The sequence below is a fragment of the Amycolatopsis mongoliensis genome (genome assembly GCF_030285665.1).
Lineage (GTDB): Bacteria > Actinomycetota > Actinomycetes > Mycobacteriales > Pseudonocardiaceae > Amycolatopsis > Amycolatopsis mongoliensis.
The window spans coordinates 4,885,149-4,939,872 of record NZ_CP127295.1; the positions used below are offsets into that span (position 1 = coordinate 4,885,149).

Consider the following 54,724-nt stretch of genomic DNA (forward strand, 5'->3'; position numbering starts at 1 on the left):
CGAACACCGTCGCGGGAGTCATGGCCGCACCAGCGGCACCCAGGCGCGCAGGGTGCAGCCGTCGTCCTCGTCGCGGACCAGGCTGACCCGGCCGCCGAGCCGCGCGGCGCGCCCGGACAGCGTGCGCAGGCCCATGCCCGTGCCGGGGGCGGCCTCCGCTCCGGTGCCGTCGTCCGCGACGACCACCTGGACCCCGTCCTCGCTGGGCAGCAGGCTGACGATCACCGAGGACGCCCGGGCGTGCTTCTCGACGTTGAGCAGCCCCTCGCGGACCGCGGCCACCAGCAACGCGGTCCGTTCGGCGTCCAGCGGCGGCACCGCCGCGAGCTGCACGAACCGGGCCGGGACGCCGCAGCGCGCCTGGAACGAGCGGCAGTGCTCGGCCAGCTCGACCGGCAGCGCCCGCTCCGGGCTGGACTCCGACAGCGCCAGCAGCGACTCCCGCAAGGCACCGGCCGCCGCCGAGACGTCCCCCTCCAGCCGCCGCAGCCGCGCCTCCAGGCCGGGGTGCTCACGGACGTCCTCGTGCAGGTCGCGCACCTGGACGCCGATGGAGAACAACAGGGCGCCGACCGAGTCGTGCAGGGCGCTCTGCATCCGCAGGCGTTCACCGGCCACCGCGGCCGTCCGGTCGGTCTCGGCGACCTTCGCCAGCTGCAGCGCCGTCCCGGCCTGGCAGGCGACCTCTTCCATCCGCCGGACGGCGTCGTCGCCGAAGTCGGCGGGCTCGCGCATGGCCGCGTAGGCGATGGCGACGGTCTCGCCGCGCGCGACGATCGGGACGGCCAGCATCGCGGCCAGGCCCTCCCCGCGCACCTGGGCGTCGAACTGGTGGGTGATCGTGGGCGAGCTGACGTAGTCGGTGACCCGCACCGGACGGCCCAGGGCCAGCACCCGCCCGCCGATGCCCTGGCCGACGGGCACTTCGAGGTCCTGCAGCGAGTCCGTCCGGGTGCCGGACATCCAGCGGATCACGGCGAGCCCGGGCTGGTCGAGCTCCGCGACGAACCCGGCCTTCGCGCCGATCGTCTCCCGGACCAGGCGCGCGGTCCCGTGCAGCGCGGCGACGCGATCGAGCGTGCCGAGCAGCTTTTCGCGCTCGTGCAGCAGCTCGCCCAGCACCGCGCTGTACTCGGCGACGTGCTCCTTTGCCGTCACGCGCCCACGATGGCACACGGACTGTGGTTTCGGACATACCCGGCTGGAGAGGTACGGACGCCGTCCGTCGACTTGAATGGGGGCGTGGAGATCCTCACCGACGCCGCCACGCTCGCGCTGTACACGACCGACGCGTCCAACTACCGCCACGTGCCGCGAGGCGTGGTGCTGCCGGAGACCGTCGACGACGTCATCGCCGCGGTGGCCGAGGCCCGCGCCCGCGACCTGCCGGTGATCGCCCGCGGCGGTGGCACGAGCGTCGCCGGGAACGCGTGCGGGCCGGGCCTGGTGATCGACACCTCGCGCCACGTCGGCGGGGTGCTCTCGCTGGATCCGGGCACCCGGCTCGCGCGGGTGCTGCCCGGGACGGTGCTCGACGACCTGCAGGCGGCCGCCGCGCCGCACGGGCTGCGGTTCGGCCCGGACCCGTCGACGCACAGCCGCTGCACGCTCGGCGGGATGATCGGCAACAACGCGTGCGGCTCGCACTCGGTGGCGTGGGGGCGCACGGTCGACGTCGTCCGCTCGCTCGACGTCCTGCTCTACGACGGCACGCGGCTGCGGGTCGGGCGCGACGAGCCGACGGAAGGCCGGATCTTCGACGAGCTGCGCGCGCTGGTGCGCGACAACCTGGCGTTGCTGCGCAAAGAACTTTCGACGTGGCCGCGGCGCGTCTCCGGCTACGGGCTCGAACACCTGTTGCCGGAGAACGGGTTCGACGTCGCGAAGGCGCTCGTCGGCTCGGAGGGCACCTGCGTCACGATCCTCGAAGCGACGGTCGAGCTGGCCGAGCTGCCGGCTCGTCGCGTGCTGGCGGTGCTGGGCTTCCCGTCCGACATCGCCGCGGCCGACGCCGTGCCGTCGATCCTGCCGTGGTCGCCGCTCACCGTCGAGGGCGTCGACGCCGAACTCGTCGCGATGCTGCCCGGCCGCGCGGGCGACCTGCCGCCGGGCGGGGCCTGGCTGTTCGTCGAGCTGGCCGGCGACGACCCGGCCGAGCGGGCCCGCGCGCTGGCGGCGTCGCTGGAGCTCACCGGGTTCGCGATCGTGGACGACCCGGCCGCGCAACGCGGGCTGTGGCGCATCCGCGAGGAGGGCGCGGGGCTCGCGACCCGGCTCGCGGACGGGTCGGAAGCCTGGCCGGGCTGGGAGGACGCGGCCGTCCCGCCCGAGCGGCTCGGCGCGTACCTGCGCGAGTTCAAGGAGCTGATGCGGGCGCACGGCCGGCGCAGCGTGGTCTACGGCCACTACGGCGAAGGCTGCCTCCACCTGCGGCTGGACTTCGACCTGCTGTCCGCTTCCGGCGTGGCGGACTTCCGGCGGTTCCTGGAGGAGGCCGCGGACCTCGTCGCGGCGCACGGCGGTTCGCTGTCCGGCGAACACGGTGACGGCCAGGCGCGGTCCGAGCTGCTGTCCCGGATGTACAGCCCGGAGATGATGGACCTCTTCCGGCGGTTCAAGGCGATCTTCGACCCGGCGGGGCGGATGAACCCCGGCATCCTGGTGGCGCCGCGGGCCGTCGACGCCGACTTGCGCGTACGGGCCACTTCGCCCTCGTTCGAGGACAGTGTCTTCCTCGGGTACCCGGAAGACCGCGGGAGTTTCGGGCAGGCGATGCGGCGCTGCGTCGGCGTGGGGAAGTGCCGCAACACCGGTGGCGGCGGCGTGATGTGCCCGAGCTACCGCGCCACCCGCGAGGAGCAGCACTCGACGCGCGGGCGGGCGCACCTGCTCGCCGAGATGATCAACGGCGAAGTGATCACGGACGGCTGGCGCTCTGCCGAAGTCCACGACGCCTTGGATCTGTGCTTGTCCTGCAAGGGATGCCTGTCCGACTGCCCGGTGGACGTCGACATGGCGACGTACAAGGCGGAGTTCCTGCACCAGCACTACCGGCGGCGGCTGCGCCCGGCGTCGCACTACTCGATGGGCTGGCTGCCGCTGTGGCTGCGGGTCAGCGCCCGCGCGCCTCGGCTCGCCAACGCCGTGGGGCGTTCTCGGTTGGCGGGCCTGGTGAAACGGCTGGGCGGGATCGCGCCGGAACGCTCGCTGCCTTCGTTCGCGCCTTCGCCGTTCACGTCTTCACGGGCGGATCTGCGGCGCCGGGCTTCGGGGGAGCGTCGCGTCGTCCTGTGGCCGGACTCGTTCAACAACTACCTGACGCCCTCGGTGCTCGACGCGGCCCACGAAGTCCTGACCGCGGCGGGCTACGACGTCGTGCTGCCGGACCGCGGAGTCTGTTGTGGACTGACATGGGTGTCGACGGGCCAGCTCGGCGTCGCGCGCCGCGTCCTGAACCGGACTTTGAACGTGCTCGCGCCCTATCTCGAAGAGGGCTACGAGGTGGCCGGGCTGGAACCGAGCTGCACGGCCCTGTTCCGCGGCGACCTGCCCGCGCTGCTGCCGGGCGACGAGCGTGCGGCGTTGCTGGCGTCCCGGACGTTCACGTTCGCGGAACTGCTGGAGCGAGCCCCGATCCCGTTCGCGGCCCTGGACGTCGACGCGATCACGCAGGTGCACTGCCACCAGCACGCGGTCCTCGGCTTCGGCGCGGACGAGTCGGCGCTCGCCGCGGCCGGGGTGCGCAACACGACGCTGGATTCGGGGTGCTGCGGCCTGGCGGGCAACTTCGGCTTCGAGCGCGGCCACTACGAGGTGTCGAAGGCGGTCGCGGAGGACCGGATGCTCCCGGCGATCCGCGCGACGCCGGACGACACGGTGGTGGTGTCGGACGGTTTCAGCTGCCGGACGCAGATCGCCCAGGAGTCCGGCCGGACACCGGTGCACCTGGCGGAGCTACTCCGGTGCGCCTTGCCCTGAGCCCCACCAGGCCGTCGCCAGGGCGTCCAGGGTGGGCTCGGGAGGCGCCGGCATGACGTCGAAGTACCAGGTGAAGTCGCTGTAGACGTGCAGCAGCGCGTACGCGAGGCAACGGCGGGGGTCGATCGGCTGGCCGTAACCGTCGAGAAGCCGGCGCAGCAGGCCGCCGTCGCCGCTCGAGACGAACAACCCCGCCGCCACGAAGTCGTACTCAGCCGCGCCGCGCATCGCCGGCTCGAAGTCGAACACCCCGGTGACGCGGCCGTCCGGGCCGACCATGACGTGGTCGCGCATGAACTCCGTGTGCAGCGGCACGACCGGCGGTGCGTCCAGGCCGACCGTGTCGAGGAATGCGGGGATCTGCGCCACCCACGCTTCGGCCAGGCCGGTCCGCCGGTGGTGGTCGACGACCTTCGCCCGCTGACCCGCGACGAACTCCGTCCAGTCCTTCGGCGCCAGGACCTCGAGGCGGGCGTCGTCGACCGCGTGCAGCGTGGCCAGCAGCCCGCCCAGCCGGGGCATCAGCCGCTGCTTGTCCTCAGTGGACAGTGAAGGCCAGGCCTCCTCGAGCGTCCGCCCGGGCAGGCGCGTCATCAGGAGGTGACCCCAGCCGTCGCGCTCGCCGGACCGCACCGGTTCCGGCACCGGCAGAACTCCGTGCAGCACCTCGAGCATCGTGCGCTCGGTGGTGAGCTCGTCGCGGTACACCGGCGGGTACAGCTTGAGCACCAGGTCGTCGCCGACGGCGTACACCGGCAGCGAACCCTCGGTGAACGGGACGACGTCGTCGCGGCCCAGCAGCGTCGTCACCGCGGGCAGCAGGCTTTCACGGGTGAGCGCGCCGGCCTCGGCTTCGGTCGCCGCGGTCGGGAAGGTCGCCATGGTCCCGACCGTAGGCCCGCTGTCGACCGGTTATTCGGTGCGCTCCAGCAGTGTCCGGACGGCGGTGATCACGAGCCGGCCGACGTGCTCGGGGTCGGCGCTCGCCAGGGGTTCCGTGCCGGTGATCTCGCGGACCAGGCCGATGCCCAGCAGCCAGGCCAGGGCGAGGTCGGCACGCAGCTCGGCGTCCGGCGCGTCGGTGAGCGTGGCGAGCGCCCGCGCGTACTCCTCGCCCACCTCACGCCGGATCGCGGCGGCCGCGCTGTCGCTGCCGGTCGAGCGCAGGTACGTCTCGAGCGCCGGGTTGCGCCGTCCCGAATCCGCGGGTTCGAGCATGCTCCGCAGCGAAGCGCCGAAGAGCCGTTCCGGGGTGGTGGCCGCCAGGTGCTCCCGCCCGCCGTGGGCCATCACCGCCTCGAAGAGCGCCTCCTTGCTGCCGAAGTAGCGGAAGAGCAGCGACTGGTTGACCCCGGCCAGCTTGGCGATGTCCCGCACGGTCGTCCGGTCGAAGCCGCGTTCGGCGAACAGCTTCGCGGCGGCGTCCAGCAACGCCCGCCGCGTCGCGGCCGCGTCCCGCCGCCGGCCGGCCTGTTCCGTCATCCGAGCAGGCTAACCGGCAAACCGGACGCGAGCGCGCCTACGCGCCGGAAAGGCGGATCGCGGCGGCCGGGCAGGTCAGCTCCGCCTGCCGGACCGCGTCCTCCTCGCCGTCCGCCGGCTCGTCGGCGAGCAGCACGACGGTGCCGGCGTCCTCGTCCTGGTCGAACGTCCCGGGCGCGAGCAGCACGCACTGTCCGGACGCGACACAGCTCCCGGTGTCCGCGGTGATCTTCATCGGCTCCCCCTCACCACGTCACGGGGACGGCGTCGACCCCGCCGGCGACGCGGTTGACGCGGACCGGGATCTCGTCGATCCCGGCCGCCAGCCGCAGGCCGGGGAACCGGCCGAACAGCTTGGGGAACACCGTCCGCAGCTCGGTGCGGGCGAGGTTGGCGCCGATGCAGACGTGCGCGCCGGTGCCGAAGGCGAGGTGGACGTTCGGCGTGCGGGCCGGGTCGAACTCGTCGGGGTCGGTGAACACCGTCGCGTCGCGGTTGGCCGCGTCGCTGGAGATCAGCACGGCGTCGCCGCGCATGATCCGCGTCCCGGCGACCTCGACGTCCTCGTGGGCGTAGCGCAGCAGGCCGGTGCCGCTGGTCGCCGTCAGCCGCAGGATCTCCTCGACCGTCCGGTTCACCTCGCCGTGGGGGTCGGCCGCGAAGCGGTCGCGGCGGGCGGTGTCGCTGAGCAGGAACAGCGTGCCCATCGCGATCCGGGTGGACGTCGTCTCGTGGCCGGCGAACAGCAGGCCGGCGCCCATCCGGGCGAGGTCGTCGTCGGTGAACGTGGGGTCGTCGGCCTGGACCGCGACCATGTCGGAGATGACGTCCGGCTGCGGATCCGCGCGTTTCTCGTCGGCCAGCTCCGTCATGTAGGCCTTGAACTCGGTCATGGCCGCCTGCGCGTCCTCGCCGCCGTCCATCCTCGCGATCCGCTCGGACAGGCCGCGGAACTTCTCGCGGTCGGCGTAGGGCACGCCGAGCAGCTCGCAGATCACCAGCACCGGCAGGGGAAAGGCGAGGAAGTCGGTCAGGTCGACCGGCTCGCCCGGGTGGGCGTCGTGCGCGGCCTGCAGGTCGTCGAGGCAGCGGTCGGTCAGCTCGGCGATCCGGTCGCCGAGGGCCCGCATGCGCGGCGCGGAGAACGCGGGCGCGAGCATCCGGCGCATCCGCTTGTGTTCCTGCTCTTCGGTGTCGAAGTCGCCGCTCGGGCCGTCCTGCACGGCAGCGTGCGAGATGCGCGACGCCTGCTCCGGCGCCGGGTGCGAGCGGCCGAAGCGCTTGTCGCGGAAGATCTCCTTGGCCTCTTCGTACGACGTCACCAGCCACGCCGGGTCGCCGGCCGGGCTGAGCACCCGGCTGATCGGGGCCTGCCGGCGGAGTGCTTCGTAGTCGGGCGCGATCGCGAGCGCGTTCGCCCGGGCGAAGGGGAGGCGAGGCGTCTCTTCGGTGGTGGTCATACGTCTCTCCTCAGTTCGGTTTCGAGGTCGGCGAGCCAGCGGAGTTCGGCGTCGAACTTCCCGAGCACGTGGTGCAGCGCCGCGCGGCTCCACGGGTCGGCCTGCCCGGCGGCGAGGCCGGTGACCCGCGCCTGCTCGGCGAGCAGCGCCCGTTTGCGGACGTCGAGCACGCGGGCGCGTTCGTCGTGGCCCAGCCGGCCGAAGTTCCCGACCCGCGCCAGGAACTCCGGTTCGTTGAGCGCCAGCTCGCCGGGGAAGTCCGCGAGCATGTCGTGCAGCAGTTCCCGCCCGACCTCGGTGATCGTGTAGACGTGCCGCGGCGGTTTGGCCTCCTGCTCCTCCGCGCTGCGGCTCACCGCGGCCGCGTCGACGAAGCGCCGCAGCGTCGGGTACAGCGAGTTGTTCGACAGGGTGTGGCCCGTCGACGCCTCCACGGCCTTGCGCAGTTCGTAGCCGTGCATCGGCTCGCGGGCCAGCTTCGACAGCAAGAGGATCTCGATCCACACCTAGGTCACCGTAACCTAGTGGTTCGTTACTGGGCAATGGCGGACCGTGACAGGTGGAGAGAAACTGTGTAGCTTTGTAAGCAGCTGCTTACAACCGAGCACGGGGGTTTTCCGAATGACCGTCACCCACACCGAGCCGCTCTCGTACCCCTTCAACGAGGAGGCGGGGCTCGACCTCAACGAGGCCTACGCGGCGGCTCGCGAAGCCGAGGGCATGGTCCGGGTCAAGATGACGTACGGGGAGCCGGCGTGGCTGGCGACCCGCTACGCCGACGCCCGGCTGGTGCTCGGCGACCGCCGGTTCTCGCGGGCGATGGAGAAGGAGAAGGACGCGCCGCGCCGCTCGCCCGTCCAGCGCGAGGGCGGCATCCTGCAGATGGACCCGCCGGACCACACCCGGCTGCGGACACTGGTGGCGAAGGCGTTCACCATGCGGCGCGTCGAGCTGCTGCGCCCGCGTGTCGCTTCGCTCGCCGCCGGGCTGATCGCGGAGATGAAGGCGGCCGGCCCGCCCGCCGACCTCGTCGACCGCTACGCGCTGCCGATCCCGGTCGCGGTGATCTGCGAGCTGCTCGGCGTCCCGGTCGCCGACCGGCCGAAGTTCCGCGTCTGGAGCGACGCCGCGCTGTCCACCAGCGGCCTGACGCCCGAGGAGTTCGAGCGCAACCGCGAGGAGCTGCGCGACTACATGCGCGGGCTGATCGCGGAGCACCGGTCGCAGCCCCAGGACGACCTGATGACGGCGCTGATCGAGGCGCGCGACACCCGCGACCGGCTGACCGAGCTGGAGCTGGTCGACCTGTGTGTGGGCATCCTCGTCGCCGGGCACGAAACCACCGCGAGCCAGATCCCCAATTTCGTCTACGCGCTGCTCGACCAGCCCGGGCAGTGGGAGCGGCTGGTGGCCGACCCGGACCTGATCCCGGCCGCCGTCGAGGAGCTGCTGCGGTTCGTGCCGCTGGGCGCCGGGGCCGGCTTCGCGCGCTACGCCACCGAAGACGTCGAGGTCGGCGGGGTGCTCGTGCGGGCGGGGGAGCCGGTGCTGGTGGCGGTCGGCGCGGCCAACCGCGACCGGCTGCAGTTCGACGACGCCGACCAGCTGCGGTTCGACCGCGGCGACCAGCACCACCTCGGCTTCGGCCACGGCGTCCACCACTGCCTGGGTGCGCCGCTGGCCCGGCTCGAGCTGCAGGAGGCGCTGCGCGCGTTGGTCACCGAGCTGCCGGGGCTGCACCTGGCCGGCGATATCGTGTGGAAGACGCAGATGCTCGTCCGCGGACCGCGGTCGATGCCGATCGGATGGTGACTCGGAAGGTGGCCATGAGCTGGCACGTGGAAGTCGACGAACACACCTGCATCGGCTCGGGGATGTGCGCCGCGCTGATGCCCGAGGTGTTCGTCCTCGACGGTGCGGTCGCGCAGACGGTCGTCTCGGAGGTGGACGGGGACGAGACGGTGCTGGACGCGGCGGACTCGTGCCCGGCGATGGCGATCACGGTGACCGACGGCGCCCGCGAGATCGGCCCGCGCCCCTAGCGTGGTCCGGCGACATGAATGACCCATTCATGTCGCCGGACGAGGTGAATGGGTCATTCACTGCAGTCGCGGCCGGGGCCTGCCCGGGCCGGGTTCCCCTCGCGCAGGTTCCCTAGGGCCGGAAGCGGCCGTGCTCGGTGACCACGGCCGTGACGAGCTCGTGGGGCGTCACGTCGAACGCGGGGTTGAAGACCTGCGCGTCCGCCGGGGTGATCGGCACCCCGGCGTATTCGGTGAGCTCGCGGGCGTCGCGCTCCTCGACGGCGATGCCCGCGCCGTCCGCGAGGGACTTGTCCACAGTGGACGACGGTGCGACGACGACGAACGGAACGCCGTGGTGCTTCGCGGCGATCGCCAGGCCGTAGGTGCCGATCTTGTTGGCGACGTCGCCGTTCGCGGCGATCCGGTCGGCGCCGACGAGCACGCAGTCGACCAGGCCGCGCGCCATCGCGGCGGCGGCCGCCGAATCGGGCTGGACGCGGTAGGGGACTTCCGCCTGCGCGAGCTCCCACGCCGTCAGCCGGGCGCCTTGGAGGAGCGGGCGCGTCTCGTCGACGAGGACTTCTTCGACGAGCCCGCGTTCGTGCAGGTGCCAGACGACGCCGAGGGCGCTGCCCCAGCCGACGGTCGCCAGGCGCCCGGCGTTGCAGTGGCTCAGCAGCCGCAGCGGCCGGCGCGGGCACTCGGCGAGCACGACCTCGGCTGCGTGCGCCGACGCGGCCTTGTTGAGCTCTTCGTCTTCGGTGAGGAGGGCCAGGGCTTCTTCGAGAACGGCTTGTCCGCCTTGGGGGAGTTTCTTCATCGCGCGCTCGACGCCCCAGGCGAGGTTCACGGCGGTGGGGCGCGCGGTGGCGATGAGTTCGGCGTCGGCCTCGACGTTGTCGCTGGTCCGGGCGGCGAGGGCGACCCCGAGCGCCCCGGCGGCCCCGAGCGCGGGAGCACCCCGGACGGCGAGCCGCTTGACGGCGTCGACGAGCTCGCCGACGGTCCGCAGGTGCAGCAGCCGGTACTCGGAGGGCAGCGCGGTCTGGTCGATGATGACGATGGCGTCGCCGGCCCAGTCGATGGTCCTGCGCACGTGCCCTCCCGGGGTTTTTCGCTTGCGCGGCCGGTGATGATGCGGTGGTGACCATTGAACGGCAGAACCCGCCCGGGCTGCACACCACGCCGGGCTACCACCACGTGACCGTGGCCGTTTCCAGCCGGACGGTGTACCTGGCCGGCCAGTGTCCGCTGTCCGCCGACGGTTCGGTGGCCGACGGGCTGCTTCCCCAGATCGACCAGGTGGTGGCCAACACGGCCTTGGCGCTGGCCTCCGCGGGCGCATCCCCGGCGGACGTCGTCCGCACGGTGATCTACGTGGTGACGGACGAGCGCGAGACGTTGTCGGCGGCGTGGGACCGGCTGACGGGATCGGAGATCGGCGCGGCGTTCACCTCGGCGAGCACGCTGCTGGGGGTGGCGCAGCTCGGGTACCCGGGGCAGCTGGTGGAGCTGGACGTGACGGCGGCACTGGACTGACGGCGCTGGTGGAGGGGATGCGGCTCGCCGGTCTCGGCGAGCCGCACTCGTACCCGGCGCGACCCGCCCGCACCGCGGTCTCGCGAGCTGCTGCCCGGTTTCGCCGTGACCCGCCTGCACCGCAGTCTCGCAAGCCGCAGCCGGCCTCGCCGCAACCCGTCAGCCTCTCCCCGGCCCCCGGCCCCCGGCCCCCGGCAGCCCGCCCGCCCAACGCGCCCTACAGCCCGGTCAGCAGGTCGGTCTCCGTGATCCCCGGCCCCTGTCCGGCCCGGATGAACCACTCCGTCCCGAACGCGAAAGCGAACGCGTCGTCCGGCATGGCCAGCATGAACATGTCCTCGCTGATCTGGCTCGGGTGGGCCCGCATCGCCGCGCGTTTCACCCCCACGTACTTCGACACGTCGACCGCCGCGGTGATCTCGGCCTCCGGTTTGCCGAACTCGACGTCCTCCGGCGGGGTGGGCGCCGCCTCCGGGGGCATCAGGCCCTGCTCCACCGCCGATTCGAAGCCGCGCTGCATGAACTCGCGGTTGAACGTCGCCTGGAACACGCGTGCCGTCCCGGCCAGCTCGGCCGCCCGGACTCCGACGCGGTGCACCTGGATGTGGTCCGGGTGGCCGTAGTCGCCGTTGTCGTCGTAGACCGTCAGGACGTCCGCCGACTCCTCGCGCAGGATCGCCGCCAGCTGCTCGGCCGCCTTTCCGACGTCCGCCTGCCAGAAGCTCGCCGGGTCGTCGTTCGTCGATTCGCCCATCATCCCGGAGTCGCGGTAGCCGAGGAACTCGACGCGTTCGACTCCGAGGATCTCCGCGGCCGCGTGCGACTCCCGCACGCGCCGCTCCCACAGTTGTTCGCCCTCGGCGAGAAAGCCCTCGGGGACCTCGCCGACCTCGCCCCGGGTGGCGACGACGAGCACGACGCGGTGCCCCTCGGCGACGGCCTTGGCCATCACGCCGGCGGTGCGCAGGCATTCGTCGTCCGGGTGGGCGTGGAAGGTGACCAGTGTTGCCATGCCCGCGACGCTACCGAACCCCACCGACAAAAACCGCCCGCCGGGGTGCGCTCGTGCCCACCAGGGTCCGCGGTCGTGGCCGACGACGAGAAAAGCACCCTGCTGACCTTCCTGCACGCCCAGCGCGAGAGCGTCCTGGCGATCCTCGGCGGACTCGGCGAGGAGGCCCTGACGACGCCGGTCCTGCCGTCCGGGTGGACCCCGCTCGGCATGGTCGAGCACCTCGGGTACGCCGAGCGGCACTGGTTCCAGGAGATCGTCACCGGGACCGCGGACCCGGTCGCGTGGCCGGACGACCACCAGCCGCTGACCACGCCCCGGTCCCCGGACGTCGTCTTCGCGTTCTACCGCGAACAGTGCCGCCGGTCCGACGAGATCTTCGCCGCGACGCCGTTGTCCGCGGTGCCGAAGCTGCGCCACCCCTCGCCGCTCGCGGACGACATCGCCGACCTGCGCGGGGTGGTCCTGCACGTGATCGAGGAGACGGCCCGGCACGCCGGCCACCTGGACGTCGTCCGCGAGCTGATCGACGGCCGCACCGGGCTCGGGCCGCGCTAGGCCTGTTCCTTCGCGCACCACCAGGTCGACCGGCCGCCGACGGTGCCGTGCGCCATCTCGGCGCCGCAGCGCGGGCAGTGGTCGCCCGCGCGGCGGTGGCCGATGATCTCGCCCGTGTGCACGCCGCCGTGCCTGATCGCCGCGCGCAACGCCTTGCGGAGTGCCTGGTGGAGGTTCGCGAGGTCGTCGTCGCCGAGTTCGTTCACCGGGCGGGCCGGGCTCACCGCCGCCTGCCACAGGGTTTCGTCCGCCAGCAGGTTGCCGATCCCGGCCAGCACGGACTGGTCCAGCAGCCGCGCCTTCACCGGCGCCCGGCCGCGCCCGACGCGTTCGCGGAAGTCCCGGCGCGACACCTCGCCGGCGTCCGGGCCGAGCGCGTCGAGATCGGGGTCGAGCCGCACCCGGCTGAGCCGGCGGGTGTCGAACAGCCGCAGCTGCTCGCCGTCGGCGAAGGTGAGCCCGAACCGGAACCACTCGGGTTTCTCGTCCCGGCCGCGAAAGCGCTTCGGCCCGGGCGGCCCGCTCCGGCCCGCGAACCGCAGCTGCCCGGCCATCCCGAGGTGCAGGCCGAGGTTCGGACCGGAGTGCCCGTCACGGTTTTCCGTTTCGCACCAGAGCGTCTTGCCCCGCCGGTGCGCTTCGGTGAGCCGCCCGCCGGTGAGCGCGGCGGCGAGGTCCCCGGGCGCGTGCGGCCGGCAGACCCAGTCGTCGTGGTCGTCGACGTCGCGGATCTCGCGGCCGAGAGCGTCGGCGAGGACCTGGCGGGCGAGTTCCACTTCGGGCAGTTCCGGCACGCCGACCAGTCTGCCGACTCCGGCGCCCGGCCGCAGATCACTCCGGCCGCATCCATTCGTAGAGCCGTTGCCCGGGATCGGTGAGGTCCGGCGGCGCCACCATCCGGTCGATGACGACCGCTCGTGCGACAAACCCGAAATGCAGGTTGGCACCGACCTTGCGGCGCAGGTACGCCTGGTTCGCCGGCCCGAGCACCGGATCGGTCAGGCACCGGGCGGCGGCGAGGGTGCCGCGGGCGTACATGCCCGCGCAAATCGTGATGGTGCGCAGCCGGTCGACCGGGTTGACACCGCGGAAGAACAAGATCACGTCTTCGTGGAGGATGCGCGACCCGTATTCGTCGCCGAGCACGGGGCTGAACCGCTGCGTCCCTTCCCCGTCGACGACCTCCAGGCCGAGCCAATCCGTTTCCGGGAGGCGCGGCGACATCTTCACGGGCAGGTGCAGGGTGGAGAACATGTCGCGGGTCAGCATGTTGAAATCCGACCCGCCGATCACCACCAGGTGACTGGAGTAGTCCGCGGGCTGCAGATCGCTCGTCGTCGCGAACTTCACGTCGTGGTCCGGATTCAGGGCACGGATGTGGCCGAACAGGTGGATCAGCGCGTCCGGATCGGCGTAGGTCAGCAAGTCGACGTAGTCGGGATCCCGCGGGTCGCTGGCCGTGAAATTGCTGCCCATCGATGCCGGGATCCGGCCGCAGGTGATCACCACCGGCTCACCCGGCGGGAACCGCCAGATGTCGGGGGGCTCCCCGTCCGCCGGATCGACGACGACGTCCGCGAGCTCGGCCGCCCGCCCGCCGACCACCCTTTCCCACGCGCTCGTCCACACCACCCGGTCCCCGTCGGGAACCCCGAACGCGGCCAGCAGGGCCAAGAGCAGGTCCCGGCGCGGCGGCCGCCGGCCGGCCAGGACGCCGGCCACCGTGGAGCGGGGCAAGGCGTGCCCGCGTTTCCCGCTGAGCCGCTCGATATCGCGCAGTGACGGATTCCCGGCGCGCACCCGGCATTGCCGGAGCAATTCGGCCAGTTGGGTGATCGTCGTGACACTGGACGGGTCAAGATCACCGAATGGCCCGGGTCGGGGAAGAGGCATCTCGACATCGTGTCCCACGTCGGCCGGTTTTGTCTCACATTGTCTCACCCCACCGTGCCCGGGTGGCCTCTCGGAAACAAACGGAATCCGGGGACCTCGGCTTTCTCCGGTGTCCCGGAGCGAGTTCGTCTTCGTGTGTCCGCGGACGTGGTGCGGAAACTGCTCGCGACTGTTCAATCGTCCCAGGGACATCGGCTCTGCCGAGGGGATGGACATGCTTCACGAAGATCAGCTCGTCTACGGACTCGTCGTCGCGGTGGACGTCGAAGGATTCTCGAGAATGGGGATCCTCGACCAGGCCGCGGTCCTGCTCCGGCTGAAGGAGGTTCTCGAACGCGCTTCCGAACAGGCGGGGCTCGTCCGCGCCGCATGGCTCCGGCAACCTCGGGGGGACGGTGAGCTGGCGGTGCTGCCCGCCGATTCCGACGTTTCCCGCGTCGTCGCGGACTTCGTCCACGAGGTGGCTGAAGAACTCGGACAGGGCGGCGGTCCGCGGTTGCGGCTGCGGATTTCGATGCACCACGGAGCCCTGACCGCGGGGGTCTTCGGCCCCATCGGGGACACCCTCGTCGTCGCCTGCCGGTTGCTCGACGCGGAATCCGTGCGGGAAACACTGGCCCGGCACCCGGGCGAAAACGTCGTGGTGGTCGTCTCGCAGCGTTTGTACGAAGACGTCGTCGCCACGCGGTTTCGCGGTCTTCGGCCCGATCGGTTCCGGCCGGTGGCCGAACGAATCAAAGGCCGGATCTACCGCGGGTACGTCTGCGTGGGCAGCCCCAAGTCCGAGGCGCCGGACGAGGCCGTCCCGGTCGGCCACGGCACGCTCGTCGAACTCCCGAGAAGGTGACGGGCGCCCCGGTCAGGGCCGCCGGTCGCGGCGGACCAGGGCGAGCGCCGGGACGATCACCGCGGCGGCGAGGGCGAACGTCGCCGGGTAGCCCACCGCGCCGATGACCAGCCCGGCGCCGAGCGCGCCCGCGGCCATGCCGAGGTCGTAGGCGGCGTTCCAGATCGCGCTCACCGCGCTCTCGCCGCCGGCCGGGACGCGGGCGTACATCAGCGTCAGTGTCGCGTTCTGCAGCGCGCCGAACCCGGCGCCCAGCACGACCGCCCCGCCGATCACCAGGGCCGGGGTGCCGGTGGCCGCGACGGCCGCCATGCCCGCGGCGGCCAGCACCACGCCCGGCACCAGCAGGAGCCCCGGACCGTGGCGGTCGCCGATCCGGCCGGCGACCCAGCGGGCCGCGGTGGCCGCCGCGGGCTGGGCGAGCAACGCGCTCGCGGCGACCCAGGCGGGCTGGTCCGAAGCGGCCAGCGGGAGGAAGGTGACCAGGACGCCGACCGCGGCGGCCGGCACCGCGAAGATCGTCGCCGGGCGGGTCAGCGCCGGGTTGCGCAGGCCCGCGAGCACGCCGTGGCCGCCGTCTTCCGGCGGAACCGCGGCGTGGCGCGGCAGGCCGGGCACCGAGAGCAGCGCGAGCAGGGTGGCCACCGTCGTCGCCACGAACACCGGGGTGAAGCCCCAGTGCGCCGCCGCCCACACGCCGGCCGGCAGCGCCAGCAGACCCGGGATCCCGCCGACGATCCCGACCAGCGCGAGGCCCTCGCCGCGCCGGTCCGCGGGGATCAGGAGGGCCGTGACGGCGCCGCCGGCCACGACCGCGATCGCGAACCCGATCCCGCGCACCACGCTCACTTCGACGATCACCCAGACGGTCGAGCCGACCGTGAGGAGCAGCGTCGGCGCGCCGAGCAGGACCAGCCCGGTGGCCAGCGCCCACCGGTAGCCGACCCGGGCGACCAGCCGCGGCGTCACCAGCTCGGCGGCCACGGTGGCGAGCAGCAGCGCGACCGTCGCCAGCCCGGCGCCGCTGTCGGACCCGGCCTGCTTCGCGAACAGCGGCACCACCGAAAGCGGCAGGTAGAAGCCGATCGACGAACCGAAGATCGAGACGAAGCGCACGAGCAGGGCGCGGGACACCAACGTCGGCCGGATGTGCAGGTCAGTGGTCATGTCCAGGACGTTAGAAGCGAACTGGGTCACCGGTAAGGTCCAGTTCCATGGCTGTGGAGTGGGCCGGTTTGGGTCCGGAGCTACTGGTCACGATCGACCGCGAGAGCGGCGCGGGCCTCCGTTCGCAGCTGGAGGACCAGCTGCGCGACGCGATCCGCGGCGGTCGCCTGGCGGGCGGGGAGCGGCTGCCGTCGTCGCGCGAGCTCGGCCGCGCCCTCGGCCTGTCGCGCGGGCTGGTGCAGGACTGCTACGCCCAGCTGCAGGCCGAGGGCTACCTGACCAGCCGTCCGGGATCGGCGACGCGCGTGGCGCCGGTGGTCCGGCCGGCCGGACCACCCGAGGCGAGGACGCCGGAGCGGCCCCGGTACGAGGTCGCGGACTTCCGCCACGGCGTCCCCGACCTGCGCCTCGCCCCGCGCGAGGACTGGGCGTGGGCCGTGCGCGAAGCCTGCCGCACCGCGCCGAACAGCGCCTTCGACTACGGCGACCCGATCGGCGACCGGCGGCTGCGGGAGGTGCTCGCGGCGTACCTGCGGCGGGTGCGGGCGGTCGCGGCGACGGCCGACCAGGTCGTCGTCTGCAGCGGGATGGCCCAGGCACTCGGCCTGGTGCTGCGCGCGCTCGCCGCCGGCGGCATCGGCACCATCGCCGTCGAGGACCCCGGCATGGTCCGGTCGACGACCGAGCAGGCCGACGTCGCCGGCCTGGCCACCGTGCCCGTCCCGGTCGACGACCACGGCGTGGACGTCGCCGCGCTCGACCGCAGCGGCGCGCGGGCCGTGCTCGTGACCCCGGCCCACCAGTGGCCGACCGGCGTGGTGCTCGCCGGGCACCGCCGTCAGGAGCTGCTGGCGTGGGCGCGGCGGCACGACGGCGTCGTCATCGAGGACGACTACGACGCCGAATTCCGCTACGACCGCGACCCGGTCGGCTCGGTGCAGGGGCTCGACCCCGACCGCGTGGTGTCGCTGGGCACGGTCAGCAAGTCGCTGGCGCCGGCGCTGCGCCTGGGCTGGCTGGTCGCGCCGGCGCGGCTGCTCGCCGCGGTGGCGCACGGCAAGCGCGTCACCGACCGCGGGAGCCCGGGCCTCGACCAGCTGGCGCTGGCCCTGCTCATCGAGTCCGGGCGCTACGACCGCCACCTGCGCCGCGCCCGCGCCGAGTACGCGGCCCGGCGCGAGACGCTCGTCGCGGCGCTGGCCACCCACGCGCCGGGCCTTCGCGTCACCGGGCTGGCCGCCGGGTTCCACGCCGTCCTGCACCTGCCCCCGGGCGCCGACGAGGAGCAGGTGATCTCCCGCGCGGCTGAGCGGGGGGTCGGGCTGTACGGCCTCGCGCGGCTGCACAGCACGCCGTCCGCGACGGCCCCGCGGCTCGTCCTCGGCTTCGGCGACACGTCGCGGCACTCGATCGAAGCGGGGATCGCCGCCGTCGCGGATCTCCTGTCAGGCGTCGAGTGACTGGGTCGTGGCGACTTCCCACGCGAACCCGTCCGGGTCGGTGAACGGCGCGGCGGCGTTGACGGCGATCCGGTGCGCGCCAGTGCCTTCGGGGGCGACGCCGGCGTCCTTGGCGAGCGCCTTGCGCCGGTAGAGCGCGAGCTTGACGGGGTTCGAGCCGGCGTCGAACTCGACGTACATGCGGCCGAAGCTCTTCCCGACGGTGAAGCCGTGTTCGGTGTAGAACTTCTTGCTGGCGACGATGTCCTGGACACCGAGCAGGAGCACGACGGCGTCGAACTCGCGGGTGGCGGGGCCGGTGTTCTTCTTCGCGGAGGTGGCGACCTTCCAGATGGCGCCGTCGGGTGCCTGGACGACGCCGCCGTAGCCCCACAAGGACTTCGCGGCCGGCTTGAGCGTGGTGGCCCCGGCTTCGACGGCGGTGCCGAGGAGCGAGTCGACGTCGGCGGGCTGGGCGACGGTGAGCGAGAGGGTGTAGCCGCGGAAGCCGGAGGAAGGCTGCTGCTTCTCGCGGAAGCGGAGCTGGGTGGTGATCCCGAAGGCGGCGGCGTAGAAGCGTTCGGCGGCCGCGGTGTCGGCCACCTCGAGGGTGATGGAGTCGATGTTCGTCATGCCGGTAACGCTAGGTCCGGGGCGATGACCAGCGCTTCTCGATTCCTGATCGGTTCGCGCGAGGACGGGTCAGTACTCGTTCTTGATGACGAAGTAGGAGCCGCGGATGGTTCCGGCCAGCTTCGACTTCTGCCGGGCGAACTTGAACGAGGCGAGCTCCTCGGGGACCTCCATCCCGTCGGAGAGCTTGAACCCGACGGCCCGTTTCCCGGAGTCGTCGATCGCGTACATCACGTTGACCGACAGGCCGTTTTCGTAGAAGACGTAGGCCATCCGGATGTTCTCGACCTCGAACTCGGTCGCTTCGAGCGGGCCGGAGGAGATGACGATGCCGCGTTCCTCCTCGAGGATCCGGCTCACCCGGTCGACGGTCGACGCGGCGTCGCTCGCGGGCTCGACCGTGAAGACGTGGTCGTACTTGTTCTTGAAGTACCGGGCCTCGTTCGCCCGCAGGCCGGCGAGTGCGTCGGCGACCGGCGACGACTCCAAGCCGGTGGTCGACACGGTGGCGAAGTCCACGGCGTAGGGCATGGCGGATTCCTCCGGGGGTCGGGCTCAGCGGACGCGCTGGTAGCGAAGGTAGACGACCCGCGAGCCCACGGTCCAGGCCAGGCCCGCCAGGCGCGCGGTGCCGGCCGGAAGCTCGCTCCGGACGCGGGCACCTGACAAAGTGGACCGATGCTGAAGCAGGTGGCCGACGGGGTCTGGGTCCGGCAGAGCGAATGGGTCTGGAGCAACGCCGTCGTGGTGCGCGGGGAGGCCGGGGTGATCCTGGTCGATCCCGGCATCGGCGGCGCCGATCTGGACCAGCTCGCCGAGGACGTGGACCGGCTCGGCCTTCCGGTGGTCGCCGGGTTCTCCACCCACCCCCACTGGGACCACCTGCTCTGGCATTCCCGGTTCGGCGACGTGCCGCGCTACGCCACCGCCGCCGGCGCGAAGGTTGCCGGTGAAGCCCGGGAGCGGGCGCAGGCGATGGCGGCGGAAAGCGCGTCGGGCATCCCGCTCGAGCTGATCGGGCTCCTCACCCCACTGCCCGCGGACGGGAGCCCGGTGCCGGGCGAGATCGTCGAGCACGAGGCGCACGCCATCGGTCACGCCGCGCTCCTGCTCGCGGACCGCGGCGTCCTGCTCGCCGGCGACATGCTTTCCGACGTCCTGATCCCGCTTCTCGACCCGCGCCGCCCCGGTCAGGTGAGCGCCTACGAGACGGCACTCGACCGGCTGGGCGAGGCGGCCCGGACCGTCGATGTCCTGGTTCCCGGCCACGGCGCCGTGGCCGAGGGGCCCGAAGTGGCGGCCCGTCTCGCCGCCGATCGTGCCTACATCGACGCGCTGCGGCGAGGAACCGAACCGGACGACGTGCGTCTCGCCCAAGACTGGCTTTCCGGTCCCCACCAGTCGAACCTGAAACAGGCGGCGGCACCCGAACTATGATGCGCCGATGCAGATCTCCATGGCGGTCCCCTACGACGAGGAACGCCTGCGGCGCACCATCCGGTTCATTCTCCGCCCGCAGCTGAAGACCATCCGCGTCCTGGGTGGCGTGCTGGCCGTCCTCGGCATCGCGCTGGTGGCACTGGATCCCGCGGACCCGATGTCCTACGGAGTGGTGGTCCTCGGCCTGCTGTTCGCGACGGCGATCGCACCGATCACCCTGGCCCGCTCGATGCGGCTGCAGTCCCCCGTCATCAAGGACGGATGCCGGATAACCCTGGACGACGAGTGGGTCACGGTCGCCTACCCCCTCGCCGAATCGCGGTTCCGGTGGGCCGGTCTCGACCGCGTCATCGAGACCCCCGAGGTCTGGTACGTCATGTTCAGCAAGATCCAGGCGGCCACGATCCCGAAGGAGCCGATGACGGGGGAGCAGCGGAGGGAGTTCGCCGCGTTCGTCGACCGGTTGCCGGCGGTGGGTGGCCGTTCCCCGTCCCGGAACCGTCGTTGACACCAGCCGAAGGAACGGGCACGGATGCCGCGTCTGATCGCCGTCGTCGACCACACCGTCGAAGTGGAGTACGGCCAGTTCGTGCTTCAAGAGATCCCCATGGCCCGCAACGCGCTCACACTGCCGGTCCCCGCCGGATCCTGGATCGCCATGGGGCGGCGAGCCCGGACGGTGGAACCACGCCGTGAACCTGACCTGTGACCTCGCGGCCGAAGCCCGGCTCCAGACCGTCACTGCCGCTCCGGGCAACCACACGCTGCCCCTCCCGCACCCCGGCGCTCACCAGGCACGCGTGCACGTCGGCAACCAGGACCACACCGCCGAGCTGGGCGAAGGCAGTTTCGAGGCCGGCGTCGAACACTGGCTCATCCAGCTCTGGCCCGCCTGACGCCTCCCGAGCAGGCTCTGATTGCGGGCGAAGAGGACGTTGACGACGCGGCGTGCAGCGTGGTGAGCTGCGAGGCGACCGATCAGCTGCCTGGGGCGATGAGCCGAGCCATGACTGATACCGCGTGCTTCGTGCAGTTTCCCCATCCCGGCGCCGAACATCGCTTCGCCGGCGACGAGATGCCCTGGAACGTCGGCCGTCACGGACGGAAGTTCTTGGTCGCGCCCGGGCAGTACGTCGATGGCGACGATCAGCGTCGCGAGGGCGAGATGGTGTTCTGGGCTGAGTGGGAGCCGCCTTCCCGGGTCGAACGTCGTTGGCCGGACGAGGACGACTTGCCACGGGCGTTGCACCGGCCGTACTGGACGCGGCCGCCGCGATCGTGGCCGCGGCAGAACACCGACCCATGGGTGTTCGGCGAGCGGATGATCTACAGCAACTGCAAACAGACTGCCGGTACACCGCGACGCCGCACCGCGATGCAATCCTTGCCGCTCGGCTCATTGATCTGTTTCGGGTCCACCCGCCACGACCGGTTCCGCGTCGACACCGTGTTCGTCGTTGCCGGCGCACAGCCGTGGACGCCCGGCCGGACGGAGGGTCTGAACGTCGACGAGGCCTTCATCGTCTGCACCGCCCAATCGCTGACTCCCACGGCCGTCAACGCCGGCCGGGCCGGCTGCAACCCGGTATGCCCGCCTGACATCGAGCTGCAGCTGACGTTCTACCGCGGGGCGACGATCGACAACCCGGTACACGGCATGTACAGCTTCGTGCCGGCCCGGCCGATCGGCCACCCGCAACTCCGGTTCCAACGGGCCGCCGTGTACATGCCGGGACTGATCAACCCTGCCGTCGTGATGAACCCCTGGGGCGCCCGCCGACCGCTACGAATAGCGGACGTGCACGAAGCCTGGATGTCGCTACGCAACCAGGTCTTCGGCCAAGACCTGGTACTCGCGACTTATCTGGCCACCCCGCCGAGCGTTTCCGCAAACGAGTCGATCGCGGCCACGCCCCGCACCTCGTGCCGATCACGAGACAGCGGAGGCCGGGATCGGCTCCCGTGAAGGCGCGCCGGGCCCGGCCTTTCCGGTCGGGGACGGTGTCAGACCGTGGCCGGGACGACGATGACCTTGCCGTGCACCTCGCCCTTGGCCGCGCGGGCGTGCAGTGACGGCAGCTCGGGCAGCGGTACCCGCTCGGCGACCTCGACGCGCAGCTCGCCGCCGTCGACCAGGGCCACCAGCTTGGCCAGCTGTTCGGCGTCGCTGCGGACGAACACGTCGATGCCGCGTACGCCGCGCTCCTCGTCGGCGGGCGCGGGCATCCACACCGTCGTGTTCACCACGACCCCGCCCGGCCGGACCAGGGTGACCAGGGCGGCCAGCTCCGCCGGATCGACCGGTGCCAGGTTGAGCACGACGTCGACCTGCTCGGTCACCGCCGCGGTCACGCCGGTGGTGGTGTGGTCGACGACCTCGTCGGCGCCGGCCGATTTGACCGCGTCGCCGCTGCGGGGGCTCGCCGTGGCGATCACGTGGGCTCCGGCCCCCTTGGCCAGCTGGACCGCGTACCCGCCGACCGCGCCCCCGGCGCCGTTGATCAGCACGCGCTGCCCGGACCGCAGCCGGCCGTGGTCGAACAGCGCCTGCCACGCGGTCAGCCCCACCAGCGGCAGCGCGGCGGCGTCGGCCAGCGGGACGTTCTTGGGGGCGGGCGTGAGGACCGCGGCCGGCGCGAGGACGTACTCCGCGGCGGCGCCGTCGCCGTCCATCGGCAGGAAGCCGATGACCTCGTCGCCGATCTCGATGCCGTCCACGCCCTCGCCCAGCGCGTCGACCGTGCCGGCGACGTCGATGCCGGGGGTGTGGGGCAGCTCCACCGGGATGGGGCCGCGCATGAAGCCGCCGCGGATGTTGCCGTCGACGGAGTTGAACGACGTCGCGGCGACGCGGATCCGGACCTGCCCGGCTCCGGGAACCGGCTGCTCCGCGTCCTCGTAGCGCAGGACGCCGGGGTCGCCGTACTCGTGGAAACGCACTGCCTTCATCGGAGCTCTCGCCTTCGCTGAGATCAATTTGCTTCGAGTTCGAAGCAACTGCGGATCACGCTACTACTGCTTCGAACTCGAAGCAAGTGGTGTCGGTCACTGAGGGCGAGAGGGCACGCCGAAGGGTCCCTTGATCCACATGGACCTCAGGATCGTGGCAACGGGCCCGGTCAGCCTGGGCCGGTTTGGCCCACCCTGACCACGGCCGGCCCGCCCGAAGCGCGGACGACCTCGCCGAGCCGGGCCGCGTCGGCCGAGTCCGGTGCCGCGGTGAGGACCACCGCCATCAGGTCGTCGCCGGGAACCCCGAGCAGCGTGCCGTCGAGGGCGATGTCGCCCCCGTCCGGATGGCGGAACACGGCACGGTTCTCGTAGGCGGAGACCGTTTTCGGGGTGCGCCAGAGGGTGTCGAACGAGCGGCTGGTGTTCCGCAGGTCGTCGACGAGCTCGGCGAGCGACGCGTCCGCCGGGTAGCGCAGGGACGTGTCGCGCAGCCGGGCGGCGAGCACGGCCCGGAAGCCGGCCTGGTGCTCCTCGGTCCGGTCGATCTCCCCGCGTGCGTTGCAGAACGTGCGCCACGCGACGTTCCAGTCCCGGGCGGTCCCGGTCGCCGTCCCGCCTCCCAGCGCCAGCCACGCGCCGTTGACGGCGATGACGTTCCACGCCGCGTCGGTCAGGAACGCGGGGGTGTCGTCGAACCGCTCCAGGAGCCGGATCGCCGCCGCCCCGGCTTCGCGCGGCACCTGCCCGTCCACCGCGGCGTAGCCGGCGAGTGCGCAGAGCCGCTCGTAGTCGGCCCGGCCGACCCGCAACGCGCGGGCGATGGCGGTCACCACACCGGCCGACGGATGACGTCGCCCCTGCTCCAGCCGCCGGATGTAGTCCGCGGACACCCCGGCCAGCTCGGCGAGCTCCTCCCGGCGCAGTCCGCGGACCCGCCGCCCGGTGCTCCGCGGTCCGCCGGCCGGCAGCCCGGCGGTGGCGGGGTCGGTGTGTTCGCGCAACCAGCGGACCGCGGTGCCCAGATCGGACAGGGACATGGCGCCAGTGTGCACCAGTGGAGGTACCCGCTTTCCCTGAACCTCTTCGAATTCAAAGCAGTAAGCTGCGGCCATGTCCGACGTGCCACCGTCGCTCGACCCCGTGCAGCTCGGCGCCTACTTCGACCTCATCGAGGTGACCAGCCTGCTCCGGCACGCGGTCGAGCAGCAGCTGCGCGAGGCCGGTGATCTCAGCTACGTGCAGTTCCAGCTGCTGGCCCGGCTCGGCGACTCGCCGTCGGGCAGCCACCGCATGACCGACCTGGCCGACGGCGTCGTCTACAGCCGCAGCGGCCTGACCTACCAGGCGGGCCTGCTGGAGAAAGCGGGCCTGGTGGTGCGCACCCCGTCCCCGGACGACGAGCGGAGCACCACGGTCACCATCACCGACGCCGGGCGCGCGCGGCTCGCCGACGTGCTGCCCGGGCACATCGAGGTGGTCGGCGGCCTGCTCTTCGCGCCGCTCTCCCGCGAGGACGTCGAGACCCTCGCCGGCCTGCTGGCGCCGGTGCGGGACCACATGCGCTCGACGCCCCCTCGGTCCGCGGCGCCCCGCCGCCGCGCGAAGGGTGAGTGAAGCCTCGATCCCGGGGACCGGGGTTGCGCGCCTTCAGGCCGGCAGGGTCCGCCGCAGGAAAGCCGTCGTCAGGTCCCACGCTCGCGCCGCCGCCTCCGGGTGGTGGAACATCGGGGCCACGTTGTTGTGGAACGCGTGCCCCGCCTCCTCCTGCACGTGGATCTCGGCGCCGGGGTGCGCGGCCACCGCCGCTTCGACCGAAGCCACGTCCGAGCGCGGGATGTAGGGGTCCTGGCCGCCGAAGTGGAACTGGATGGGGCACGTGATCTTCGGCAGCTCCGCCAGCTGGGACGCCACCGTCGAGCCGTAGAACGACACCGCGACGTCCGGGTCGCCCGCGGCCGCCGCCGCGTACGCCAGGGAGCCGCCCAGGCAGAAGCCGAGCACGCCGACCCCGCTCACCTCCGGCATCGAACGCAGGTGTGCGACCGCTTCCAGGACGTCCGCGAGCCCCAGTTCCGGGTCGAACGAGGACGCGACCGCCATCGAGGCCGCGACGCCTGCTTCGTCGTGCGTGGACGACCAGCCCGGTGCCGTGCGCCAGAACAGTTCCGGGACCACCACCACGTACCCCAGCGCGGCCAGGTCCGCGGCCACCGACCGGAGGTAGTCGTCCAGGCCGAAGATCTCCTGGATCAGGACCAGGCCCGGGCCGCGCCCGGCCGGGGGCAGCCACCGGGGGAGGGGGAGAGCGCTCATCGCGAGAACGTCCTTTCCAGCAGATCGGCGACCGGGGCTGCCTGGTGGCCGTCCGGATCGAGGTCGGGGTCGCGGTCGAACACCGTCAGTTCGAAGCCGGCGGCTCCGGGCAACGCCAGGAGACCGCGCACGAGCGAAACCAGCGCGGCCGGGGAAAGGCCGCCGGGATCGGGACTGTCCACAGCGGACACATACGCCGGGTCCAGGACGTCGATGTCCACGTGGACCCAGAATCCGTCGAGGCCGGCGAAAGCCGACGCCGCCCGTTCGAGAGCCCCGGTGACGCCGGAGGCGGTCATCTCCTCCGAGGTGACGTGAGCGATTCCCGCGGCCGTCAGCTCCGCCGACCGGACGCCCAGCACCAGTGCGTCGGCGTCCCGGACGTACGGCCGCGGGCCGTCGATGTCGGCCAGGTCGGCGGCGCCCCGGCCGGTCATGATCGCCAGGTCCTCGCCCGCCACGGCCCCGATGTGGTCGGCGATGCCCAGGTGGTGGAAGTCGTCGTGACCGTCCAGGTACGCGATGCGAAACGGCCCTCGCGGCGCAGCGCCGGCATCGCGCCCAGCGAGATCGAGCAGTCGCCGCCCAGGACCACCGGGAAGCCGCCCGACGCGCGGATCGCCGCCGGCCGGGACGCCAATGCCCGCGTGTACGCCGCGATCGCGGCCGAGTTGCGCACGCCGTCCCCCGGGCGCCAGGTGCCGACGTAGCGCCCCGGCGTCACGACACCGCCGTCCGACGCGCCGAGCCGGTGCAGGACGCCGAGGTCGCGCAGGACGCCGGGCGTCTTGTAGCAGCCCGGCACCGCGTCCTCGGCCGGCGGCCGCAGCCCCAGGTTCGACGGCGCGTCGAGCAGGACGAGATTCCCCATCCGGCCACCGTAGCGACCATGACTGGCTTCGGCGCCGAACCCGTCCTAAGTTGAGTCATCGCCGACCGAGGAGACGCGATGGCCGAACGCACCAAGTACATCCTGGACGAAGACGATCTCCCGACCCAGTGGTACAACGTCATCCCCGACCTGCCCGAGCCGCCACCGCCGCCGCTGCACCCCGGCACCCGGGAGCCCGTCGGCCCGGACGACCTGGCTCCGCTCTTCCCGCAGGCGCTCATCGCCCAGGAAGTGACGACTGATCGCTATGTCGACATTCCGGAGGAGGTGCGGGAGGTCTACCGGCTCTGGCGGCCGTCGCCGCTGTTCCGGGCGCGCCGGCTGGAGAAGGTGCTCGGCACGCCGGCGCGGATCTACTACAAGTACGAAGGCGTCAGCCCGGTCGGCTCGCACAAGCCGAACACCGCCGTGCCGCAGGCGTTCTACAACGCGCAGGAGGGCGTCACCAGGCTGACCACCGAGACCGGCGCCGGCCAGTGGGGGAGCGCGCTCGCGTTCGCCTGCGCCCAGTACGGGCTCGAATGCGAGGTCTGGCAGGTGCGGGCCTCCTACGACCAGAAGCCCTACCGCAGGCTGATGATGGAGACGTTCGGCGCGACGGTGCACCCCAGCCCGTCCGAGCTGACCGCGTCCGGCAAGGCCATCCTCGCCGAGCACCCCGACTCCACCGGCAGCCTCGGCATCGCGATCAGCGAGGCCGTCGAGCAGGCGGCGCAGGACCCGGACACGCGGTACGCGCTGGGCAGCGTGCTCAACCACGTGCTGCTGCACCAGACGATCATCGGCGAGGAGGCGCTGAAGCAGTTCGAACTGGCCGGCGACACCCCGGACGTGCTGGTCGGCTGCACCGGCGGCGGTTCGAACTTCGGCGGGCTCGCGTTCCCGTTCCTGCGGGAGAAACTGGCCGGCCGGATGGACCCGGTGATCCGCGCGGTCGAGCCGGCCGCGTGCCCGTCGCTGACGCGCGGGCAGTACGCCTACGACTTCGGGGACACCGCCGGGCTGACGCCGCTGCTCAAGATGCACACGCTCGGCCACGGCTTCATCCCGGACCCGATCCACGCGGGTGGCCTGCGCTACCACGGGATGTCGCCGCTGATCTCCCACATCTACGAGCTGGGCCTGATCGAGGCGATCGCGATCGGGCAGCAGGAGTGCTTCGCGGCGGGCGTGCGGTTCGCCCGGTCGGAAGGGATCATCCCGGCGCCCGAGCCGACGCACGCTCTGGCGGCGTGCATCCGGGAAGCGTTGCGGTGCAAGGAGACCGGCGAGGAGAAGGTGATCCTGACGGCCCTGTGCGGCCACGCCCACCTGGATCTGCCCGCGTACGGCGCGTACCTGGCGGGGGACATGGTGGACAACGAGCTGTCCGCGGCCACCCTCGACGCGTCGCTGGCCAGACTCCCGTAGCGCCCGGCTCGAGCGCCCCAATGTGGCGTTCGGTGCGTGGGACGCACCGAACGCCACATTGGGTGCGTGGGACGCAACCAACGCCACATTGGGGCGCTTCGGGCGGTCAGAGGACGTCGGGGATTTCCGGGCGGGAAAGCTCGGTGCGGGTGCCCGCCAGCACGACCCGGTCACGGCCGGCCGCCTTCGCCGCGAACACCGCGTCGTCCGCGGCCTGCAGCAGGATCGTGTACTCCGTCGCCGTTTCCGGGTACACCGCCGCACCGATGGACGCCGTCAGGCCGTCGATCACCTCGGGCTTGCCCGGGCGGATCACCGGGACCGGCACCTCGATCCGGGCGATCGCCGCGCGGATGCGGTCCGCGATGGACACGATCTCCGCGCTCGTCGCGCCCGGGAGCAGCACCACGAACTCGTCGCCGCCGAAGCGGCCGACGTAGTCGCCGCTGCGCACGCACCCCTGGATCGCCGCCGCGATCGCGCGCAGGACCTCGTCGCCCGCCAGGTGGCCGTTGCCGTCGTCGATGGCCTTGAAGTGGTCGAGGTCGATCATCAGCACGCCCGCGGTCGACGACAGCTCGGCGGCGCGGGCCAGTTCGTTGCGCGCCAGCTGGACCCAGAACTCCGGGGCGAGCAGCGCGGTCTTGGAGTCCGTGCGCGCGGCGGCCTGGAACTGCGGCAGCAGCAGGCCGATGTGCAGCGCCACCGGCGTCACCATGAGCACCGGCAGCAGCCACGGCCGGACCGTCATCACCAGCGCGATCCCGCAGCCGACGCCGACCGCGGCCAGCACGATCAGCACGTCCGACGGGTTGCCGAACGCCTGCCGCGGCGGCTTGCCCGGATTGCTCATCACGATCGCGAGGATCACCAGCACGTAGTTGAGTCCGAAGTAGACGATCCCGGACAGCAGCAGCTCGGTCATCCCGCCGAACCCGTCCAGGTACGGCACGTACGGCGCCACGTGCCCGGTGCCGGCGGACAGCACGAAGCCGGCCGCGGTGCACGCCAGGATCACGGTCGCGGCGGAGAACACCTTCCGGTGCACCACGCCGCGTCGCTTGTAGACACGGACCCACGAATGGGCGTAGCTGACCGCGATCACCAGCGTGGCCAACGGCGGCGGCAGCAGGAGGAGGCCGGCGAAGATCCAGATCGACTGCAGGTGCATGTGCGGCCGGCCGTCGGCGGCGAGCTCGCGGATCCGCTCGATGCGTTGCGCCGCTTCGAGGTGCACGATCTCGCCGGCCAGGATGAGGCCGCACCAAAGCAGCGACTGGGTGGTGACCGGCACGAGCGCGGCCGTGGCGACGACCGCGACCAAGGCCAGCGCGTCGACGACGAGGACGTAGCCGAGCACCGGAGTGGCCAGCTTCCACATCGCCCACGCACGGATACCCGATCGTGGACGTTCTGAGCTGGGCTTTCGCCCTTGGGACCCGGACAATCCCACGAAACGCCCTTCTGCTCAGGACGGAACTCTTCGCAGAAATCGTCACTGTAATCGAATGAACGCGGTGTGTCACTAGGCTGGTCGGGCTACCGTCCGGTCACGCACCGTGCAAGATCCCTCACGAACAGGAGAAATCATGTCGCACTTCCTGCCCAACGCCAACCTCGTCCCGTCCCGGCGTCGCGCGCAGCGGCCGACCGACTGGACCCGCCAGCTCCCCACCGACTGGACCCGGTCGATCCCGACGGACTGGACCCCGCGGCAGCTCCCGACCGACTGGACCGCGCGCGAACTGCCCACCGACTGGACCGTCCGCCGGTTGCCGACCGACTGGACCCGTCCCGGCCTCTCGTCACCGCTGCCGCAGTGCCCCACCGACTGGACGCGGTCCTGACCGGTGCCCGGTGACCGGCACTTTCCTCGCCGGTCACCGGGGTTCCGGTTGCGCACGCCGCCACAACGTCGCCGCGCCGAGGGCGGCCACGACACCGATCGCCCCGGCTCCGGCGACGACGGCGTGCGGCGCCACCCGTTCGGCCGCGACGCCGGCCAGCACCACGCCCAGCCCCTGCGACACCCGCAACGCCGTGAGCGCGAAGCCGAACGCCTGCGCGCGCTGGGCGTCCGGGGTCAGCTGGACGAACGTCGTGTTGGCGATGAGATTGTACGAACTGGCCACTCCGGACAGCGTCAGCAGCGCCAGGGTGGCCCCGAGAGCCGGCCGCAGTGCGCACCCCAGCAACGCCGCGCACGCCAGCACCGCCAACGGCCCGAGCAGCCGGCCCCGCCGATCGGGCGGAACCCGCGACAACGCCGCCATCCCGAGCACGTTGCCGAGCGCGTACGCCCCGAGCAGCAGCCCGACCACCACCGCGCCGCCGCCCAGTTCGGCCGCGTACGGCGCCGCGATCGCCTCGCCCGCGATGTAGGTCCCCGACACGCACCCCAGCGCGACCAGCGCGAGCCGGCGCCGGTCGCCGGTCACCACCGTCCAGCCCGCCCGCACGTGCCGCCACCAGCGGACGCCCGAAGACTCCCGCGGCGGCCGGGACCGGACCCCGGCGACCAGGAACAGCGCCGACGCCGCGAAGCTGGCCGCGTCCGCGAGGAGGGCGCCGCCGGTGCCGACGGCCGCGACGAGCAGCCCGCCGAGGGCGAACCCGGCGACCTGGCCCGCCTGCACGAGCATCATCAGCAGGCCCATCCCGGGCACGAAACTCTCACCCGGCAGGACCTGCGGCAGCAGCGCCGCGCGCGCGGAGTTCCACATCGGATTGACCAGCTGGACGCCGATCAGCAGCGCCGCGACCGCAGGCAGCGGGAGTCCCGGCCAGGCCATCACGGCGACCGCCAGCGCGCGCAGGACGTCGGACAGGACCATCACCGCGCGCGGCGGGTGCCGGTCGGCGAGCCCGGACAGCAGCGGCCCGCCCACGAGGTCCGGCAGGAACGTCAGCGCGTACGTCAGCGCCGCCCAGCCGGGCGAGTTCGTCCGGTCGTACACCAGGATCGACAGTGCGACCCTGGCCAGCTGGTCACCGGTGACCGAGACGAGCTGGGCGGAGAACAGCGCCCGGAATTCGGCCACCGCGAGGACGTCCCGGAACCCTGCCGCGCGCACCGCCATGGATACCCACGGTACCTCCGCGGACGCGTTGCGTGAACGGCCGTTAGGAGGTCATTGACCTTCGCCGCACGTGATCTTCGGCTGCGGGTTGTAGCGGACGTTGCGGGTCGAGCGGCTGACCTCGCGGCCGGACGCGACGTCCTTGAGCACCCGGGTGTCGCTGGTGGTGAACCCCGGCGCGCCGTTGGACGCGTGGCAGTTCTCCGCCGGGCCCGGCTTGGTCGGCGGGTCGGTCGGGTTCGAGCGGCCGCCCGGGATCGACTCGACGGTGTAGCGCTTGGTGCCCCACAGCTTCACGGTGATCGACGACGGCGTCCAGATCGTCTGGATCGCGATGCCGGACGGCGAGTCGTTCGTGAATTTGATGTCGATGACGCTGGCGCCGTTGGGGTTCTGGAACACCGTCGCCTCGCGCGCGGCGGGGTAGCGGCTGATGTAATAGCTGTGCTCCTTGTGTCCCGCGTCCTTCATGCCCGCGAAGTACGACGCGTTGTACAGCGTCGTCGCGAACTGCGAGATGCCGCCGCCGACTTCGCGCGCCGGGGCGCCGTTCTCGATGACGCCCGCCTCGACGTAGCCCTGCGGCTTGCCGCGCGGGCCGGTGAACCCGTTGAGGCTGAAGGTTTCCCCGGGCTTGACGATGGCGCCGTTCACCTTCTGCGCGACGACGCGGATGTTGGTGCCGGAGTCGGCCGCGAAGCCGCCGGTGGTGAACTCGCCGACGACCTCCTTGACGCCCAGCTGGTTCGCCTGCTCGGTGGTCACCTTCGCCGGGCTGTCCTTGTAGACCGCGGCCACCTCGCGGCCGTCGGTCTTCTTGAGGACGTCGGGCAGCGGCTTGAGGCTCGGGTCCCAGTCGATGGTCCGGCCGTCGGTGGACGGGTCGACCGACGGCTTGCCGCCCTCGAAGACGATGGTCGCCTCCTTGCCCTCCTTCTCGGTGGACTTCAGCTGCGGGCCGGCGGCTTCGGCGATCTTGCCGTTGTCGATCTTCGGCGTCAGCCCGCCGCCGTCGGCGGGCTCGAAGCTCAGCGCCGCGGCGATCGCGTCCGGTTTCACGGTGGCGTTCTTGCCGTCGCCCTTGACCACCAGCGGGCCCGAGACGGCGGGGCGCGCGAACTGCTCGAGCGCGGCCAGGACGCCTTCGGGGGTGGTGCGGACCGGGGTGCTGGTGACCGGCAGGGAGAGGGTCTCCCCGCGCGCCCACTGCTCGACGACGGCGGCCTTCGCGGCCTCGACGTCGAGCTTCTGCCCGGGCTTCGGCGCGACGGCGACCGGGTTGGTGCCTTCGAACTTCACGGTGCCTTCGGCGGGCTCGCGGTCGACCTGCCCGCGGAGGCTGTCGAGGGCGGCGGCGAGCTTCGCGTCGTCGGCGTGGCTGACCACGCCGACCTCGCGGCTGGAGAACAGCGACGCGAGCCGGGTGAACGGGTTCAGCGGCTGCTCGCCGGCCTGGTCGAGGGTCTGCGGCCAGTCGAGCTTCAGCCCGGCGACGGTCGGCGACAGGGAGCCCTGGACGTCGCCCGCGGTCACGGCGAGGGGGCGCGTCAGCCGCGGCTCGATCTGCCCGCGCAGCTCCTGCTCGGCGGCCTGGCGGTCCATACCGCCGACGTCGACCCCGGCGACGGTCACGCCGCGCGGGACGCTGCCCTGGCTGACCAGGATGTCGATGCCGTAGACCGCGACGAGCACGGCGAAGACGCCACCGGCGATCAAGCCGGTCTTGCGCAGGTTGATCCGCTGCGCGAGCTTCTTGACCGGCGAGGGATCCGGCTCCGGTTCGGGCCGGACGACCGGCAGGACGTCCGTCTGCTCACCGTGTGACTCGGGCCAGCGCGGTTCGTACGGCAACTCTCCACCCCTTCAACGCGGCACCGGAGCGCGCCGGTGACGACGCCAGCGTACGGGGCACCCGGACAAGCCGTACGACTCGCCCTAACGGGGGATGAACCGGTCACGGAACGATCAACCGGGACAACCCAACGTGCGCCGGGCTCGGGGTTCGCGCCCCAAGGTGGCCTTGGTTGCGTTCAACGCACCGAAGGCCGCCTTGGGTGCGCTGAACGCACCGAAGGCCACCTTGGGGCGCTTGGTCCCTCAGCGGGCGTCGGGTTCGGGGTTCGTGCCCGCGCGGGCCAGGAAATCGAAGTCGCAGCCCTCGTCCGCCTGCGTGATGTGTTCGCTGTAGAGCGCGCCGTAACCGCGCTCGAACCGCGGCGGCGGCGCCACCCACGAAGCACGGCGCCGCGCCAGCTCCTCATCGGACACGTCCAGGCGCAACGTCCGGGAAGGAACGTCGAGGGTGATCAGGTCGCCGTCGCGGACCAGGGCCAGCGGTCCGCCGACGTGCGACTCCGGGGCCACGTGCAGCACGCACGCGCCGTAGCTCGTGCCGCTCATCCGCGCGTCGGAGATCCGGACCATGTCGCGGACGCCCTGCTCGAGCAGGTGCGCCGGGATCGGCAGCATCCCGTACTCGGGCATGCCCGGGCCGCCGAGCGGGCCGGAGCCGCGCAGCACCAGCACCGAGTCCGCGGTGATCGACGGGTCGTCGATCCGTTTCTTGAGGTCCGGGTAGTCCTCGAACACCACGGCCGGCCCGGTGTGGGTGAGCAGGCGCGGTTCGGCGGCGATGTGCTTGATCACCGCGCCCGAGGGCGCCAGGTTGCCGTGCAGCACGGCGACCCCGCCCTCGGCGGCCACCGGGTTGTCCCGCGGCCGGATGACGTCGTCGTCGTGCACCGCCGCGGTTTCGAGGTTCTCGCCGAGGGTGCGGCCGGTGACGGTGGGCCGCTCGGTGTGCAGCAGGTCGGTCAGCCGCGACAGCAGCCCGGGCAGCCCGCCCGCGTAGTAGAAGTCCTCCATCAGCCAGTCGCCGCCCGGGCGGATGTTCGCCAGCACCGGCACGCGCCGCGCGAGCGCGTCGAAGTCCGCCAGCGAAACCGGGATCCCGCTGCGCCCGGCCATCGCGATCAGGTGGATCACGGCGTTGGTCGACCCACCCAGCGCCAGCACGGTGGTGATCGCGTCCGAATAGGCCCGCTTGTCCAAGACCTGCGTGATCGTCAGGTCCTCCCAGACCATGCCGACGATCCGCGCGCCGCTCGCCGCGGCCATCCGGTGGTGGGCCGAGTCGACGGCCGGGATCGACGCCGCGCCCGGCAGGGTCATGCCGAGCACCTCGGCGGCCGAGGTCATCGTCGACGCCGTCCCCATCGTCATGCAGTGCCCGGGTGAGCGGGCGAGGCCGCGCTCCAGTTCGGACATCTCGGCGTCGCCGATCAGCCCCGCGCGCTTGTCGTCCCAGTACTTCCACATGTCGGTGCCGCTGCCGAGGACCTCGTTGCGCCAGTGCCCGCGCAGCATCGGCCCGGCGGGGACGAAGATCGCGGGCAGCCCGGCGCTCGCCGCGCCCATCAGCAGCGCCGGCGTGGTCTTGTCGCAGCCGCCCATCAGGACGGCGCCGTCGATCGGGTAGGACCGCAGGATCTCCTCGGTCTCCATGGCGAGGAGGTTGCGGTAGAGCATCGGCGTCGGCTTCTGGTACGTCTCGGACAGTGTCGCCACCGGGAACTCCAGCGGGAAGCCGCCGGCCTGCCAGACGCCGCGCTTGACCTGCTCGGCGCGTTCGCGCAGGTGCATGTGACAGGGGTTGATGTCCGACCAGGTGTTGAGGATGCCGATGACCGGCTTGCCGAGGTGCTCTTCCGGGTTGTAGCCGAGCTGGCGGCTGCGGGCGCGGTGGCTGAAGGTGCGCAGCTCGTCGCCGCCGAACCAGCGGTGGCTGCGGAGCTCCTCGGGTGCTTTCATACGATCCAGTATGGCATCTGATATATGATCTCGCGGGCCTGGTTGAATGGGTTCCGACACGAGCGAGGAGCGCATCATGACCGGGACGTTCAGCCTGCCAGCCTCCCGGACCGAGGTGGTCCTGGAGGAGATCCGCCGCGGCATCCTCACCCGGGAACTGGTCCCCGGCCAGCCGCTCGTCGAGGCGGAGCTGGCCGCGCGGCTCGGCGTGTCGAAGACCCCGGTGCGCGAGGCGCTCAAGGTGCTCTCCAACTCGGGCCTGGTGACGTTCAGCCCGTACAAGGGCGCGTCGGTGGTCACGGTCGACGCCGAGCTCGCGAAGTCCGTCTACGACGTGCGGATGGTCCTGGAGCCGGAAGCCGTCCGGCGGACCGTCGAGCAGCGCGACACCGCGTTGCTCGACGACGCGGCGGAGGCGCTCAAGGAGGCGTCGACGGCCATCGCGGACAAGGACCAGGTCGCGCTGAGCCTGCTGAACCGCCGGTTCCACCGCGCCCTCTACCGCGGCTGCGGCAACCCCCTGCTGGTATCGATCCTGGACGACCTCAAGGATCGCGCGGCGCTCATCAGCGTCGTCGGCTGGGAAGCCAACCCCAGCTGGAAGAAGGAGTGGAACGAGCACAAGGCGGTGCTCGCGGCGGCGAAGAAGGGGGACGCCGAGGGTGCGGCCGCGCTGCTGCGCGACCACATCGGCGGGTTCCTGGAGCGGGTCCTCAAGGCCATCGGATGAGGCTGCTGCTCATCTCGGACACCCACCTGCCGGCCCGCGCCCGCGCGCTGCCGGAGCAGGTGTGGGACGAGGTGGCGGCGGCGGACGTCGTCGTGCACGCCGGCGACTGGGTGGAGGCCGGCCTGCTGGACGAGCTGGCAGCCCGCAGCAAGCGGCTGATCGGCGTCCACGGCAACAACGACGGCGCGGACCTGCGGGCGCGGCTGCCGGAGATCGCCCGGGCGGACCTCGGCGGCGTGCGCCTGGCCGTGATCCACGAAACCGGCGCCAAGCAGGGCCGCGAGCAGCGGTGCGACGCGCAGTTCCCGGACACCGACGTGCTGGTCTTCGGGCACAGCCACATCCCGTGGGACACGACGACTCCGGCGGGCCTGCGGCTGCTCAACCCGGGGTCGCCGACCGACCGCCGCCGCCAGCCGTTCTGCACCTACCAGACCGCTGTCGTCGAAGGCGGCGCGCTGACGGACGTCGAGCTGCACGAACTGCCCCGGAGGGGGTAGACAGGTCGCATGGATCCGGCATGGGCCTTGCGGGAGATCGCGTTCCAGCTCGAACGCGCGGGAGAGCCGAGCTACCGCGTCCGCGCGTTCAGGAACGCGGCCGCGACCGTCGACAAGACCGGCGCCGAGCAGCTGGCGCAGATGGCCGGGAACGGCACGCTCACGTCACTGCCCGGCATCGGGAAGGCCACCGCCGGCGTCATCGAGGACGCGCTGGCCGGGCGGGACCCGGCGTACCGGGAGAAGATCGTCGAGAAGCAGCTGCCGGACGGCGAGCCGCTGCGGTCGGCGTTGCGCGGTGACTGCCACACGCACTCCGACTGGTCGGACGGCGGCAGCCCGATCGGCGAGATGGCCGTCGCCGGGCGGGACCTGGGGCACGAGTGGATGGTGCTGACCGACCACTCGCCGCGGCTGACCGTCGCGAACGGGCTCTCGCCGGACCGGCTGCGGACGCAGATGCAGATCGTCGCCAAGGCCAACGAGCTGATGGCGCCGTTTCGGCTCCTGCAGGGCATCGAGGTCGACATCCTCGACGACGGTTCGCTCGACCAGGAAGAAGACCTGCTGGGGAGCTGGACTTCGTCGTCGCGAGCGTGCACTCGAAGCTGCGGATGCCGGCCCGCGACATGACCCGGCGGATGCTCGCCGCGGTCCGCAACCCGCACGTCCGGGTGCTGGGGCACTGCACCGGACGGCTGGTCGTCGGGAAGGGCCGTCCGCAGTCGGAGTTCGACGCCGAGGCGGTGTTCACCGCGTGCCGCGAGAACGGTGTCGCGGTGGAGATCAACTCGCGCCCGGAACGGCTCGACCCGCCGATGAAGCTGCTGCGCCTGGCCGCGGAGATCGGCTGCGAGTTCGCCGTCGACAGCGACGCGCACGCGCCGGGCCAGCTCGACTGGCAGGGCTACGGCTGCGAGCGCGCGATCAAGGCGGGGATCGGGCCGGAGCGGATCATCAACACCCGCACGGCGGAGGCGCTGCTCAGCCGCTGATCTCGAGGACGGGGTGCTTCGCCGGATCGAGCCAGCGCAGCAGGACTTCGAGGTCGGGCTTCGGGATCGCGACGCAGCCCGCGGTCGGCCGGCCGTCGGTGACGTGCAGGAAGAACGCCGAGCCGGCGCCCGGGACCACGGGATCGCGGTTGTAGTCGATGACGACGGCGTGGGCGTAGGCCGGTCCCGCCGCGCCGAGGTTCTCGCCGGCGGCCTCATCGAACGGGCAGGTGCCGGGAGCGCCGGAGAAATGCGTGTTGTACCAAGGGGAAGCGACGTCGGAAACCCACCAGTCGGCCGTGGTGACCAGGCGGTACGGCAGCCGGGTTTCCGCCGGCTCGGTGCCGAATGCTTCGGTCAGTGGCCACGTGCCGGCGGGGGTGTGCGAGGTCGACTCACTGGCCCGGCCGACGCCGTCGCGTCCGATCCGCGCGGGAACCGGGCCGAGCACGCGGATCCGGTCGTTCCCGGTGCCTTCCCAGGCCGTCAGGACGGCAGTGGCCGCCGGCGCTTCGTCCGCGACGACGGCCACCACCTGCTGCGTCATCAGTTGATGGTGTAGGAGTCCCCGTAGACCTTCCACTTCAGCGGGGTGTGCAGGTCGAAGTTGCCCGCGTTGAGGAACACCAGCTGCTCGGTGTCGACGCGGGAGGTGTCGGCGTGCGCCTCCTCCTGCTTCATGATGACCTTGCGGGCGTCGAAGAACGCCTTGAGGTAGGTCGTCTCGTTGCCGCCCTGGGCCGGCGTCTTCGCCTTCTGCATCGCGGCCTTGCGGATGCCGCCGAAGCTGTCGGAGCTGTCGCCGGGACCGTGCATGACGATGGCGTCGTAGTAGGCGAACTGGCCGAGGTTGCTCAGGCCGTCCGACTTGCCCTGGCTCACCGCGGGGTTGAAGTACACGCGGTCGCGTTCGTTGTTCTGCGCGGTCTGGAACTCGGTCGTCGCCGCGGCCTGCTTCCACGCGCTCTCGAACGCCGAGCCGAGCCCGCTGTGCGAATCGGTGCCGTTCACCTTGCGCAGCGCGGGGAGGTACTTCGCGAGCGGGTTGTTCGGGACCGAGTTCGTGTACGCCTCGACGAGCTCGAGCATGTCTCCGGTGCCGGAGCAGAACCCGATGATGCCGGCGGTGTAGCCGCGGCCGTCACCGATGTCCTCGATGTACTTGTACTGCGCCTTCCAGTCCAGCGAGGAGTTTTCCGCGCTGGAGACCAGCTTCATCGCGATCTCCTTCTTCGCCGGGGCGGAGAGGTCGCCGACGGCGAGGGCGGACGCGCTGGTCGCGGCCAGGGGGGCGGGTGCTGCCGTGGAGAGCGCGGGGGTGGTGATCACGAGGGCGGCGACGGAGGCCGCGCCGAGCGCGCCGATGAGGACCGGCCGCAACTTCTTGCTCATGGGGAAAACCCTTTCCGCGGGGTCGGCCGTGGGGAGCACGGCTTTTTTCGGGCATAGCGCACGAGGCCCGGAATTCGGCGGCCTTTCGGACGTCGCCTTCGGGGCTTCGGGTGGTGCTGCGGCGTAGCGCCACGGTAGCGAAGGGTGAGGTGCTTCACAAGAGGCGGAAGATGTTCACGTTCCTGAACAGCGCGTTTCCGTCCTCAGTGGACTCGGAATCGGCAATTAGGTAAATCCGGGAAGGGAAAGCAGACGATTTCGCGGGTTCAGCGGATCCCGGCGAACAGGCGGATGACGTCCGGCAGGACGGTGACCGGGATCGTCGGGTCGATCGCCCGCTGGACGCCGAGGCCGATGCCGAGGCTGAGCAACGCCGTCGCGGCGTCGTCGGCCGACATCGGGAGCGTGATGCCGAACCGCTCGGCGTACCCGCCGAGCAGGCCGGCGATCGTGTCGCGGATCGCCTTGTCCCGCGCGGCCAGCTCGGCGCGCACGTGCGGGTTGCGCCGGGCGTTCGTGGCGAACTCGACCTCCAGGGCGGTCCACGCTTCGTCGCCGATGCTGCGCTCGGCCCAGGTCTGGAACGCGGCGAGCAGCCCGTCCACGCCGTCGGCGCCGACCAGTGCCCCGGCGACCAGCGCGACCTGCTCGTCGTGGATCCGGTCGAGCACCGCGAGGCAGAGCTCGTCCTTGTTGCGGAAGTTCGAGTACACCGCGCCCTTCGAGTACCCGGCCTCGTCCGCGACCTTCTCCAGCGAGGTCAGGGAGTAGCCGTCGCGCAGGAAGAGCAGCTTGGCGGTCTCGATCAGCTGCTCGCGGGTGCGCGCCTGGCTTTCCGCGCGGGTGAGTCGGGCCATGGGCCCACTCTAGCGAGGCCCGGAATCGGGGTACCGATGGTATTGAGATACTGCTAGTCTCCGAAAATGGAGCAACGCCACTTCGCGGTCCTCGTCGTCGGTGCCGGGGCGTCGGGGCTGGGTGCGGCCATCCGGCTGGGCCAGGCCGGCGTCGGCGACCTCGCCGTGCTGGAGAAGGCCGGCGCGCTCGGCGGGACCTGGCGCGACAACACCTACCCGGGCTGCGCCTGCGACGTCCCGTCCGCGCTGTACTCGTACTCGTTCGCGCCCAACCCCGGGTGGACGCGGGCGTTCGCCGGGCAGGCCGAGATCCGGGCGTACCTGGCGGACACCGCGGCGCGGTTCGGCGTCACGGACAAGATCCGCTACGGCGTCGAGGTGACGCGGGCGCAGTGGAACGGTTCCCGGTGGGAGCTGGAGACGTCCCGGGGTCCGTACACCGCGCGGATCCTGGTCGCGGGCACCGGTCCGTGGCACGAGCCGCTGATCCCGGACCTGCCGGGTCTCGCCGGCTTCCCGGGCGAGGTCTTCCACTCCGCGCGCTGGAACCACGACTACGACCTGACGGGCAAGCGGGTCGCGGTGATCGGCACCGGCGCGTCGGCGGTGCAGTTCGTTCCCCGGATCGTGCCGCGGGTCGGGCGGCTGCACCTGTTCCAGCGCACGGCGCAGTGGGTGCTGCCGAAGCCGGACCACCCCGTGCCGGGCGCCGAGCGGTTCCTGCTGCGGCGGTTCCCGGCGCTGCAGCGGGCGGTGCGCGGGGCCGAGTACGGGGCGATGGAGGCGCTCGGCTTCGGGTTCCGGCACCCGTGGCTGCTGCGGCAGGTGCAGAAGATCGGGCTCGCGCACCTCCGGCTGGCCGTGCGGGATCCGGCGCTGCGCCGCGCGTTGACGCCGGACTACACGCTCGGCTGCAAGCGGCTCCTGATGTCCAACGCGTACTACCCGTCGCTCACCCGGTCCCACGTGGACGTCCACCCGACGGCGGTGCGTTCCCTCGACGGGCGCCGGGTCGTCGGCGCGGACGGCTCGGTGTCCGAAGTGGACGCGATCATCTTCGGCACGGGCTTCCACATCCTCGACATGCCGGTGTCTTCGCGGGTCTTCGACCGTGACGGCCGCAGCCTCGACGACCACTGGAAGGGCAGCCCACAGGCGTACGCGGGCACGACAGTGGCCGGGTTCCCGAACCTGTACCTGCTGCTGGGGCCGAGCCTGGGGACCGGGCACTCGTCGGCGTTCACGATCCTGGAGGCCCAGCTGCGCCACACGGTGGCGGCGGTGACCCGGACCCTGCGCTCGGGATGGACGTCGGTGTCGGTGCGGCCGCAGGCGCAGGCGGCGTTCAACGCGGAGGTCCAGGCCGCGCTGCCGGGGACGGTGTACCAGTCGGGCGGGTGTTCCAGCTACTACACGGACGTGAACGGGCGCAACAGTTTCAGCTGGCCGTTTTCGACCGGGCGGCTGCGGGCGCGGGTGGGTTCGTTCGACGAGGCGGACTACGACATCGGTCGTGAGTGAGAAACAGTGTTAGAACACTGTTTCTCACTCACGACCGCGGCGGGCGGGGTCAGAGGGTGGCGAAGCGCAGGCCCGCCTTGGTGAGCCGGTCGATCAGCGCGTCGCCCATCGCGGTCGCCGTGGTCACCTGGCCGGACGTCTCCGGGAGGTCGTCCTTCGCCAGGCACAACGCCGACTCCGCGAGCATCTTCGCCGTTTCGTCGTAGCCGGGATCGCCGCCGGACACCTCGGTGACGACCCGCGAACCGCCGCCTTCGCCGAGGAACCGCACCGAGAACCACGACCGGGCCCGGCGTTCGGGGCTCGGGCCGTCGCCGGGGGCGAGCAGGCGGGAAAGCCCGCGCCGCGCGGGCGGGACCTGCGCCGCCGCGAGCAGTGCGCCCGCCCCGGCCACGCCGGCCGCCAGCACCGGCAGGTGCTTGACCGCGGCGAAGTGCCGGTAGGTGAAGTCCGGCCCGTAGCGCTCGGACGCGGCCGCCGACCGGCGGACGATCTCGGGGTCGATCGTCGGCAGCGGCACCGCCCACCAGCCCGGGCCGGCGACCCGGTGCGGGCGGCCCAGCGGCGCGCGGGCGAACCGCCCGGCCGGGCGCGGCTCGGCCGCCGCCCGCTCGCGAGCGACCCGGGCCCCGGCCGGGAGCCGGGACATGATGGTCAGCGCGCTGAGGAACGTCCCGCCCGAGGGCATCCCGCTGGCCCGGACGTAGCCGTCGATCTTCAGCGGCACGCCTTCCGGCAGCTGCTTGACCGTGAAGTACGCGCCGAGGTCGTGCGGGATCGAGTCGAACCCGCAGGCGTGCACCAGCCGCGCGCCCGTCTCGCGCGCCCGCCGGTCGTGCGCGAGGTACATCCGGTCGACGAACTCGGGTTCGCCGGTGAGGTCGACGTAGTCGGTGCCCGCCTCGGCGCACGCCGCCACCAGCGGCTCGCCCTGCGTCAGGTACGGGCCGACCGTCGTGATCACCACCTTCGTGGCCTCCGCGACGGCTCGCAGCGACGCCGGGTCCCCGGAGTCGGCGACGAGCAGGTCGAGCGAAGCGAACCGGTCGTCGATCCCGGCGAGCCGCGCCCGGACGGCTTCGAGCTTGGCGCGGTTGCGGCCGGCCAGCGCCCAGCGCAGGTCCGCGGGCGCGTGGCGGGCCAGGTACTCGGCCGTCAGGCCGCCGGTGAACCCGGTGGCGCCGAACAGGACCACGTCGTACGCGCGCATGTCTCCTCCTGGGGACGTCGACGGTGGACGCGCCCAGGTTACCCGCCGGTCACTTCCGGTCGCCGGTGTAGACGACGGCCGCCGCCACCGCCGCGACGCCGCTGATCACGTCGGAGATCCGCCGGGGCAGGGCGTGGTGGGTGTCGGCCATCCAGGCCCGCACCTGCGCCCGGCCGAGCTCCGGTTCGCACAGGTCGTCCACGCCCGCCGTCCAGGCCAGCAGTGCCAGGCACGCCGCGTGCGGGTCGGGCCGCTCGACGCCGAACACGGCGGCCCGCGCCTTGCTGCGCGCCGCCGTCGACACGAGCAGGTCCGCCGGCGGGTAGCGGTGCCGGCGCCTCAGGAGCACCCGGTCGGGGGTCCGCCGGACGAGCCCGAGCGCGACGAGGTTGTCGGCGGCGACCGACGGCAGTTCCCCGCGCAGGTGGTCGACCCAGTCGCGCACGCTGTGCGTCCCCGTTTCCGAGACGATTTCGGAAAACACGCGATCGGCGGTCGGAATACCCGGTGGCCGCGCGGCGATCGGGCGGACCTTCCGGTTCTCGACCGTGATCCGGTCGGTGAAGAGCAGGTCGCACAAGGCCGCGCCCGCGAGACCGATGCCCAGCGACGTCCGGCTGAGCGACGGGCGGCCGGTGAACTCGTCGTGCCCGAGGAAGAAGAAGGAATCGACCAAGGTGAGCCGGCGCATGACGGAAAAAGGCCCCCCCGGGCGGTCTCGGTTGCGGATGCCGAAGATAGCGGCCCGGCCTCGCCGCGCTTTCGGTGCCATCACGGTTTACCCCGAACGGACGTACCGCCCTCCGGGGGCGGACCCCTACTCTGGGGCGCCGCCGCCAAGATCACCTACGGCGCGGGGGAAGGTTCATGGGTACCCAGTCACCGGGGCACGGCCTCGGCCGGAAGCGGCTCGGCGCCGCCCGGATCGTCTTCTTCGTCGTCGCGGCGGCCGGTCCGCTGTACGCGATCGCCGGCGGGGTCTCGGCGACCTACGCGGTGACCGGCAGTATCGGCGTGCCGCTGTCGTTCGTCCTGCTGGCCCCGGTGCTCGCGCTGTTCGGCGTCGGGTACGCCGCGATGAGCCGGTACATCACGAACGCCGGCGCCTTCTACCCCTCGGTGGCGCACGGGATCGGGCGGTCCGCGGGCACCGCCGTCGCCTACGTGACGGTGCTCGCCTACAGCTCCATCCAGACCGGGGTCTTCGGCCTGTTCGGCCTTTCCGTGTCCACCTGGCTGAACACGACGTTCGGTGCCGCCCTGCCGTGGTGGCCGATCGCGCTGCTGACGGTGCTCGTCGTCGGCGCCGGCGGCGTGCTGCGGATCGACCTCGACGCGAAGGTCCTCGGCGTCGCGCTCGGCCTCGAGGTCGCGGTGCTCGTGGTCCTCGACATCGGGATGTTCAGTCACCCGGCCGGGGGCGGCGTCTCGCTGGTCCCGCTCGCGCCGTCGAGCCTGTTCACGGCGGGCGTCGGGGCGGTTTTCGCTTTCTCCATCGCGGTTTTCCTCGGGTTCGAGGGGGCGGCGACGTACGGCGAGGAGTGCCGCGACCCCCGCCGGACGGTGGGCCGCGCGACGTTCGTCGCGATCGGCCTGACCGCGGTGCTGTACATCGCCTCCTCGCTCGGGATGGCGGTCGCGACCGGGCCGGACCACATCGTCGAGCGGGCCGGCGCCGAGGGGCCGGGCCTGCTGTTCGGGCTCGGCGCGCAGTACGTCGGCTCGGCGTTCGCGGGCACGGCGTACGTGCTCTTCCTGACCAGCCAGGGCGCCGCGCTGCTGAGCCTCCACAACGCCGTCGCGCGGTACTTCTTCGCGCTGGGGCGGGAAGGGCTGCTGCCGGAGGGCTTCAGCCGCACCAGCAAGCGCACCGGCGCGCCGATCGGCGGTTCGCTGGTCCAGACGGTGATCGGGATCGCCGTCGTCGCGGTCTTCGCGCTGGCCGGCCGCGACCCGTTCACCGACCTGTTCACCTGGACCGGCGTCACCGCTTCGACGGGTGTCACGATCATCATGATCGCGGTTTCGCTGTCGGTCGTCGGGTTCTTCCGCCGCCGCCCCGGCCGGGAGACGTGGTGGCGGCGCCTCGGCGCGCCCGTGCTCGCGGCGGTGACGCTGACCGCGATCCTGGTGCTGATCATCGTCCACTTCGACGTCCTGCTCGGCCCGGCGGGCGCGCTCCCGCTGCTGCGCTGGGGCCTGCCGGGGCTGCTGGTGCTCGCCGGTCTCGCCGGCTTCCTGCGGGCCGAGGCGCTGCGCACCCGGCGCCCGGACGTCTACGCGGGCATCGGCGGCCCGCTGCGGGAAGAAGCGGACGAGCCCGCCCTGGAAGCGCGATGAGCGAGGTCCGGGCCGCGGATCCGTCCGAAGTGGACGCGGTGGCCGGGATCCTGGTCGAGGCGTTCCAGGACGACCCGGTGAGCCGCTGGGTGTTCCCGGACGCCGAGCGCCGCCGCGCCGTCTCGCACCCCGCCTTCTTCGGCGCGCTCCTCGGGGCGGGATTCGCGACCGGGCACGTCGACGTGACCGCCGACCTCACGGCGGCCGTCATCTGGCTGCCCGCGAGCGAGGGCGACGACGAGCCGGTCGTCGGGCTCGACCGGGCGGAGGCGGACCGGCTCGGCGTCCTGCTGGGCCTGATGGCCGGCCTCGAACCGCCCGGGCCGCTGTGGCACGCGCAGTTCGTCGGCGTCCGGCCCGGGCACCAGGGCCGGGGCATCGGCGGGCGGCTGCTGCGCCACGGCCTCGACCGGGCCGACGCCGAGGGCGTGCCCACCTACCTGAAGGCCGGCTCGCCGGACAGCACGCGGCTCTACCGGCGGCTCGGGTTCCGCGACCACGGGCCCGCGTTCCGCCCGCCCGGCGGGCCGCCGATGCAGCCGATGCGGCGTGCCCCGGCCTGAGCCGTTACCGGCGAGTACAGTGCGCCTTCGAACGCGAGGAGGCAGACGTGACCGAACGCTTCGGCAGCTACCAGAACGAGCTCTACCTGCAGGGACTCGGTGGTCAGCTGCCGCCGTGCTCGACCGACGCGACCAAGCTCGAAGCGTCGGCCCGCGAGGTCATGGCGCCCGGCCCGTTCTCCTACGTCGCGGGCTCGGCCGGCTCCGGCGCGACCGCCCGCGCCAACCGCGAGGCGTTCGACCGCTGGCGCGTCGTGCCCCGGATGCTGACCGGCGCCACCGACCGCGACCTCTCGACCACCGTGCTCGGCACCCGGCTGGCCGCGCCGGTGGCCGTCGCGCCCGTCGGCGTCCAGTCGATCGTCCACCCCGACGCCGAGTCCGCGACCGCCCGCGCCGCCGCCTCGACCGGGCTCCCGTTCATCCTGTCGACGGCGTCGTCCACCGGCATCGAGGACGTCGCCGAGGCCAACGGCGACGGCCCGCGCTGGTTCCAGCTGTACTGGCCGGGCGACGCGGACGTCTGCGCGAGCCTGCTGGCCCGGGCGAAGGCGGCCGGCTACACGGCGCTGGTCGTCACGCTCGACACGTGGACACTGGCCTGGCGACCGTCCGATCTGGACCAGTCCTACCTGCCGTTCCTGCAGGGCGAGGGGCTTGCCGTCCCGTTCACCGACCCGGTGTTCCGGTCCCGGCTGGAGAAGACGCCGGAGGAGGACCGCGGCACCGCGATCCTGACCTGGATCGGCATGATCACCGGCACCGACCGGACGTGGGACCAGCTGCCGTTCCTGCGCGAGCACTGGGACGGCCCGATCGTGCTCAAAGGGATCCAGCACGTCGCCGACGCGCGCCGCGCGGCCGAGGCCGGAATGGACGGCATCGTCGTGTCGAACCACGGCGGCCGCCAGGTCGACGGCGCGATCGGGGCGCTGGAGGCACTGCCGGGCATCGTCGCGGCGGTGGGCGACCGCCTGGAGGTGCTGTTCGACTCGGGCGTCCGCACCGGCGCGGACGTGCTGAAGGCGATCGCGCTGGGCGCGCGGGCGGTGCTGGTGGGCCGGCCGTGGGTGTACGGGCTGGCGCACGCGGGCGAGGACGGCGTCCGCCACGTGCTGCGGAGCTTGTTGGCCGACTTCGACCTGACCATGGGACTTTCCGGCCACCGCACCCTCGCCGACCTGGGCCCGGACTCGCTCCAGCGGACGTGAAGTAACGAAACGGGAAAAGCGGGGACAGTCGCGAGGCCGATGGTTACCGTTCGGAGCCCATCGCGGGCCGTTCGGGGACGGTCGGCGCCGACTTTCCTTTCCCATTGGGGGTTTTCCATGTCCGCCATCACCATGCGTATCGGCGCGCTCTTCGCCTTTCTCGGCTTCGGCTCGCTCATCCTCAAGCAGCTCGGTCGCGATTTCATCCTGATCTCGTGGGCCGACGACATGCAGCCGACGTTCGGCATCGTGCTGGGCATCGTCGGCCTCGTGCTGATCGCCGTCGCGCTGCTGATCGGGCGCGCGAAGTCGGCGCCGCAGCCGCAGCAGCAGTTCGCCCAGCAGCCGCCGGCGCCGGGTGGGCAGTTCCCGGGCCAGCAGCAGTACCCGGCCCGGGCCCCGCAGCAGCAGTACCCGCAGCAGCCCGGCCAGCAGGGCTGACGCAGGTCCAGAGCGCCCCAATGTGGCGTTGGGTGCGTGGGACGCACCGAACGCCACATTGGGTGCGTGGGACGCAACCAACGCCACATTGGGGCGCTGGCCGGGTGGGCCCGGTCACGCGGCGGGGATATTGGGAGGCCCGCGTCGTCACGCACGGCTATCCTCGGACCAAGAATGTCCACGCCACCCCCCTTCGAAGCGCTGCGTGCGCGCCTGCCCGAGCTGATGCCGCGCGACGAGCACCGGCTGCGCCGGCGGCTCGACGGCGCCCGCAAAGCCCGTGATCGCGACGCCGCCCTCGCGCAGATCGCCGCCGACATCGACAAGGCCGAGCTGCGCATCGCGTCGCGCCGCGAAAGCGTGCCCAAGATCGAGTACCCCGAAGAGCTGCCGGTCAGCAAGCTCAAGGACGAGATCGGCGCGGCCATCGACAAGCACCAGGTCGTGATCGTCGCGGGGGAGACCGGCTCGGGCAAGACCACCCAGCTGCCCAAGATCTGCCTCGAGCTCGGCCGCGGGATCCGCGGCCAGATCGGCCACACGCAGCCGCGGCGGCTGGCCGCCCGCACGGTCGCCGACCGGATCGCGAGCGAGCTGAAGACCGAGCTCGGCGACGCCGTCGGCTACAAGGTGCGGTTCACCGACCAGTCCGGGCAGGACACGCTGGTCAAGCTGATGACCGACGGCATCCTGCTGGCCGAGATCCAGACCGACCGCGCGCTGCGCCAGTACGACACGCTGATCATCGACGAGGCCCACGAGCGCAGCCTCAACATCGACTTCATCCTCGGCTACCTCAAGCAGCTGCTGCCGCGCCGCCCCGACCTCAAGGTGATCATCACCTCGGCGACGATCGACCCAGAGCGGTTCTCGAAGCACTTCGACGACGCGCCGATCGTCGAGGTCTCCGGCCGGACGTACCCGGTCGAGGTGCGCTACCGGCCGCTGGTCGACCCCGACGATCCCGAAGGCGACGACGAGCGCGACCAGACGCAGGGCATCCTCGACGCCGTCGAGGAGCTGTGCGCCGAGGGACCCGGCGACGTCCTGGTGTTCCTCTCCGGCGAGCGCGAGATCCGCGACACCGCGGACGTGCTCAACCGCGCGAACCTCCGCAACACCGAGGTCCTGCCGCTCTACGCGCGGCTCTCGGCGGCCGACCAGCACCGCGTGTTCCAGCAGCACACCGGGCGCCGGGTGGTGCTCGCGACCAACGTCGCCGAGACGTCGCTGACCGTGCCGGGCATCAAGTACGTCGTCGACCCGGGCACGGCGCGGATCTCGCGCTACAGCCACCGCACGAAGGTGCAGCGGCTGCCGATCGAGCCGGTGTCGCAGGCGTCGGCGAACCAGCGCAAGGGCCGCTGCGGCCGGACGTCGGACGGCATCTGCATCCGGCTCTACTCCGAAGAGGACTTCGAGGCGCGGCCCGAGTTCACCGACCCGGAGATCCTGCGGACCAACCTGGCCTCGGTCATCCTGCAGATGACGTCGCTGGGGCTGGGCGACATCGCGGCGTTCCCGTTCGTCGAGCCGCCGGACCGCCGCCAGGTCACCGACGGCGTCGGGCTGCTGCAGGAACTGGGCGCGTTCGACAGCGCGGCCGCCGGGAACAGCGACCGGCGGCTCACCGACATCGGCCGCAAGCTCGCGCAGCTGCCGGTCGACCCGCGGATGGGCCGGATGGTGCTCGAGGCGGCCAAGAACGGCTGCGTCCGCGAGGTCATGATCATCGCGGCGGCACTGTCCATCCAGGACCCGCGGGAGCGGCCGGCGGAGAAGCAGCAGGCGGCCGACCAGCAGCACGCGCGGTTCGCCGACCCGACGTCGGACTTCCTCGCCTACCTCAACCTCTGGGAGTACGTCGCCGAGCAGCAGAAGGCGCTGTCCGGCAACCAGTTCCGGCGCATGTGCCGCACCGAGTACCTGAACTACCTGCGCCTGCGCGAGTGGCAGGACATCTTCAGCCAGCTGCGGCAGCTCGCGAAACCGCTCGGCATCTCGCTCAACACGAACACGGCCCCGGTCGACCCGCAGCGCGTGCACACGTCGCTGATCGCCGGGCTGCTCTCGCACATCGGGCTCAAGGACCCGGCGAAGGGCGACTACCTGGGCGCGCGCGGCGCCCGCTTCGGCATCTTCCCGGGGTCGGCGTTGTTCAAGAAGCAGCCGCGGTTCGTGATGTCGGCCGAGCTGGTCGAGACGTCGCGGCTGTGGGCGCGGGTGAACGCCCGGATCGAGCCGGAATGGGTCGAGCCGCTCGCGGGGCACGTCGTGAAGCGGAACTACTCCGAGCCGCACTGGGAACGCAAGCAGGGCGCGGTGATGGCGACCGAGAAGGTGACGCTCTACGGCGTCCCGCTGATCGCCGACCGCCGCGTCAACTACGGGCGGATCGACCCGGAGCTGTCGCGGGCGCTGTTCATCCGGCACGCGCTGGTCGAAGGCGACTGGCAGACGCGCCACCACTTCTTCGCCGAGAACCGCGCGCTGCTGGAGGAGGTCGAGGACCTCGAGAACCGGGCGCGGCGCCGCGACATCCTGGTCGACGACCAGACGCTGTACGAGTTCTACGACGCCCGCGTCCCGGCCGACGTCGTCTCGGTGCGCCACTTCGACACGTGGTGGAAGAAGACGCGCCACGAGCAGCCGGACCTGCTTTCGTTCGAGAAGTCCATGCTCATCAACGAGACCGCGGGCGGCGTCCGCGAGGGCGACTACCCCGACTCGTGGACGCAGGGCACGCAGGTCTTCAAGCTGACCTACCAGTTCGAGCCGGGTGCGGACGCGGACGGCGTCACCGTGCACGTCCCGCTGCCGGTGCTGAACCAGGTGACGCCGGACGGGTTCGACTGGCAGGTGCCGGGGCTGCGTGAAGAGCTCGCGACGCAGCTGATCAAGTCGCTGTCGAAGGCCTTGCGCCGCAACTTCGTCCCGGCGCCGGACACCGCGAAGTACGTCCTTTCGCGAGTGTCCCCTTCGGACGGTCCGCTGCTGGAGGTGCTCGGCCGCGAGCTGCGTGCGCTGCGGGGCATCACGGTGCCGTACGCGGACTGGGACCTGTCGTCGGTGCCGGACCACCTGAAGATGACGTTCCGGGTGGTCGACGAGCGCGGCAAGAAGGTGGCCGAGGGCAAGGACATCGAGGCGTTGCAACGGAAGCTGGCACCGAAGGTCCGGGAGACGATCTCGAAGGCGGCCAACACCCTCGAGAAGGCCGGGCTGACGAAGCCGTCGTTCGGCTCGTTGCCGCAGGTGTTCGAGTCGACGCAGCGCGGCCACGACGTCAAGGCGTATCCGGCGCTCGTGGACGAAGGCGCGTCGGTGGCGGTGCGGCTGCTGGACACGCCGGGCCAGCAGCGGCACGCGATGTGGGCGGGCACGCGCCGGATGCTGCGGCTGAACCTGAACTCGCCGATGAAGTTCATCACGCGGTCGCTGTCGAACTCGTCGAAGCTGGTGCTGAACCGCAACCCGCACGGCAGCGTGGCGGCACTGCTCGAGGACTGCGTCGACTGCGCGGTGGACGCCCTGATGACGGGCGGCGGCGGCCCGGTGTTCGACGAGACCGGCTTCAAGGTGCTGCTGGAGAAGGTCCGGGCGGGCCTGCACCCGGTGGTGCTGGACGTGCTGGCGGACGTCGAGAAGATCCTCCGCGCGGCGAACGACGTCGAGGTGGCCCTGCCGGGCACGCGCGGCCCGGCGGAGTCGCTGTCCGACATCCGGGCCCAGCTTTCGGGCCTGGTGTACCCGGGTTTCGTGACGGCGACGGGTGCTTCGCGGCTGCGCAACGTGGTTCGGTACCTGCAGGGGATCTCCCGCCGGCTGGAGAAGCTGGCGTCGGAGCCGACCCGCGACCTGCAGCGGACGGCGGACATCGCGTGGATCACCGGCGAGTACTCCGACGCGCTGGCTTCGCTGCCACCGGGGACGTCGTCGCCGGCGTTGGACGAGGTGCGGTGGATGATCGAGGAGCTGCGGGTTTCGTTCTTCGCCCAGACGCTGGGGACCGCGCACCCGGTGTCGCTGAAGCGGATCACGAAGGCCATCGACGACGCCCTGGCCTGAGGTCACTGTAGGAGGATGATGATCAGCGCGACGAGACCTGACAGGATGGCGGCCCCCGCCAGGTAGACGGCCCTCGCACCGCGGCTTCCGCTGTAATCTCCGCGTGCCAGACCGAGCCAGTAGGCTCGCGTCCGGAGCAGAGCCCCTTTTCCGTCGACGTGAGAAGGCTCATCACAGGCCGCGAAAACACCGCGAGTCTTGCCCTGGCAGGGGCCGCCCCTGCTTCGTTCGGCGCAGCACCAGGTCGGCATGGTGCAGAGGCTGAACCCGGCGAGCAGCCCGGAGGCAACGGCAATGACCGGGAAGAAAATGGCGCCGAGCGGGCTGGCGATCCACAACACGACAATGGCAATGGCTCCGCCATAAATTTCCGACTCCGCCTGTTTTCGCGTTTTCCCTCGCCCCATGTGAATCAGGCTAGGTGGCTGCCAGGCGGTGCGGGCAGCACCACGTGGATGATTCACCGTCCGGATGTCCGGCGTTGTGGTCACTGTCGGTGCCGGCGCTATTGGTCCTTGTGGTCAAAGTTTCCGGTCGTGCTCCTGGGGTGGAATGTCCGGCTCAGGGGGGTTCAGGACTTCCGTCGGTTGACCGCCCGGCCGGCTGCGTCAAGCCTTGGTCGGCAGAAGTCCCTCCTGGGAAAGGACCTTACGAATGTCCTTGGGTGATTCGTCCGCCAAGCGAAGAATCCTCGCCACCCTCGCCGCGCTCGTCCTGCCGCTCGCCGTCCTCCTCGCCCCGGCCGCCCACGCCGCCGCCGGGGGAGCGCCGCTGCCGGTGGATCCGCAGCACGGCAAGCACCAGATCGCGGCGCTGGCCGAAGGACCGCGCCACGACGTGCCGAACCCGCTGCTCAAGGAGCAGTTCGCCGAGGAGGAAGAGGAGGACGGCGACGACCCCGCGCTGTCCGCGCTCTGCCAGACCTACATCGGCAAGCCGAACCCCTACCGGCCGCTCGCCCCGAACAACGACGTCATCGACGGCGACACCATCGTGCCGACCGGCAGCCAGACCGGCTGCAGCACCGCCCAGAACGAGACGACCATCGCCGTCAACCCGGAGAACCCGCGCAACATCGTCGCCGGGTCGAACGACTACCGGCTCTACAACACCCGCGAGTCCCGCAACGACTCCGGCGGCTTCGCCTACACCTCGTTCGACGGGGGCCGGACCTGGGCGAACGTCCAGCTGCCGCACCTCGACTTCCCGACCGGGGCGGCCGCGCCCCTGTCCGCCATGGACGCCGCGGGCGACCCGGCCGTCGCGTTCGGGCCGCACAACACCGTGTACTACGCGACGCTCGTGTTCAGCCGGGCGGCGGTCCCGGACGACGAGCAGTCCGCCAGCGGCATCGCCGTGTCGGTCTCCCACGACGGCGGCCGCAGCTTCGGCGACCCGGCGATCCTGCACCTCGACGGCGTCACGCCGGCCGGCACGCCGACGCCGACGAACATCTTCAACGACAAGGAGTGGATCGCCGCCGACCCGGTGACGGGGACGGTGTACGTCACCTGGACGCAGTTCACCTACGACGCCGACGGGAACTTCGTCGAGTCGCCGATCGTGCTGTCGAAGTCGGGCGACTTCGGGCGGACGTGGTCGCCGATGCGCCGGGTTTCGCCGACGCTGACCGGTTTCCAGGGCGGGATCACGCCGTACGGCAGCGGCTCGAACCCGGTGGTCACCCGGGACGGGACGCTCCAGATCGCCTACGAGACGTCGGTGTGCGCCAGTGCCGCCTGCGATCAGCCCGCCGACCACGACGCGGTGGCCGTGGCTACCTCGCGCGACGGCGGCCGGACGTTCCGGCACGCCGAGGTCGGGCTCGACTTCGACTTCCCGGTGAACGAGGACGTCGCCAACAACGCGCTGACCGGCGAGAACTTCCGGGTCAACAGCTTCCCGCAGCTGACCTACGACCGCGTGACCGACCGGCTCTGGGTGACCTGGGCCGACGACCGCAACGGCACCTACCGGGACGGCGAGTCGGTCAAGACGAACGGCGACGCGTTCCTCAGCGGGTCCGACGGCCGGCACGGCTGGTCGAAGCCGGTGAAGATCGGCACGGGCGCCGACGAGGTGTTCCCCGCCGTCGCGGCCCGGGCCGGGCGCGTCGCGGTCACCTTCTACACCCGCGCCTACGACCCGCACGGCATCGGGCTCGACTACGCCTACGCCACCGGCTGGGGTGACGGGGCGGGCTCGGCGCCGGTCCGCCGGATCACGACGCAGACGGCGAACCCGCAGGTGCAGTTCGTGTCGACCGGCGCGGTGACCGGCAAGGAGCTGCAGGGCGTGTTCATCGGCGACTACACCGCGGCGGCGGTCGGCGCCGACTTCCGGCTGTACCCGTGCTGGACCGACTTCCGCGGCCGCCCGGGCAGGACGCTGCCGAACCAGGACGTCGTGACGCAGCCCCTCTCGATGTTCCCGTAGGTGACCGCCGGGCCGGCCGCTGCGAGCGGGGAGCGGCCGGCCCGGTTCACTTCGCGTCGGCGTAGGTGTCGACCGGGGCGATGTGCAGCGGGAAGCGGACCGGGCAGGCCGGGCCGAACAGCATGCGGGCCGCCTCCGTCACCGAGTCCGTGATCGCCGCGGACACCTCCTCGGCCAGCTCGGCCGGGGTGTGGACGATGACCTCGTCGTGCTGGAAGAACACCAGGTGGGCCGGGGCCGGGAGGCGGCGGCGCAGCGTCGCCAGCATCACCGCCGTCATGTCGGCCGCGCTGGCCTGGACGACGAAGTTGCGCGTGAACCGGCCCCAGCCCCGGGAAGCGCGGCGGGCCTTCAGCTCCGCGGCTTCGTCCGAAGCCAGCCCGCCGGTCAACGCCCGCCACGCGGCCGACGGCGCGGGTGAAGTCCGGCCCAGCCGCGAGCGGACGCGCTCACCGCGTTCGCCCGCTTGGGCGGCATGCTCCACATAGGACACCGCGTCCGGGAACCGCTGGCGCAGCAGGGCCAGCAGCGGCCCCGCCTCGCCGGACGTGCCGCCGTACATCGCCGAGAGCATCGCGATCTTCGCCCGGGCCCGGTCGTCCCGGTCGTCGTCGGCGGCCGGGACCCAGCGGGCACCGGAGAACAACGCCTCGCCGAGCCGCGCGTACAGATCCGTCGCCGCCGCGACGTCGGCCAGCCGGCGGTCGCCCGACAACGCCGTCAGCACCCGCGGCTCCAGCTGGGCCGCGTCGGCCACCACCAGCTTCCAGCCCGGGTCCGCGCGCACGCACGTGCGCAGCACCTTCGGGATCTGCAGCGCCCCGCCGCCGCGGCTGGCCCAGCGTCCGGACACCACCCCGCCGACGACGTAGTGCGGGCGGAACCGGCCGTCGGTGACCCACTCTTCGAGCCAGGCCCAGCCGTTCGCCGTGTACAGCCGGGACAGCTCCTTGTACTCCAGCAACGGCCCCACCGCGGGGTGGTCGATGCCCTTCAGGAGGTACTTCCGCGCCGCCGACACCTCGATCCCGGCCCGGGCGAGCGCCTTGACCACGCTCGGCGGCGAGTCCGGGTTGACCGGCCGCCCGCCGAACGCCTCGCTGATCTTCGCCGCCAGCTCCACCAGCACCTTCGGCCGCTCCCCGGCCCGCACCCGCGGGCCGAGCCGGGACACCAGCAGCTCCTCGTGCAGGTCGGCGCGCCACGGCAGGCCGTCGGCCGACATCTCCGCCGCGGCCAGCGCGCTCGCCGACTCCGCGGCCAGCAGCAGCCGCAACCGGTCCGGGTGCTCGGCCGCGGCCACCCGCCGCTCCTGCTCGGCGAGCACGCGCCGGACCGCCGTGACGACCGTCACGCCCTCGGGCAGCGTCGGCACCCTCGTCTCGAACAGCGTCGGCTGTGCGAGCTCGACGGCCGCCGAATCGGGCGGCGGTTCCTCGCCGTTCGCCCTGGCCCACGCCGCGCGCAGGCTTCGCGACTGCCCTTCCAGACCCTCGTACGCCAGCAGCAGCCCCTCGGCCAGCGCCAGGTCGTAGCAGCGTTCGACCCGCAGCCCGGCGGCCACGAGCACCGGGTACACCAGCGCGACCGACGGGAACACCCAGCGCGGCCGGAGCGACGTCTCCAGCTCCCGGGCCAGCGCCGCGAACCCCGCGGCGTCCAGGCCGGTCGCCGTCGACGACGGCGCATCCACGGTGTAGCTCCCGTCCTCCTCCCGCCCCGCGATCACCTGCACGAAGACATCATGACGGCCACCACCGACAGTTTCAGGCCGAACGCGGCTCGTGCGTTCGGACCAAGGTTGGGCTACTCTCCGGTAGCCCCCATACCGCCGGTACGCCTGCCGTCGGCGTGGGCTCTTTCCCGCAGCAACGGAGGTGCTTGGATGAGCCTGGTCGAGCTCGCCACGCAGGTGGCGGACAAGGTGACGGAGACGGCGCGCAGCGTGGACGTGATGCGGCGGGCGGGCCTCGTCCCCTTCCCCCGGCTCGACGAGGGGGTCCGCTCGCTGGTCGCGCTCCGCAAGTTCGGTCCCTTCGCCGGCGCGAACCACATCTCGGCGCGCCGCGACCCGACCGCCGTCGGCATCGTCGACGAACTCGGCCCGCTGACCTACAAGCAGCTCGACGACCAGTCGAACGCGCTGGCCAGGGCCTGGTCCGAGCGCGGGATCGAGCCGGGCCAGGTCGTCGCCGCGCTCTGCCGCGACCACCGCGGCCTGGTCATCACGATGGCCGCGTCGGGCAAGCTCGGCGTCCGCCTGCTGCTGATGAACACCGGCTTCGCGAAGCCGCAGCTGGCCGACGTCGCCCAGCGCGAGGGTGTCACGGCGCTGGTGTACGACCAGGAGTTCACCGGCCTGCTGGACGCGATCCCCGACACCGTCGAGCGCTACCTGGCCTGGGTCGACCCGGACAGCGACCTGACCCACCGGGACGTCCCGGTGCTGTCCGAGATCATCGCCAGCACCGACGACCGGCCGTGGCCCGCGCCGGCCAAGCCGGGCGGTTTCGTGCTGCTGACCAGCGGTA

55 protein-coding genes and 1 pseudogene (2 of these 56 only partly in view) are annotated in these 54,724 nt (G+C 72.0%); 26 read left to right on the top strand and 30 right to left on the bottom strand.

Annotation, left to right across the window (positions count from 1 at the left end):
- On the bottom strand, window positions 1-22 hold the 5' end (the start) of the coding sequence (locus QRX60_RS23880; RefSeq protein ID WP_286002996.1) for a response regulator. The gene continues 602 nt to the left of window position 1, outside the view; only the first 22 of its 624 coding nucleotides appear in the window; the start codon lies at window positions 20-22; its stop codon lies off the left edge, out of view.
- On the bottom strand, window positions 19-1,158 hold the full coding sequence (locus QRX60_RS23885) for a GAF domain-containing sensor histidine kinase (RefSeq protein ID WP_286002997.1): 1,140 nt from the start codon (window positions 1,156-1,158) through the stop codon (window positions 19-21). Before QRX60_RS23885 ends, QRX60_RS23880 begins: the two co-directional genes overlap by 4 nt.
- 84 nt (window positions 1,159-1,242) lie before the next feature.
- On the opposite strand from QRX60_RS23885, the gene QRX60_RS23890 reads away from it, so the two are divergent.
- Window positions 1,243-3,978, top strand: a complete 2,736-nt coding sequence (locus tag QRX60_RS23890) for an FAD-binding and (Fe-S)-binding domain-containing protein (protein WP_286002998.1) — start codon at window positions 1,243-1,245, stop codon at window positions 3,976-3,978.
- On the opposite strand, the gene QRX60_RS23895 is transcribed toward QRX60_RS23890, so the two are convergent.
- The 5 genes from QRX60_RS23895 to QRX60_RS23915 are packed head-to-tail and all read right to left on the bottom strand — an operon-like array spanning window position 3,955 to window position 7,426.
- Window positions 3,955-4,860, bottom strand: coding sequence for a phosphotransferase family protein (locus tag QRX60_RS23895; protein WP_286002999.1), 906 nt, complete (start codon window positions 4,858-4,860; stop codon window positions 3,955-3,957). The two genes, QRX60_RS23890 and QRX60_RS23895, sit on opposite strands and share 24 nt — an antisense overlap.
- Before the next feature lie 30 nt (window positions 4,861-4,890).
- Window positions 4,891-5,460 carry a TetR/AcrR family transcriptional regulator gene (locus tag QRX60_RS23900; protein WP_286003000.1) on the bottom strand — a complete coding sequence of 190 codons (570 nt, stop codon included), beginning with the start codon at window positions 5,458-5,460 and terminating at the stop codon, window positions 4,891-4,893.
- Between the two features lie 37 nt (window positions 5,461-5,497).
- On the bottom strand, window positions 5,498-5,695 hold the full coding sequence (locus QRX60_RS23905) for a ferredoxin (protein ID WP_286003001.1): 198 nt from the start codon (window positions 5,693-5,695) through the stop codon (window positions 5,498-5,500).
- A gap of 10 nt (window positions 5,696-5,705) precedes the next feature.
- On the bottom strand, window positions 5,706-6,920 hold the full coding sequence (locus tag QRX60_RS23910) for a cytochrome P450 (protein ID WP_286003002.1): 1,215 nt from the start codon (window positions 6,918-6,920) through the stop codon (window positions 5,706-5,708).
- Window positions 6,917-7,426 carry a PadR family transcriptional regulator gene (locus tag QRX60_RS23915; RefSeq protein ID WP_286003003.1) on the bottom strand — a complete coding sequence of 170 codons (510 nt, stop codon included), beginning with the start codon at window positions 7,424-7,426 and terminating at the stop codon, window positions 6,917-6,919. Before QRX60_RS23915 ends, QRX60_RS23910 begins: the two co-directional genes overlap by 4 nt.
- Window positions 7,427-7,541: 115 nt before the next feature.
- Between QRX60_RS23915 and QRX60_RS23920 the strand changes: the two genes are divergently transcribed.
- Window positions 7,542-8,732, top strand: coding sequence for a cytochrome P450 (locus tag QRX60_RS23920; protein ID WP_286003004.1), 1,191 nt, complete (start codon window positions 7,542-7,544; stop codon window positions 8,730-8,732).
- Between the two features lie 14 nt (window positions 8,733-8,746).
- Entirely contained in the window at window positions 8,747-8,962 is a 216-nt protein-coding gene (locus tag QRX60_RS23925) for a ferredoxin (RefSeq protein ID WP_286003005.1), read from the top strand.
- Between the two features lie 112 nt (window positions 8,963-9,074).
- Here the strand turns inward: QRX60_RS23925 and mtnA are convergent, their stop codons facing one another.
- The gene (gene mtnA / locus QRX60_RS23930) at window positions 9,075-10,040 is read right to left on the bottom strand and encodes an S-methyl-5-thioribose-1-phosphate isomerase (protein WP_286003006.1); all 966 of its coding nucleotides are present in this window, start codon (window positions 10,038-10,040) and stop codon (window positions 9,075-9,077) included.
- Between the two features lie 47 nt (window positions 10,041-10,087).
- Here mtnA and QRX60_RS23935 point away from each other — a divergent pair, with 47 nt between their 5' ends.
- The gene (locus QRX60_RS23935) at window positions 10,088-10,483 is read left to right on the top strand and encodes a RidA family protein (RefSeq protein WP_286003007.1); all 396 of its coding nucleotides are present in this window, start codon (window positions 10,088-10,090) and stop codon (window positions 10,481-10,483) included.
- A 217-nt stretch (window positions 10,484-10,700) separates the two neighbouring features.
- On the opposite strand, the gene QRX60_RS23940 is transcribed toward QRX60_RS23935, so the two are convergent.
- Window positions 10,701-11,495: a PIG-L family deacetylase gene (locus QRX60_RS23940; protein ID WP_286003008.1), complete on the bottom strand. Its 795-nt coding sequence runs from the start codon at window positions 11,493-11,495 to the stop codon at window positions 10,701-10,703.
- A 75-nt stretch (window positions 11,496-11,570) separates the two neighbouring features.
- Between QRX60_RS23940 and QRX60_RS23945 the strand changes: the two genes are divergently transcribed.
- Window positions 11,571-12,053 (top strand): DinB family protein, encoded by a 483-nt coding sequence (locus tag QRX60_RS23945; protein WP_286003009.1) that lies wholly within the window; start codon window positions 11,571-11,573, stop codon window positions 12,051-12,053.
- Here QRX60_RS23945 and QRX60_RS23950 read toward each other — a convergent pair.
- Window positions 12,050-12,847 (bottom strand): Fpg/Nei family DNA glycosylase, encoded by a 798-nt coding sequence (locus QRX60_RS23950; protein WP_286003010.1) that lies wholly within the window; start codon window positions 12,845-12,847, stop codon window positions 12,050-12,052. The genes QRX60_RS23945 and QRX60_RS23950 overlap by 4 nt on opposite strands.
- 37 nt (window positions 12,848-12,884) lie before the next feature.
- Window positions 12,885-13,964, bottom strand: a complete 1,080-nt coding sequence (locus tag QRX60_RS23955) for a helix-turn-helix domain-containing protein (RefSeq protein ID WP_286003011.1) — start codon at window positions 13,962-13,964, stop codon at window positions 12,885-12,887.
- Between the two features lie 196 nt (window positions 13,965-14,160).
- On the opposite strand from QRX60_RS23955, the gene QRX60_RS23960 reads away from it, so the two are divergent.
- Window positions 14,161-14,793: a nucleotidyl cyclase domain-containing protein gene (locus tag QRX60_RS23960; RefSeq protein WP_286003012.1), complete on the top strand. Its 633-nt coding sequence runs from the start codon at window positions 14,161-14,163 to the stop codon at window positions 14,791-14,793.
- A gap of 12 nt (window positions 14,794-14,805) precedes the next feature.
- On the opposite strand, the gene QRX60_RS23965 is transcribed toward QRX60_RS23960, so the two are convergent.
- Complete coding sequence (locus QRX60_RS23965) at window positions 14,806-15,960, bottom strand: MFS transporter (protein ID WP_286003013.1); 1,155 nt, start codon at window positions 15,958-15,960, stop codon at window positions 14,806-14,808.
- A 47-nt stretch (window positions 15,961-16,007) separates the two neighbouring features.
- On the opposite strand from QRX60_RS23965, the gene pdxR reads away from it, so the two are divergent.
- On the top strand, window positions 16,008-17,420 hold the full coding sequence (pdxR, locus tag QRX60_RS23970) for a MocR-like pyridoxine biosynthesis transcription factor PdxR (protein ID WP_286003014.1): 1,413 nt from the start codon (window positions 16,008-16,010) through the stop codon (window positions 17,418-17,420).
- On the opposite strand, the gene QRX60_RS23975 is transcribed toward pdxR, so the two are convergent.
- Both QRX60_RS23975 and QRX60_RS23980 read right to left on the bottom strand, forming a co-directional pair.
- Window positions 17,406-18,032, bottom strand: a complete 627-nt coding sequence (locus tag QRX60_RS23975; protein WP_286003015.1) for a VOC family protein — start codon at window positions 18,030-18,032, stop codon at window positions 17,406-17,408. The two genes, pdxR and QRX60_RS23975, sit on opposite strands and share 15 nt — an antisense overlap.
- 69 nt (window positions 18,033-18,101) lie before the next feature.
- Window positions 18,102-18,563: a phage tail protein gene (locus QRX60_RS23980; protein WP_286003016.1), complete on the bottom strand. Its 462-nt coding sequence runs from the start codon at window positions 18,561-18,563 to the stop codon at window positions 18,102-18,104.
- A 147-nt stretch (window positions 18,564-18,710) separates the two neighbouring features.
- On the opposite strand from QRX60_RS23980, the gene QRX60_RS23985 reads away from it, so the two are divergent.
- From QRX60_RS23985 to QRX60_RS24005, 5 genes are all read left to right on the top strand, one after another.
- Window positions 18,711-19,469 (top strand): MBL fold metallo-hydrolase, encoded by a 759-nt coding sequence (locus tag QRX60_RS23985; RefSeq protein WP_286003017.1) that lies wholly within the window; start codon window positions 18,711-18,713, stop codon window positions 19,467-19,469.
- A gap of 7 nt (window positions 19,470-19,476) precedes the next feature.
- Window positions 19,477-19,980: a YcxB family protein gene (locus tag QRX60_RS23990; RefSeq protein ID WP_286003018.1), complete on the top strand. Its 504-nt coding sequence runs from the start codon at window positions 19,477-19,479 to the stop codon at window positions 19,978-19,980.
- Between the two features lie 24 nt (window positions 19,981-20,004).
- Window positions 20,005-20,181 carry a hypothetical protein gene (locus QRX60_RS23995; RefSeq protein ID WP_286003019.1) on the top strand — a complete coding sequence of 59 codons (177 nt, stop codon included), beginning with the start codon at window positions 20,005-20,007 and terminating at the stop codon, window positions 20,179-20,181.
- Entirely contained in the window at window positions 20,165-20,368 is a 204-nt protein-coding gene (locus QRX60_RS24000; protein WP_286003020.1) for a hypothetical protein, read from the top strand. The genes QRX60_RS23995 and QRX60_RS24000 overlap by 17 nt, the downstream gene beginning before the upstream one ends.
- 110 nt (window positions 20,369-20,478) lie before the next feature.
- The gene (locus tag QRX60_RS24005; protein ID WP_286003021.1) at window positions 20,479-21,438 is read left to right on the top strand and encodes a hypothetical protein; all 960 of its coding nucleotides are present in this window, start codon (window positions 20,479-20,481) and stop codon (window positions 21,436-21,438) included.
- Window positions 21,439-21,476: 38 nt separating this feature from the next.
- On the opposite strand, the gene QRX60_RS24010 is transcribed toward QRX60_RS24005, so the two are convergent.
- Entirely contained in the window at window positions 21,477-22,421 is a 945-nt protein-coding gene (locus QRX60_RS24010; RefSeq protein WP_286003022.1) for an NADP-dependent oxidoreductase, read from the bottom strand.
- 170 nt (window positions 22,422-22,591) lie between these two features.
- The gene (locus QRX60_RS24015; RefSeq protein ID WP_286003023.1) at window positions 22,592-23,461 is read right to left on the bottom strand and encodes a helix-turn-helix domain-containing protein; all 870 of its coding nucleotides are present in this window, start codon (window positions 23,459-23,461) and stop codon (window positions 22,592-22,594) included.
- A 73-nt stretch (window positions 23,462-23,534) separates the two neighbouring features.
- On the opposite strand from QRX60_RS24015, the gene QRX60_RS24020 reads away from it, so the two are divergent.
- Window positions 23,535-24,038 (top strand): MarR family winged helix-turn-helix transcriptional regulator, encoded by a 504-nt coding sequence (locus QRX60_RS24020; RefSeq protein ID WP_286003024.1) that lies wholly within the window; start codon window positions 23,535-23,537, stop codon window positions 24,036-24,038.
- A 33-nt stretch (window positions 24,039-24,071) separates the two neighbouring features.
- Here the strand turns inward: QRX60_RS24020 and QRX60_RS24025 are convergent, their stop codons facing one another.
- The 3 genes from QRX60_RS24025 to QRX60_RS24035 are packed head-to-tail and all read right to left on the bottom strand — an operon-like array spanning window position 24,072 to window position 25,608.
- Window positions 24,072-24,737, bottom strand: a complete 666-nt coding sequence (locus QRX60_RS24025; protein ID WP_286003025.1) for a dienelactone hydrolase family protein — start codon at window positions 24,735-24,737, stop codon at window positions 24,072-24,074.
- Window positions 24,734-25,198 carry an arginase family protein gene (locus tag QRX60_RS24030; RefSeq protein ID WP_286003026.1) on the bottom strand — a complete coding sequence of 155 codons (465 nt, stop codon included), beginning with the start codon at window positions 25,196-25,198 and terminating at the stop codon, window positions 24,734-24,736. Before QRX60_RS24030 ends, QRX60_RS24025 begins: the two co-directional genes overlap by 4 nt.
- A complete protein-coding gene (locus QRX60_RS24035; protein WP_286003027.1) occupies window positions 25,171-25,608 on the bottom strand; it encodes an arginase family protein in 438 nt (145 codons plus the stop codon). Before QRX60_RS24035 ends, QRX60_RS24030 begins: the two co-directional genes overlap by 28 nt.
- Before the next feature lie 78 nt (window positions 25,609-25,686).
- Between QRX60_RS24035 and QRX60_RS24040 the strand changes: the two genes are divergently transcribed.
- Window positions 25,687-27,039: a TrpB-like pyridoxal phosphate-dependent enzyme gene (locus QRX60_RS24040; RefSeq protein WP_286003028.1), complete on the top strand. Its 1,353-nt coding sequence runs from the start codon at window positions 25,687-25,689 to the stop codon at window positions 27,037-27,039.
- 106 nt (window positions 27,040-27,145) lie between these two features.
- Here the strand turns inward: QRX60_RS24040 and QRX60_RS24045 are convergent, their stop codons facing one another.
- Window positions 27,146-28,420 carry a GGDEF domain-containing protein gene (locus QRX60_RS24045; protein WP_286003029.1) on the bottom strand — a complete coding sequence of 425 codons (1,275 nt, stop codon included), beginning with the start codon at window positions 28,418-28,420 and terminating at the stop codon, window positions 27,146-27,148.
- 208 nt (window positions 28,421-28,628) lie between these two features.
- On the opposite strand from QRX60_RS24045, the gene QRX60_RS24050 reads away from it, so the two are divergent.
- The gene (locus tag QRX60_RS24050) at window positions 28,629-28,886 is read left to right on the top strand and encodes a hypothetical protein (protein ID WP_286003030.1); all 258 of its coding nucleotides are present in this window, start codon (window positions 28,629-28,631) and stop codon (window positions 28,884-28,886) included.
- A 33-nt stretch (window positions 28,887-28,919) separates the two neighbouring features.
- On the opposite strand, the gene QRX60_RS24055 is transcribed toward QRX60_RS24050, so the two are convergent.
- The 3 genes from QRX60_RS24055 to araD all read right to left on the bottom strand — a co-directional run bounded on the left by QRX60_RS24055 (window position 28,920) and on the right by araD (window position 33,929).
- Window positions 28,920-30,119, bottom strand: coding sequence for an MFS transporter (locus QRX60_RS24055; protein WP_286003031.1), 1,200 nt, complete (start codon window positions 30,117-30,119; stop codon window positions 28,920-28,922).
- Window positions 30,120-30,170: 51 nt separating this feature from the next.
- Window positions 30,171-31,970, bottom strand: a complete 1,800-nt coding sequence (locus QRX60_RS24060) for a VanW family protein (RefSeq protein ID WP_286003032.1) — start codon at window positions 31,968-31,970, stop codon at window positions 30,171-30,173.
- A 246-nt stretch (window positions 31,971-32,216) separates the two neighbouring features.
- Window positions 32,217-33,929, bottom strand: a complete 1,713-nt coding sequence (gene araD, locus QRX60_RS24065; RefSeq protein ID WP_286003033.1) for an L-arabinonate dehydratase — start codon at window positions 33,927-33,929, stop codon at window positions 32,217-32,219.
- Between the two features lie 76 nt (window positions 33,930-34,005).
- On the opposite strand from araD, the gene QRX60_RS24070 reads away from it, so the two are divergent.
- From QRX60_RS24070 to QRX60_RS24080, 3 genes and pseudogenes are all read left to right on the top strand, one after another.
- The gene (locus tag QRX60_RS24070; protein ID WP_286003034.1) at window positions 34,006-34,659 is read left to right on the top strand and encodes a GntR family transcriptional regulator; all 654 of its coding nucleotides are present in this window, start codon (window positions 34,006-34,008) and stop codon (window positions 34,657-34,659) included.
- Complete coding sequence (locus QRX60_RS24075) at window positions 34,656-35,159, top strand: metallophosphoesterase family protein (protein ID WP_286003035.1); 504 nt, start codon at window positions 34,656-34,658, stop codon at window positions 35,157-35,159. The genes QRX60_RS24070 and QRX60_RS24075 overlap by 4 nt, the downstream gene beginning before the upstream one ends.
- A 9-nt stretch (window positions 35,160-35,168) precedes the next feature.
- Window positions 35,169-36,154 (top strand): annotated as a pseudogene (locus tag QRX60_RS24080) (PHP domain-containing protein).
- On the opposite strand, the gene QRX60_RS24085 reads toward QRX60_RS24080, so the two are convergent.
- The 3 genes from QRX60_RS24085 to QRX60_RS24095 form a co-directional block, all read right to left on the bottom strand.
- Complete coding sequence (locus QRX60_RS24085) at window positions 36,144-36,701, bottom strand: L,D-transpeptidase family protein (protein ID WP_286003036.1); 558 nt, start codon at window positions 36,699-36,701, stop codon at window positions 36,144-36,146. The pseudogene QRX60_RS24080 and the gene QRX60_RS24085 overlap by 11 nt on opposite strands.
- Window positions 36,701-37,546 carry a chitosanase gene (locus QRX60_RS24090; RefSeq protein ID WP_286003037.1) on the bottom strand — a complete coding sequence of 282 codons (846 nt, stop codon included), beginning with the start codon at window positions 37,544-37,546 and terminating at the stop codon, window positions 36,701-36,703. The genes QRX60_RS24085 and QRX60_RS24090 overlap by 1 nt, the downstream gene beginning before the upstream one ends.
- Window positions 37,547-37,812: 266 nt before the next feature.
- Window positions 37,813-38,403, bottom strand: coding sequence for a TetR/AcrR family transcriptional regulator (locus tag QRX60_RS24095; protein WP_286003038.1), 591 nt, complete (start codon window positions 38,401-38,403; stop codon window positions 37,813-37,815).
- Between the two features lie 66 nt (window positions 38,404-38,469).
- Here QRX60_RS24095 and QRX60_RS24100 point away from each other — a divergent pair, with 66 nt between their 5' ends.
- Entirely contained in the window at window positions 38,470-39,924 is a 1,455-nt protein-coding gene (locus tag QRX60_RS24100) for a flavin-containing monooxygenase (RefSeq protein ID WP_286003039.1), read from the top strand.
- 49 nt (window positions 39,925-39,973) lie between these two features.
- On the opposite strand, the gene QRX60_RS24105 is transcribed toward QRX60_RS24100, so the two are convergent.
- The gene (locus QRX60_RS24105) at window positions 39,974-41,134 is read right to left on the bottom strand and encodes a saccharopine dehydrogenase family protein (protein ID WP_286003040.1); all 1,161 of its coding nucleotides are present in this window, start codon (window positions 41,132-41,134) and stop codon (window positions 39,974-39,976) included.
- A 49-nt stretch (window positions 41,135-41,183) separates the two neighbouring features.
- Window positions 41,184-41,825: a GOLPH3/VPS74 family protein gene (locus QRX60_RS24110; RefSeq protein WP_286003041.1), complete on the bottom strand. Its 642-nt coding sequence runs from the start codon at window positions 41,823-41,825 to the stop codon at window positions 41,184-41,186.
- Between the two features lie 176 nt (window positions 41,826-42,001).
- Here QRX60_RS24110 and QRX60_RS24115 point away from each other — a divergent pair, with 176 nt between their 5' ends.
- The 5 genes from QRX60_RS24115 (at window position 42,002) to hrpA (ending at window position 49,757) form a co-directional block, all read left to right on the top strand.
- Window positions 42,002-43,474: an APC family permease gene (locus QRX60_RS24115; protein ID WP_286003042.1), complete on the top strand. Its 1,473-nt coding sequence runs from the start codon at window positions 42,002-42,004 to the stop codon at window positions 43,472-43,474.
- Window positions 43,471-44,037: a GNAT family N-acetyltransferase gene (locus QRX60_RS24120; RefSeq protein ID WP_286003043.1), complete on the top strand. Its 567-nt coding sequence runs from the start codon at window positions 43,471-43,473 to the stop codon at window positions 44,035-44,037. The genes QRX60_RS24115 and QRX60_RS24120 overlap by 4 nt, the downstream gene beginning before the upstream one ends.
- 47 nt (window positions 44,038-44,084) lie before the next feature.
- Window positions 44,085-45,248 (top strand): lactate 2-monooxygenase, encoded by a 1,164-nt coding sequence (locus QRX60_RS24125; protein WP_286003044.1) that lies wholly within the window; start codon window positions 44,085-44,087, stop codon window positions 45,246-45,248.
- Window positions 45,249-45,365: 117 nt separating this feature from the next.
- A complete protein-coding gene (locus QRX60_RS24130) occupies window positions 45,366-45,689 on the top strand; it encodes a hypothetical protein (RefSeq protein ID WP_286003045.1) in 324 nt (107 codons plus the stop codon).
- Window positions 45,690-45,863: 174 nt separating this feature from the next.
- Entirely contained in the window at window positions 45,864-49,757 is a 3,894-nt protein-coding gene (gene hrpA / locus QRX60_RS24135) for an ATP-dependent RNA helicase HrpA (protein WP_286003046.1), read from the top strand.
- A 2-nt stretch (window positions 49,758-49,759) separates the two neighbouring features.
- Here hrpA and QRX60_RS24140 read toward each other — a convergent pair whose 3' ends face one another.
- Window positions 49,760-50,164: a hypothetical protein gene (locus QRX60_RS24140; protein WP_286003047.1), complete on the bottom strand. Its 405-nt coding sequence runs from the start codon at window positions 50,162-50,164 to the stop codon at window positions 49,760-49,762.
- A 247-nt stretch (window positions 50,165-50,411) separates the two neighbouring features.
- On the opposite strand from QRX60_RS24140, the gene QRX60_RS24145 reads away from it, so the two are divergent.
- A complete protein-coding gene (locus QRX60_RS24145; RefSeq protein WP_286003048.1) occupies window positions 50,412-52,193 on the top strand; it encodes a sialidase family protein in 1,782 nt (593 codons plus the stop codon).
- Window positions 52,194-52,239: 46 nt separating this feature from the next.
- Here the strand turns inward: QRX60_RS24145 and QRX60_RS24150 are convergent, their stop codons facing one another.
- Complete coding sequence (locus QRX60_RS24150) at window positions 52,240-53,928, bottom strand: bifunctional 3'-5' exonuclease/DNA polymerase (protein WP_286003049.1); 1,689 nt, start codon at window positions 53,926-53,928, stop codon at window positions 52,240-52,242.
- A 150-nt stretch (window positions 53,929-54,078) separates the two neighbouring features.
- On the opposite strand from QRX60_RS24150, the gene QRX60_RS24155 reads away from it, so the two are divergent.
- Window positions 54,079-54,724, top strand: partial view of an acyl-CoA synthetase gene (locus QRX60_RS24155; protein ID WP_286003050.1) — the 5' portion only. It continues 989 nt past the right edge of the window; the window shows 646 of its 1,635 coding nt (coding positions 1-646); the start codon lies at window positions 54,079-54,081; the stop codon falls past the right edge of the window.

What these genes read in the sequence shown, in the direction of transcription:
- QRX60_RS23895 (WP_286002999.1), bottom strand. Translation starts at nt 4,860, where the DNA reads ATGGCGACCTTCCCGACCGCGGCGACCGAAGCCGAGGCCGGCGCGCTC.
- QRX60_RS23900 (WP_286003000.1), bottom strand. Translation starts at nt 5,460, where the DNA reads ATGACGGAACAGGCCGGCCGGCGGCGGGACGCGGCCGCGACGCGGCGG.
- QRX60_RS23905 (WP_286003001.1), bottom strand. Translation starts at nt 5,695, where the DNA reads ATGAAGATCACCGCGGACACCGGGAGCTGTGTCGCGTCCGGACAGTGC.
- QRX60_RS23910 (WP_286003002.1), bottom strand. Translation starts at nt 6,920, where the DNA reads ATGACCACCACCGAAGAGACGCCTCGCCTCCCCTTCGCCCGGGCGAAC.
- QRX60_RS23920 (WP_286003004.1), top strand. Translation starts at nt 7,542, where the DNA reads ATGACCGTCACCCACACCGAGCCGCTCTCGTACCCCTTCAACGAGGAG.
- QRX60_RS23925 (WP_286003005.1), top strand. Translation starts at nt 8,747, where the DNA reads ATGAGCTGGCACGTGGAAGTCGACGAACACACCTGCATCGGCTCGGGG.
- QRX60_RS23940 (WP_286003008.1), bottom strand. Translation starts at nt 11,495, where the DNA reads ATGGCAACACTGGTCACCTTCCACGCCCACCCGGACGACGAATGCCTG.
- QRX60_RS23960 (WP_286003012.1), top strand. Translation starts at nt 14,161, where the DNA reads ATGCTTCACGAAGATCAGCTCGTCTACGGACTCGTCGTCGCGGTGGAC.
- QRX60_RS23965 (WP_286003013.1), bottom strand. Translation starts at nt 15,960, where the DNA reads ATGACCACTGACCTGCACATCCGGCCGACGTTGGTGTCCCGCGCCCTG.
- pdxR (WP_286003014.1), top strand. Translation starts at nt 16,008, where the DNA reads ATGGCTGTGGAGTGGGCCGGTTTGGGTCCGGAGCTACTGGTCACGATC.
- QRX60_RS23975 (WP_286003015.1), bottom strand. Translation starts at nt 18,032, where the DNA reads ATGACGAACATCGACTCCATCACCCTCGAGGTGGCCGACACCGCGGCC.
- QRX60_RS23980 (WP_286003016.1), bottom strand. Translation starts at nt 18,563, where the DNA reads ATGCCCTACGCCGTGGACTTCGCCACCGTGTCGACCACCGGCTTGGAG.
- QRX60_RS23985 (WP_286003017.1), top strand. Translation starts at nt 18,711, where the DNA reads ATGCTGAAGCAGGTGGCCGACGGGGTCTGGGTCCGGCAGAGCGAATGG.
- QRX60_RS23990 (WP_286003018.1), top strand. Translation starts at nt 19,477, where the DNA reads ATGCAGATCTCCATGGCGGTCCCCTACGACGAGGAACGCCTGCGGCGC.
- QRX60_RS23995 (WP_286003019.1), top strand. Translation starts at nt 20,005, where the DNA reads ATGCCGCGTCTGATCGCCGTCGTCGACCACACCGTCGAAGTGGAGTAC.
- QRX60_RS24005 (WP_286003021.1), top strand. Translation starts at nt 20,479, where the DNA reads ATGACTGATACCGCGTGCTTCGTGCAGTTTCCCCATCCCGGCGCCGAA.
- QRX60_RS24010 (WP_286003022.1), bottom strand. Translation starts at nt 22,421, where the DNA reads ATGAAGGCAGTGCGTTTCCACGAGTACGGCGACCCCGGCGTCCTGCGC.
- QRX60_RS24015 (WP_286003023.1), bottom strand. Translation starts at nt 23,461, where the DNA reads ATGTCCCTGTCCGATCTGGGCACCGCGGTCCGCTGGTTGCGCGAACAC.
- QRX60_RS24020 (WP_286003024.1), top strand. Translation starts at nt 23,535, where the DNA reads ATGTCCGACGTGCCACCGTCGCTCGACCCCGTGCAGCTCGGCGCCTAC.
- QRX60_RS24025 (WP_286003025.1), bottom strand. Translation starts at nt 24,737, where the DNA reads ATGAGCGCTCTCCCCCTCCCCCGGTGGCTGCCCCCGGCCGGGCGCGGC.
- QRX60_RS24035 (WP_286003027.1), bottom strand. Translation starts at nt 25,608, where the DNA reads ATGGGGAATCTCGTCCTGCTCGACGCGCCGTCGAACCTGGGGCTGCGG.
- QRX60_RS24040 (WP_286003028.1), top strand. Translation starts at nt 25,687, where the DNA reads ATGGCCGAACGCACCAAGTACATCCTGGACGAAGACGATCTCCCGACC.
- QRX60_RS24045 (WP_286003029.1), bottom strand. Translation starts at nt 28,420, where the DNA reads ATGTGGAAGCTGGCCACTCCGGTGCTCGGCTACGTCCTCGTCGTCGAC.
- QRX60_RS24050 (WP_286003030.1), top strand. Translation starts at nt 28,629, where the DNA reads ATGTCGCACTTCCTGCCCAACGCCAACCTCGTCCCGTCCCGGCGTCGC.
- QRX60_RS24055 (WP_286003031.1), bottom strand. Translation starts at nt 30,119, where the DNA reads ATGGCGGTGCGCGCGGCAGGGTTCCGGGACGTCCTCGCGGTGGCCGAA.
- araD (WP_286003033.1), bottom strand. Translation starts at nt 33,929, where the DNA reads ATGAAAGCACCCGAGGAGCTCCGCAGCCACCGCTGGTTCGGCGGCGAC.
- QRX60_RS24070 (WP_286003034.1), top strand. Translation starts at nt 34,006, where the DNA reads ATGACCGGGACGTTCAGCCTGCCAGCCTCCCGGACCGAGGTGGTCCTG.
- QRX60_RS24075 (WP_286003035.1), top strand. Translation starts at nt 34,656, where the DNA reads ATGAGGCTGCTGCTCATCTCGGACACCCACCTGCCGGCCCGCGCCCGC.
- QRX60_RS24085 (WP_286003036.1), bottom strand. Translation starts at nt 36,701, where the DNA reads ATGACGCAGCAGGTGGTGGCCGTCGTCGCGGACGAAGCGCCGGCGGCC.
- QRX60_RS24090 (WP_286003037.1), bottom strand. Translation starts at nt 37,546, where the DNA reads ATGAGCAAGAAGTTGCGGCCGGTCCTCATCGGCGCGCTCGGCGCGGCC.
- QRX60_RS24095 (WP_286003038.1), bottom strand. Translation starts at nt 38,403, where the DNA reads ATGGCCCGACTCACCCGCGCGGAAAGCCAGGCGCGCACCCGCGAGCAG.
- QRX60_RS24100 (WP_286003039.1), top strand. Translation starts at nt 38,470, where the DNA reads ATGGAGCAACGCCACTTCGCGGTCCTCGTCGTCGGTGCCGGGGCGTCG.
- QRX60_RS24105 (WP_286003040.1), bottom strand. Translation starts at nt 41,134, where the DNA reads ATGCGCGCGTACGACGTGGTCCTGTTCGGCGCCACCGGGTTCACCGGC.
- QRX60_RS24110 (WP_286003041.1), bottom strand. Translation starts at nt 41,825, where the DNA reads ATGCGCCGGCTCACCTTGGTCGATTCCTTCTTCTTCCTCGGGCACGAC.
- QRX60_RS24115 (WP_286003042.1), top strand. Translation starts at nt 42,002, where the DNA reads ATGGGTACCCAGTCACCGGGGCACGGCCTCGGCCGGAAGCGGCTCGGC.
- QRX60_RS24120 (WP_286003043.1), top strand. Translation starts at nt 43,471, where the DNA reads ATGAGCGAGGTCCGGGCCGCGGATCCGTCCGAAGTGGACGCGGTGGCC.
- QRX60_RS24130 (WP_286003045.1), top strand. Translation starts at nt 45,366, where the DNA reads ATGTCCGCCATCACCATGCGTATCGGCGCGCTCTTCGCCTTTCTCGGC.
- hrpA (WP_286003046.1), top strand. Translation starts at nt 45,864, where the DNA reads ATGTCCACGCCACCCCCCTTCGAAGCGCTGCGTGCGCGCCTGCCCGAG.
- QRX60_RS24140 (WP_286003047.1), bottom strand. Translation starts at nt 50,164, where the DNA reads ATGGGGCGAGGGAAAACGCGAAAACAGGCGGAGTCGGAAATTTATGGC.
- QRX60_RS24145 (WP_286003048.1), top strand. Translation starts at nt 50,412, where the DNA reads ATGTCCTTGGGTGATTCGTCCGCCAAGCGAAGAATCCTCGCCACCCTC.